Raw genomic sequence first — 55,810 nt, forward strand, 5'->3', positions numbered from 1 at the left:
ATCAGGTAGGTACCAAGTTAACCCCAGGTTAACCCCTCGTTTACCTGTTGTTTACCTATTGGGTAAAGCGGAGGTAAAGAATAAGCGAAGGATAGGTAAAGAAGAGGCCAACAAAGGGTAAAGGAATTGGCTGTTTTGTGTTTGGTAAAGAGAATTGCTCGCGCTCGCTTTTTACTGATTGGGGTAGTAAGTTTTTAATTGGAAAACTAATGGAAGAAAAATACCATCAATAAACTCTTTAAAGCTTCCTTAAAACGACTGCAATTTTTTAGTAAAGCAAAAGGTCATCATGTTCTATATGTCTATATGGTGAGAACAACCATTTGGCATCTCAAATGCGCAACGTGTTTTTCTTTGAAAAGATACAAGACCTAAATCATGTCATTCGGCTAAAATTAAAGTCTATTGAAGTGCCTGTTACAAATGGGGAAAATGTCTTTATGTCCTATATGTCTATATGGTGAGAAAAAACATTTACCATCTGAGATAGCTAATGTACCTGTTACAAACGGGGAAAATGTCTTCATGTTCTATATGTCTATATGGTGAGAAAAAAATATTTGCCAACTTAGATAGCTAATGCGCTTTGAAATCCTCTGGTAAGACTGGTTAGAAACGCTTGCGGGCTTCAAACACTTAAGTTGCTCGAATTGTTTTGAAAGACGTTTAAATTTTTCTCATTGGTAAACAGGGTTTTAAGCGATTGATAAAAGAAATAGTGTTTATTGTATTTGCGTGGGTATAATTTTTTTCTACCTTTGCACTCCGCTTCGGAAGGAAGGGGATGCCGGTGAGGGAGAAAGAGAAGAGATAAGGCAAAGAATTGAAAAGAGGATAGGAAGACGTTATATTAAAGGATTAACTGAAATACAACGAAAAGAGTTAGGGAAAAAAAATAAAAAATATTTTTCTTGCGAATAACAAAAAGTTTCCTACCTTTGCAATCCCAAACGGAAACGAAAGGGAAACCGGAACGGCGGATGTCGGGAAGGAGATAAAAAAAGAATTGAATGGTTGGTGTGGATTGAGGGATGAAAAAGACCTTTAAGAGATACAAACCAGAAGATATACAAAAAGATCGGCCGTGAGGTTTAGAAGATCAATAAGTTCTTAAAAGAGATGTCAATGTAGCGCAGTGGGGTAAAGAAGTACGTATTCAAGTACAGAATACCTCAACTGAATTTTCAAGTCAAAACCTGACAGACAAAATTAAAAAAAAGAAGACTATTTTTAACGATAGTTAAAACTGGTCAGAATCAAAAAGAACATTTTACAATGGAGAGTTTGATCCTGGCTCAGGATGAACGCTAGCGGCAGGCCTAATACATGCAAGTCGAGGGGTAGAGGAAGCTTGCTTTCTTGAGACCGGCGCACGGGTGCGTAACGCGTATGCAACCTACCTTTATCAGGGGGATAGCCCGGAGAAATCCGGATTAACACCGCATAAAATCACAGAACAGCATTGTTTCATGATCAAATATTTATAGGATAAAGATGGGCATGCGTGCCATTAGCTAGTTGGCGGGGTAACGGCCCACCAAGGCGACGATGGCTAGGGGCTCTGAGAGGAGAATCCCCCACACTGGTACTGAGACACGGACCAGACTCCTACGGGAGGCAGCAGTAAGGAATATTGGTCAATGGGGGCAACCCTGAACCAGCCATGCCGCGTGCAGGAAGACTGCCCTATGGGTTGTAAACTGCTTTTGTACGGGAATAACCACTGGTATGTATACCAGCCTGAATGTACCGTAAGAATAAGGATCGGCTAACTCCGTGCCAGCAGCCGCGGTAATACGGAGGATCCAAGCGTTATCCGGATTTATTGGGTTTAAAGGGTGCGTAGGCGGCCTGTTAAGTCAGAGGTGAAAGACGGTAGCTCAACTATCGCAGTGCCTTTGATACTGATGGGCTTGAATGAACTAGAGGTAGGCGGAATGAGACAAGTAGCGGTGAAATGCATAGATATGTCTCAGAACACCGATTGCGAAGGCAGCTTACTATGGTTTAATTGACGCTGAGGCACGAAAGCGTGGGGATCAAACAGGATTAGATACCCTGGTAGTCCACGCCCTAAACGATGAACACTCGCTGTTGGCGATACACAGTCAGCGGCTAAGCGAAAGCGTTAAGTGTTCCACCTGGGGAGTACGCCCGCAAGGGTGAAACTCAAAGGAATTGACGGGGGCCCGCACAAGCGGAGGAGCATGTGGTTTAATTCGATGATACGCGAGGAACCTTACCCGGGCTTGAAAGTTAGTGAATTATTTAGAGATAAATAAGTGAGCAATCACACGAAACTAGGTGCTGCATGGCTGTCGTCAGCTCGTGCCGTGAGGTGTTGGGTTAAGTCCCGCAACGAGCGCAACCCCTATGTTTAGTTGCCAGCATGTAATGGTGGGGACTCTAAACAGACTGCCTGTGCAAACAGAGAGGAAGGAGGGGACGACGTCAAGTCATCATGGCCCTTACGTCCGGGGCTACACACGTGCTACAATGGATGGTACAGAGGGCAGCTAGCTGGCAACAGTATGCGAATCTCATAAAGCCATTCACAGTTCGGATTGGGGTCTGCAACTCGACCCCATGAAGTTGGATTCGCTAGTAATCGCGTATCAGCAATGACGCGGTGAATACGTTCCCGGGCCTTGTACACACCGCCCGTCAAGCCATGGAAGCTGGGGGTACCTAAAGTATGTAACCGCAAGGAGCGTCCTAGGGTAAAACCGGTAACTGGGGCTAAGTCGTAACAAGGTAGCCGTACCGGAAGGTGCGGCTGGAATACCTCCTTTCTGGAGCAGGGTTGACTACCCACTGTGCAACATGATACTCTTAAAAAAAGACAAAAAGAAGAAATACCCAAAAGATTAATGAATCAATTGTAGAGAACTATTGTGGTTAAGATACAAGGATGATATTAAGATTAGCAGGAAACAAGGAAGCGGTAGCGGTAATATACAATCTACTATATACTGCCGAATAACTACTGTTACTTATTACAGTCCCGTAGCTCAGCCTGGTTAGAGCACTACACTGATAATGTAGGGGTCTCCAGTTCAAATCTGGACGGGACTACAGAATCTTTCGGGGAATTAGCTCAGCTGGCTAGAGCGCCTGCCTTGCACGCAGGAGGTCAACGGTTCGACTCCGTTATTCTCCACATTTGAGCTATACGCTTAAAGAAGAAAGCATAAAGCTTTCAAAACAAAAAAAGGTTATCAGGATTGGTAATATACATTGACATTAAGTAAACAAGAAGAAAACGCCATAGGGGCACATAGAAACGGTTCGAGCCCGCAGTTTTTTACTAACGAAGCTGAAATAAGGCTTAGGTTAGGGCACATGACACCCTATACCTTTATACCCTTCACCTTCAGATTCAGTAAAGTTCTTTGACATATTGGAAGAAGTTAAAAAGAAGAGCAAACAACAATAGGCGACTGTTGTGTTTGTGCTCACCCGACTAAGAGGTAACTCGAGGTTTGGTATGAGACATCATAACAAGAGCAAAAAAAGCATACTATACGGCGCAAAAGGCGTATAAGTAGAAGAAAGTAAGAAAGAGTACACGGGGGATGCCTTGGCTCTCGGAGGCGATGAAGGACGTGATAAGCTGCGATAAGCCCTGGGGATCTGCAAATATGAACTGATCCGGGGATTTCCGAATGGGGCAACCCGGCTGGTTGAAGACCAGTCACAATAATGAGCAAACCTGCCGAACTGAAACATCTAAGTAAGCAGAGGAAGAGAAAATAACAATGATTTCCTGAGTAGTGGCGAGCGAAAGGGAAAGAGCCCAAACCATCCATGTTACGGCATGTGTGGGGTTGTAGGACTGTGATGTGGTTACAATGTAATGAAGTGGAACGGGATGGGAATCCCGGCGAAACAAGGTGATAGCCCTGTACACGTAAGTACCATTGACCTAACAGTATCCTGAGTACCGCGAGGTCGGAGACGCCTTGTGGGAATCTGCCGGCACCATCCGGTAAGGCTAAATACTCCCGAGAGACCGATAGTGAACCAGTACCGTGAGGGAAAGGTGAAAAGAACCCCGAACAGGGGAGTGAAATAGAACCTGAAACCGTGTACTTACAAGCGGTCGGAGCTGGCAAGTCCAGTGACGGCGTGCCTTTTGCATAATGAGCCTACGAGTTACTCCTCTCTGGCAAGGTTAAGTGTTTAAGGCACGGATCCGAAGCGAAAGCGAGTCTGAATAGGGCGCATAGTCAGAGGGGGTAGACGCGAAACCTTGTGATCTACCCATGGACAGGTTGAAGGTGCGGTAACACGTACTGGAGGACCGAACCGATAAACGTTGAAAAGTTTCCGGATGATCTGTGGGTAGGGGTGAAAGGCTAATCAAACTGGGAAATAGCTCGTACTCCCCGAAATGTTTTTAGGAACAGCGTGGATATTAAGTTTCATAGAGGTAGAGCTACTGATTGGGTGCGGGGGAGTCAAATCCTACCAAATCCAGACAAACTCCGAATGCTATGAAATATGATCTGCAGTGAGGCGCGGGGTGCTAAGGTCACGCGCCGAGAGGGAAAGAACCCAGACCATCAGCTAAGGTCCCCAAGTTACAGTTAAGTTGAACTAACGAGGTCCGGTTGCACAGACAGCTAGGATGTTGGCTTGGAAGCAGCCATTCATTTAAAGAGTGCGTAACAGCTCACTAGTCGAGCGGCCGGGCATGGATAATAAACGGGCATTAAATTGTACACCGAAGCTATGGGATTGAAATATATCGGTAGGGGAGCATTCTATATGCAGCGAAGGTATCTGGTAATGGGTGCTGGAGCGTATAGAAAAGCAAATGTAGGCATAAGTAACGATAAGGCGGGCGAGAAACCCGCCCACCGAAAGGATAAGGTTTCCTGATCAACGCTAATCGGATCAGGGTTAGTCGGGACCTAAGGAGAACCCGAAGGGGAAATTCGATGGACAACTGGTTAATATTCCAGTACTTTTTATAACTGCGATGTGGGGACGGAGTAGTGACACTGCCGCGATCTGACGGAATAGATCGTTAAAGACAGTAGGTATTAGAACGGTAGGCAAATCCGCCGATCTAGCTGAAAGTCGATAGTACCGCAAGCCTTCGGGTAAGTGGATAGCGCAGGTAATCAGACTTCCAAGAAAAACCGCTAAGCTTCAGGTTATAAAAACCCGTACCGCAAACCGACACAGGTATCCGGGAAGAGGATTCTAAGGTGCTCGAGTGAATCATGGCTAAGGAACTCGGCAAAATGGCCCTGTAACTTCGGGAGAAGGGGCGCTGTCAGCAATGGCAGCCGCAGTGAAAAGGCCCAGGCGACTGTTTAACAAAAACACATGGCTTTGCAAAATCGAAAGATGAAGTATAAGGCCTGACACCTGCCCGGTGCTGGAAGGTTAAGAGGGGATGTCAGTCGCAAGGCGAAGCATTGAATCGAAGCCCCAGTAAACGGCGGCCGTAACTATAACGGTCCTAAGGTAGCGAAATTCCTTGTCGGGTAAGTTCCGACCTGCACGAATGGTGTAACGATCTGGGCGCTGTCTCAGCCATGAGCTCGGTGAAATTGTGGTCCCGGTGAAGACGCCGGGTACCCGCAACGGGACGGAAAGACCCCATGCACCTTCACTACAATTTAACATTGACATTGGGTACAGGATGTGTAGGATAGGTGGGAGGCTTTGAAGCGGCGTCGCTAGGCGTCGTGGAGCCAACGTTGAAATACCACCCTTTCTGTATTCGGTGTCTAACTCCACAAGTTGGAGGACATTGTTTGATGGGTAGTTTGACTGGGGTGGTCGCCTCCAAAAAGGTAACGGAGGCTTTCAAAGGTAAGCTCAGTACGCTTGGTAACCGTACGCGGAGTGCAATAGCATAAGCTTGCTTGACTGTGAGACATACAGGTCGATCAGGGTCGAAAGACGGATATAGTGATCCGGTGGTTCTGCATGGAAGGGCCATCGCTCAAAGGATAAAAGGTACGCTGGGGATAACAGGCTGATCTCCCCCAAGAGCTCATATCGACGGGGAGGTTTGGCACCTCGATGTCGGCTCGTCACATCCTGGGGCTGGAGAAGGTCCCAAGGGTTCGGCTGTTCGCCGATTAAAGTGGCACGCGAGCTGGGTTCAGAACGTCGCGAGACAGTTCGGTCCCTATCTGTTGTGGGCGTAGGAATTTTGAGTGGGGCTGACCTTAGTACGAGAGGACCGGGTTGGACTAGCCTCTAGTGAATCTGTTGTTCCGCCAGGGGCATTGCAGAGTAGCTACGCTGGGAATAGATAAGCGCTGAAAGCATCTAAGTGCGAAACTAGCCACGAGATGAGAATTCCATATAGGGCCGTAGCAGACTACTACGTTGATAGGCTATAGATGTAAAGCTGGCGACAGCACAGTCGAGTAGTACTAATCACCCGAAGCTTTCAAAAGCAACATAACGTTGTTTGCTCTTCGAGCTTAACTTCTTTCAATAATATGTCATTTAAGGCTGGAAGGCTAAAAGATGAACAGGCAGAAGGTAATACCTTCCCTCCTTCAATCTTGTAACCCTCAACCTTTAATAAAAATATTCAGGTGCCTATATCGGTGGTGTCCACCTCTTCCCATTCCGAACAGAGAAGTTAAGCCCACCAGAGCCGATGGTACTGCGGTAACACGTGGGAGAGTAGGTCGGTGCCGAACCTTAAAGAAACCTTGTAGTAAACACTACAGGGTTTTCTTGTTTTATATCACTCCTCATCCCTCAATAGATAAAAACAAGAAAAGTAAACGTTTGCCCATTCCAATTCCCCATAAAACTTAAGTTTCTTGTTTAAGGTTTATTGGCTACCTTCGCAGAAACAATTTCCTGTGCATACTTTAAAACAACTTATTTCTGGTCAATTGGGCCAAGTCAAATCACTTAAAATTTCTGAAAATCTCAATTATTTTCCACAGGAGATTTTTTCACTAGCTGATACCCTCGAAGTTTTAGATCTATCTGGTAATTCAATAAGTGTGTTACCTGAAAACTTTGGTTTGCTTAAAAATTTACGGATTTTATTTTGCTCAGATAATCAATTTAAAGAACTTCCATCTGTACTTGGCGATTGCCCCTTATTGGAAATTGTAGGGTTTAAATCCAATCAAATTGAGTCGATTGCTGTAGGGTCGCTAAATCCTAACCTCAAATGGCTAATTTTGACCAATAACAAATTGACTGAGCTTCCGGCAGAGATCGGGCATTGTTTCCGAATGCAAAAGCTTATGCTTGCCGGAAATCAACTTTCGGTCATACCGGTAGAGTTGCAGTCGTGCCAGAATTTGGGGTTATTAAGGATTTCTGCCAATAGATTAAAAGTACTTCCATCTTGGCTATTGGAAATGCCGAAACTTGCATGGATTGCCTTTTCCGGAAATGACTTCAATATTATTACTCATGTTATTTCTCCGCCAACTATACCTTTAGAACAACTAACATTTGGAACAATGTTGGGTGAAGGTGCTTCTGGAACAATTTTCAGAACTCAGCACAATAATGGTACAACCGTTGCGGTGAAAATTTTTAAAGGTAGCGTTACCAGTGACGGGTTTCCGTTGGATGAGATGAATGCTTACATCGCTGCAGGTACACATTTTGGTTTGGTGAAATTACTCGGACAGGTAATTCTTCCAGAGCAAGCCAAACAAGGTCTTGTTATGGAACTTATTCCGGATTGTTTTTATAATTTAGGAAACCCACCAAGTTTGCAAAGTTGCACGCGCGATATATTTAGCGATGAAATCAAATTAACTCTACAACAGGTGTTTAAAATTGCAGGTACAATTGCTTCTGTGGGGCAACATTTACATAGTAAAGGTGTTTTACATGGTGATTTATATGCCCATAACATTTTGATTGATCAAGATGGAAACGCATTATTTGGCGATTTCGGTGCAGCATCTATTTATTCTGGTTTCGACAAAGATACTGCTCTTAATTTACAACGCATCGAAGTTCTGGCATTCGGCTATCTGTTGGAAGATTTAGAGCAGATCTGTACCAATCAGGATCAAATTAAAGATAATGATGCTTATTTAGAGTTGACTAAAAGCTGTTTGATTGATGTACCCGCACAAAGACCTACGTTTCAGCAAATCGTAGCAGTTCTAGATAAGCTTACTGCTGAATTGCAAGAAGTTTAAGCCTCTTTAACAGCTAATTGACCACATGCTGCGTCGATATCTTTACCACGACTTCTTCTGATATTTGTCGTAATTCCCTGAGATTTCAGATAATTTGCAAAAGCATCGATTTTATCGCCTTCGGCATTAGTAAAATCAGCAAAAGAAATTGGGTTGTATTCAATTAGGTTTACCTTACAAGGAATATGTTTACAGAATTTCGCCAGTTCTACTGCGTCTGATATTTCATCATTGAAATGATTGAAAACAATGTATTCGTACGTAACAGGGTTTTTGGTTTTGGCAAAATAGTACTTTAAAGCTTCTGCCAAAGATTGTAATGAATTTGCCTCATTGATTGGCATGATTTCATTTCTTTTCTGGTCATTTGCAGCATGTAGCGAAAGTGCAAGATTAAATTTAACGCCATCATCGCCCAGTTTTTTGATCATTTTTGCAATACCAGCCGTAGAAACTGTTATCCGTTTATAGCTCATATTTAAGCCATCTGGCGAAGTAATGCGCTCAATGGATTTCAATACATTCGCGTAATTAAGTAATGGCTCGCCCATTCCCATGTACACAATATTGCTCAAAGGATGATTGTAGTTTTCTTTAGCCTGTTTATCGATTAAAACCACTTGATCGTAAATTTCATCGGCATTCAGGTTGCGTTTACGATCCATATATCCTGTTGCACAAAATTTGCAGGTTAAACTGCAACCCACCTGAGAACTTACACAGGCTGTCATCCGGTCATCAAGTGGAATCAATACGCCTTCTACAATATTTCCGTCCGCAAGGCGGAAGGTATTTTTGATGGTCTGGTCATTACTAAACTGAGAGTTATTTACCTGTACCGCATTAATAACAAAACCCTCGTCTAATGTCTTCCGTAGATCCTTAGACAGGTTGCTCATTTGCTCAAAACTGGTCGCAGATTTTTCCCAAAGCCATTGATAGACTTGTTTCGCCCTAAAAGCAGGTTGTTGCATTGCAACTAAGTGTTGCTGCAACTGGGTTAAATCCAATGACCTAATATCGAGTTTCTTTGCTGTTACCATTTGCTGCAAAGGTACTTAAAAAAGATAGAAGGTAAAGAAATGGAAAGTATAAGCTGTTGTATATCGCCTAATTTTACATTTGTTTGGCTTTATCTGCCTCTGCCTCTTGTATTTGTCTTCGCAGAAGGCTTGCCTTTTGCCGGCCTAGCATTTCTATTGCCTGAATTGCTTTTACCAGTTGATTTAGCAGTTGATTGTGCACCTGGCCTTTTTCCGCCAGATTTATGAGCAGTTGCTTTTGGTTTAAATGTTTTTTTAGGCTGATCTTCTTTTAATTCCGGAATTTCTTCCCAGGCATTCGTTTTTTTCTTATTACTTGATTTTGATTTCGGTTTTGCCTCTGATGAAGAATTTTCAATACTTTTCAGTATGCTTTTCATTTCCTCATCTGTCAATTCTCTAAACTCGCCGGTTGGAATACCTTTTAAGCTTATATTCATAATCCGGGTACGTTCCAATCTGGTTACTTCGTAATCAAAATGTTCGCACATTCTTCGAATCTGCCTGTTTAAACCTTGTAAAAGTGTAATGTTGAAGACAAAAGTGCTGACCTGACGTACTTTGCATTTTCGGGTATTTACACCTAAAATCGGTACGCCATTGCTCATCTCGAAAATAAAATCGTCTGTAATTGGCTTGTTCACAGTAACCAAGTATTCCTTTTCGTGTTTATTACCAGCCCGAAGAATTTTGTTTACGATATCGCCATTATTTGTGAGGAAAATTAAACCTTGAGAATCTTTATCCAAACGGCCAATTGGAAAAATTCTTTCGCTGTAATTAACATAATCCACAATGTTGTCGCGCACGTTGCTCTCTGTTGTACTCGTAATGCCCGTAGGTTTATTAAAAGCAAGTAAAATAAAATTAGAATCTTCTTTAGGTTCGATATGATGGCCATTCACCATAACTTTGTCGCCTGCAAAAACCTGGTCGCCTACCTTGGCACGTTTGCCATTGATAAATACATTTCCGCGTTCAATAAAACGATCGGCTTCGCGCCGCGAACACAATCCACTTTCACTGATAAACTTATTTAAACGTGTGGCCGACGAGATTTCCATATTTTATTTTTTCACAAATATAGCTAAATCGCTAAAACGGCCGTGAGCTTTCGATCTGTTTGATCAAAATTGTCAGGTTTTTTTGCAAAGCCTCCAAGGTCTCTTCCTCTATAATTTATGCATTTTTGTTGACTTTTGATCCAACGTAAGAAATTAATTGCATGATCGGTTCAACTTCAAGTATTTGTAAAATACCTTCGAGAGAGGAGAAAGTCTTTTCGCCCTGAACTGCGGCAACAATTGCCCAAGTTGGTTTTTTAGTTAAACTGGCAGAGGAAACTGTCCAGTCTAAAGCGTTTTTGAAAGAACCTGGCAAACCCGTCGCATATTCAGGCGTACACATAAGAATGGCGTCTGCTGTTTTAATCTCTGTTCGAAAGCTTGAGACCACTTCGGGCGCGCTTTGCTGATCGGAATCTAAGTCTGGGTTAAAATGCGGAATCTGATCAATATTTGGCCAAATGTTAAGCACAAAATTTTCAGGAAGAAAATTCCCAATCGCTTGAATTAAACGCGCGTTTGCAGAATCATTTCTGGTACTACCGCAAATGGCAAATATAGTTTTCATCGCACAAATATACTTGCGAGGCACTTTTTAAGCTAAAAATTTGTGTCAAAAATCCGGAGAATCTACTCCGGATTTTCTTAAAAAGTATAATTATCTGCACTGGGTCCGTAACTGCTTGGCACCGGTATATTCAGCAACCGAAAATAAACGCCAAGTTGCGCGCGGTGGTGAGCGGTTTGGCTAAAAGAATGCCTGATCATTTCGTATTTACTGTAATCAGCTAAGATTTGGTCGCCATTACGCAATATCCATCGCCCGGTTAAGTCTCGTTCATCGGCTTTTTGCAGTTCAGTTAAACTCTCATGATAACCTTTTTGAAACAGCGCCAGCAGAGCCTCTGTGTCTGCAATCGGAGTCGCCACATATACTTTGGCAGCGAAGTCGAGTTCTTCGGTTGTCAGCGCAAGATGAATCCATCCGGAAATTTCTGCCAAATGCGTAGCCAATGCGCCAAGTTTCATGCTTTTTTCATGTGGAGCCCAATCTGCCTGATCTAAAGGTACCAGCGGTAAAAATTTTTGGGTTATAGCCGCTTCCTGCTCAAATTCTTTTTTTAATAAATTAATAATCTCCATGTTGTTTTGCTTTGTTGTTTCCATATTGTGCATCTCCATTAATAATAAATCTGCTATGCTCATGTCTGTTTTTGATTGGTATGACACAAAGAAAAAACACGCGACTGACAACCCTATGTCAGTACAGAAAAAAGAAATTAATAGTTTACCGGAAGTGCAGGCATATATTCGCTTAATGCAATATGTTTTTCTTTTTTAAACGGAATATTTAGGTTTCGGAGCTCAATCATCCGCGTTAAATTAAAATCCCTATACTCGCCACGTAAATGGCACCAGGCGATAAGGTGCCAGCTAAAAGCATAAAAAATTAAACCTATAGGTTCAACTTCGCGCGCACTCATTTCGTTTTTAGCACTTTTATATTCCAACCATAAAATTTTTCGATCGGAGATGGCTTGCTGTACCAGCGATAAAAAATTAAAGTTATAATTTAATTGTTCTGGCAGTTGAAAGTGGATGTGCGCATTCAATCCATCTAATTTTTCTTTTTGGCTGTTTTTTAAAACGGCTTTTACTTTCGACAATGCAGCAGTATAATGTGTACGGATAGAATTATCAGCAAATCCATTCACCAAACTTTCTACCAACAACAACGCATTTGCTTCATCAGAATTGAAAGATATTGGCGGAAGAAAATATCCCTGAATCAGAAAATAACCTTTGTGAGATTCAAAACCAACCGGTATACCTTGCTCCTGAATTGCCCGTATATCCCGATAAACGGTTCTGATACTCATATTAAACCGAGAAGCAAGTTGATCTGCAGAAGTATACTTGTTGGATTGGAGTATGGTTAATATCCCGAAAAGGCGATCAATACGGTTCATGGATTCGTTTTTTTGTAAAAATAGCGAATATTTTAAACCTTCGTTTGTTTGCCATAAGCGTTATCAATAGCGTTTAGTGGTATGTTATTTGTGTTGTAAAAACGTTCTATTAATACCAACCGATATTTTATTCATGGCAGCCGAAAACCAGAAGCGTGTTTTTTTCAGAGCAATAAGGAGCAAAATTATTTTGGCTTTTTTGTTTGCTTGTTTTGCTTTGTTGATGGCCTGGGGCATTAGCAGGTTTGCTTTTACTCGGATGTTAAATACGGTTGAAGAAATTTCTGCCCCGAATGATCGGTTGAGATTGGTGAACGATTTGTCGCATAAAATTGCCAGGCTGGATCAGTTGCAGCGAGATGAAGCACTCAATAAACAAGGGAATTTTCTTCGCGAATCGCGTAAACTTAGAAGCAGTTTAGATACGCTAAGGAAATTATACAGAGGCGATTCAATACAATTGGGTAGAATAAAATCGATTAAAAAATTGCTTTCAGACCGTGATAAGCAGTTTATAATGTATCTAAAAGTGCGCGAGACATTAGTCAATACCAAATCTTTTTCTGAAGAAGTACAACGCCTTAATGATTTGGTTACCGAACGTGCAACGCAAACCGATAGCGCCACACTAACGACGGAAACAACAACTTCTACTACCACCGTTGCACCTGAAGAGGAACAAAAATCGCGTGGATTTTTCAGCAAATTGTTTGGGAAGAAAAAAGCCGATGTATATAAAATCATCAATGAAGAATTTAAAGTTATACGCGATACATTAAATGCCAAGGCCGAAGACAGTATAATGAAAAGTATGACGGGTTCTCTTAAAAATATTGAGAAAGAGCAACGTCAGAAAAGCGAAAAATTTTTAAAACGAGAAGCCGATCTTTCTTTGGCCAGCAATGCATTAACCAACCAGATTTTACAAATTTTGCGCGAGGTGGAAAGTGAAGCGGTAGCACAGGTAGATTTAAATGGATTGCAGGCAAAAGCTGTAGTAAACGATGGAATAACGCAGATTACGGTAATTATTATTGTCTTTTTTCTCATTACTGTAATTTTGCTCTACTTCATTCTTACAGATATTACCAAGAGTAACCGATACCGGAAACAGCTGGAATTGGCCAGAGATGAAGCAGAATACCACAGCAAAGCCAAACAACGTTTCCTCTCAAATATGAGCCACGAAATCCGTACGCCTTTACAATCCATCTTGGGGTATGCAGAATTGGTTTCGAATCAGGATCATCCAAAGAAAAAAGATATAAATGCCATTTACCAATCTTCCGTGCACCTGTTGCAAATTGTAAATGAAGTATTGGATTATAACCGAATCATTTCTGGCGAATTTAAGTTTCACAATCAAGTTTTCGATATTAAGAAAATCTTGGACGAAGTGGTTTCTGTGATGCGGCCACTTGCAGAAAAAAAACACCTTGAATTAATTGCCGATTATGCGCTTGAGGATGTGCTGTATATCAAAGGTGATGCTTTTCGTTTGAAACAGATTTTGTTTAACCTGATTGGTAACGCCGTAAAATTCACATTAAAAGGCCAGGTGAAGTTATCGGTTTCTTGCAAAAAGCAAGGCGATGATTTGCATTTTAATTTTTCTATTAAGGATACAGGAATTGGTTTTGCCGAAAGTGATATCAGTAAAATTTTTAATGAATTTGAGCAAATAGAATCTCCGGAGAAATATGTGATCAACCAAAATGGAACCGGATTGGGCTTGCCTATTGTGAAATCATTGATTGAAAACCAAGGTGGTCGCATTTATGTAAAAAGCAAACTAAACGCAGGCACAACCTTTAATATATTTATAAAATATGAAACTACAGATGAAGTGCCTGCAGAAGTTTTGGATCTTGAGCATTATGCTGTGGTAAATACCGGCACGGTTTGGGTAATTGATGATGATCAGCTTATTCTGGATTTGTGTACCATGATTTTACAAAAAAACAAAATTCCTTTCCGGGATTTTCATCATGTTTCTGAAATCCTAAAAGCGCAACCCAGCGATGATCTGAAATACGTACTTATTGATATGCGTATGCCTGAAATGAATGGTATTGAGTTGTGCCGCGTATTGAGAAAAAAATTACCAGAACATGTGCAGTTTTACGCCATCACCGCGCAGGTTTTGCCAGAAGAACGCGAAATGGTTTTGAGTGAAGGTTTTGATGGTTTAATTCTGAAACCTTTCCGCGCGGAAGATTTACTGTCTATTTTCGATAAAACAGAAATTACTCCTGAAGTGCCTGAGTATGATTTTTCTTCAATAGAAAAAATGACTTTTGGCGATCAGCAAATGCTGGAGAAGATTTTAAATCGCTTTAAGCAGGATTGTATTGACGATGCCGGTACTTTGAACGTTGCACTGAAACAGAATGACGCTGAAAAATCCAGATTAATTGTGCATCGCCTGGCCGGGAGAACGGCTCAGATGGGAGCCAAAACACTCGCCTCAGCATTTAGAACATTAGAAATTGATATTGCAACAACCGGGCTGAATGATGAAATCTGTAACACCATTCAGCAACAGTTAAAAAGTTTGAAAGCTTTGGTAAGTTTTATGGATGAGATGAATCCGGTAAATTGATTGTTTACTCAATTTCGTAACGTTCCATTTTTGCGTACAAAGTCTTTCGGTCAATATTGAGCATTTTTGCAGCTTTGGATTTATTGTATTTGGCCTTGATTAAAGTTTCAGAAATCAACGCCTTTTCATTAAACTCATTTGCAGCTTTAAGATCAGAAGAATTTCCGGGTGCGGTTTGTTGATGCACAGATATCATCATTTCATCTGGCAAAGCCGAAATTTCTGCGGTTTCTCCAGGTGTTAACAATACCATTCGTTTAATTACATTTCCAAGTTCACGTAAATTACCCGGCCAGTCATACTTCATCAGCAAAGATTTTGCTTCACTAGAAATATTGCTTACTTGCCTGTTTAGTTCCCTGTTTGAGCGTTGTACAAAGTGGTCAATAAAAAGTTCAAGATCGCCATCACGTTCACGCAAAGGCGGAAGTTGAATTTTAAATTCATTTAAACGATGGTATAAATCTTCTCTAAATTCCCCTTGTTGTATGCTATTGGCTAAATCATCATTTGTTGCCGTGATAATTCTTACATCTACAGCAATTTGTTTGGTACTGCCTAAAGGTTGGATAATGCGTTCTTGTAAAGCACGGAGCAATTTAATCTGTACTTCGTAACTCAGGTTTCCAACTTCATCCAGAAATAATGTGCCCCCGTCAGCGGCTTCAAACTGCCCCTTTTTATCATTTAAAGCGCCAGTGAAAGCACCCTTAATATGGCCAAAAAGTTCGCTTGCGGCTAAATCTTTAGAAAGTGCACCACAATCTATGGCGATAAAAGGTTTATCTGCGCGTTTGCTTTGCTGGTGTAACGTACGTGCAGCAAATTCTTTTCCAGTACCACTTTCACCCTGAATAATGACAGACATATCTGTAGGTGCAACCAGGTTAATGTGTGCGTAAAGTTTTTCGGCAACATCGCTTTTACCTTTAATCAGATCGGTTTCTTCAACCTTAATTTCTGCTTTGACCACATCCTTTTTAGAAAGGGAATTGCTGATCACCATTAAAAGTTCATCAGGATTTACCGGTTTGGTAATGTAATCAAATGCACCCATTTGCATCGATTTTACGGCAGTTCGAACATCGTTAAAACTGGTCATAATGATGAGCGGAGTACTCAAACCTTTATCGCGCACATGAGATAAAACATCGAGACCAACACCATCAGGCAAACGGTAATCGATCAGTAAGAGATCAAACTCTTGCGATTCTATTGCTTTGAAAGATTGTTTAATATGGGTTACGAGCGTAATTTCATGCTTGTTTTTGGTAAGAAAACCTTCAAGTAATTGAGCAAATGTTGTGTCGTCTTCTAAAATCAAGATTTTTGCCATGTAACAAAAATACGAAAAGCCAGTTAAAAAACCGGCCTTTCATATACTAGGTAGATGTAATATTTAGGGTTATTGTACGGGTTTACCGTCTTTGTCAATTTTCACAGAACCGGTTTCGGCTTCTTTTTTAACATTGATCAGGTAATATTCTTTTGTACCTTCTTTAACTGCCCACGCTTCAGTTGGTGTCCAACCTTTGTAAGCGTCTGATTTTAATGCAGTTGTTACTGGTTCTGGCAATTCCTCCAACTTAACCGGAGTTTTTACTGCGCTATCCTGAACGGCTACAATTGCAGTATTATTTAATGTTTTAACTTCTGATGCATTTGCTGCAGTGATTCCTGCGATTGCGAAGAATGCTGCTGATAAAATTAATTTTTTCATGGTTGTAAATTTAATGTATGCACAATCCGAAGATTGTGCTGATGTTAATTATGCCTTAGGGCTGATTATAAGATTTGGTTATTGCACGGGTTTACCGTCTTTGTCAATTTTTACAGAACCGGTTTCGGCTTCCTTTTTAACATTGATCAGGTAATATTCTTTTGTTCCATCTTTAACTGCCCAAGCTTCAGTTGGGGTCCAACCTTGGTAAGCGTCAGATTTTAGTGCCGTAGTTACGGGTTCTGGCAGCTCTTCCAATTTAACCGGAGTTTTTACTGCGCTATCTTGAACTGCTACAATTGCAGTGTTGTTTAATGTTTTTACTTCTGAGGCGTTTACTGCTGTTAATCCTGCAAGAGCGATGAACGTAGCTGATAAAATGAACTTTTTCATAATCTATAATATTTAATTATTTATCTGTGTTACTATGCCAGGTATAAGTTCATAATGATGCCAAAAGAGAAATAAATATTAAAAACCTTATTATCAGTGTTTTATTTATTTAGGAGTTAAAATTATGTGTAGAATTTCTCCACAGATTGTGGTTATTGGCTTCAATTTGCTAAGTAGTGTTAGAAATAATTTTTACGCAGACTAGAGTATACCATAATGATGGAGATGAAATGGAGCTTACGCGTGGAGGATCATTTATCCGCGATAGCGAAATACCAGATATAAAAAAGAGAGGTAAGCGCAATGCCGACCTCTCTTAAAATAGGTAATATTTAGTTGGTATATTATTCTACGGGTTTACCGTCTTTGTCAATTTTTACAGAACCAGTTTCTGTTTCTTTTTTAACATTGATTAAATAGTACTCTTTTGTACCATCTTTCACTGCCCATGCTTCGGTTGCAGACCAACCTTTGTATGCATCAGATTTAAGTGCAGTGCTTACTGCTTCTGGCAATTCTTCTAATTTAACCGGTGTTTTAACCGAACTATCCTGAACTGCAACAATTGCAGTAGTTTTAAAATCTTTTACTTCTGAAGCGTTTGCTGCTGTTAATCCTGCAAGAGCGATGAACGTAGCTGATAAAATGAACTTTTTCATATCTATAAATTTTAATTTTTAATCTGTGTAACTATGCATGGTATCGTTACACAATGGTGCCAAAATAAAATTTATACCTAAAAGACTAGTTTGCACTTGTTTGTATTTGTGCCAATCAAAAAGAAATGTAGACATACGCCACATTCTGCTGATTTTCGCTGCAATGCGTTTATAAACTTCCGGTTAAAGCAATTAAGAACTCTGTTGGGATTTCTATATGTGGAATATGGCCACAGGCATCAAATTCTATAATTTTCGCATTTGGGATTTTGGCCGCTGTTTGTTTTCCTAAAAAACGATATTGGCCATGTATCGCTTGCTGATCTGGGGTTAATAATCCTTTGCCAACAATTGTTTTGTCTTCTTTACCTATAAACAATACAGTTGGTACACGGATATTTTGAAATTCATACACCACCGGTTGCTCATAAATCATTGTGAAAGTCATTGCCGCCACTTTTGCCCAACGTGGGTAATCTGCACTAAAAGTAACACCGGCAGCAACATTTACCAGGCTTTCATATTCGGGTTTCCAGTAAGTGAAATAAGAACTTTGATAGTATTTTCTAACACTTTCAGCAGTTGTTTTGAGTTCGGTTTGATATTGTTGTTCTGTACTTGCATATGGAACAAATGTTTTATAATCTTCCAATCCGATTGGGTTTTCCAGTAATAGCTTTTCGGTTTTGTCTGGAAACATCAAAGCAAATCGTGTAGCCAACATTCCGCCCATACTGTGGCCTAATACAACAGTTTTCTGTATGCCCAACGTATCTAAAAGCTGTTTATTCCAACTTGCCATTTGATGAAAGCTGTAGTGAATAAAAGGTTTAGACGATTTACCAAAACCGATCTGATCTGGTACAACAACTCTGAAACCATTTGTAGTTAAAGCTTTAATTACATTTCCCCAATAATATCCTCCAAAGTTTTTACCATGGAAAAGGATAACTGTTCTGCCATTCGGCGTGCTGGTTGGTGCAACATCCATATATGCCATACGAATATCTTGTCCTTCTGTATGAATTGGAAAATATTTTACCGCATATGGATATTTAACGTTTTCTAAAGTGATGGATAAAGTATCCAATTTCTGCGCTTTTGCAATATTCAAAATGATTACTAAGGCAATTATGAGCAAAAAGAATCTTTTCATATTCGTTGTTGTTATTGACAATCCGGCCAATTTAACACTTAAATTAAATTATGAACAGTGTTTCACTAAAATAATACCGCTTGATTACTTTAGTTTAACGCAAACGAAAAAACAATCTGGCCCAAAGCCAGATTATTTGTCTGTATTCTATTTGTTTTGAAAAAGCTGTTTTAAATAAGGTGTGGGCACTACGAGTACCGTAGAATCTGAAATCTGCCCGCTAATGGATTTGATATTCGTTTTTTCAATATTTAAGCCTGAATTTCCGTTCGTCCTAACCATCAGATTTTGAATATCGGAAAAAGATCGGTTTCCGGTTAATTCTATAGAAGATTGTTGTACATCTAAATTCATACTCTCACAAGAAATTTGATCTGCAACAAGATGACTGTTTTTCAAATACGCAACAATATGTTTAATCTGGTTTCCGGAAATGAAATTTACCCCTTCATTTTTTTTGTATATGCTTTGATAACCTTGTAGTGTGATTCGCCCCACATCATTTCCGTTGAGTACCAGTGAATCCTGTTTGGTGATGATAGAAATTCCTTCGGCCTTATTCAGCGTAATATCGCTGATCTGCTTGCCATAAATAGCAATTATACCTCCATACTGACCATTTTGTTCTTCTTCCAACACGCCGTTAACCGTAATAAGCAATTGTCCGTTTGCATCTGTTTTCGTAGTTATATTTTTTTGCATGTTGCTTTTAACCCGAATACCAGCATCATTACTTTTTATTAAATAAATCTCGATGTACAAATTGTGGGTACCCAATAATGTAATCGTTTTAAATGCATTATTTAATGGAATTTTACTAAAGCCAGAGATCTCATCTGTATATTTTTTGGTTTTGATCAATTCTTCAGTGCTCAGTTGCTGTTCCGGCACTTTAGGTGCAACGGCACTGGCAATCGTGACAATTAAAATTGGAATTAGCAGGCCAAGTATGGCAGTGATTATCAATAATTTATTGCTTCTTTTCATGATTTAGGCGTTAAAGTTTTCTTTAATAAAGGCAGCATATTGATTTTGCAATTCATCAAAATCAATGTTTAAGAGATACATATTCCGGAAAAGACTAGGCAGTTCTTCGTTAATGAATTGCGTTTTTTTAAATTCCATTATATTTTTGACGCTAAACTCTGTAAGATAAAAGCCAACGCCTCTTTTATTAAAAATGATTTCGCGGTTTTGTAAAAGCTCATACGTACGCATAACTGTGTTCGGGTTTACCTCAAGCTCTACGGCCATCTCTCTTACCGATGGGATTTTTTCCTCCTTATCCCATTTTTTTAGAAGAATATGTTCACAAACATAATCTGCAATTTGAAGGTAAATTGCTTTGGTATCTTTAAATTCCATTATTATACCTCTTTTTCTTTAAGTCTGACGTAAGCAATAAACCAAATCCAAAAAGTGACCAATATTGAACCTGAGAAAACTATAATAAAAATACCTTTCTGGCCAACTATTGGGCCTTGATAATTAAATTGAGCATTAATTTTACTCATCACCTGATACAGAATATAACCGCCAGCCCAGAAAAAAACCAAGACAGATATTGCCGTTTTGATATAGTGGAAACGATTAAAGTAGATAGAACCCAAAAGAAATAAGCTGGTAGCAAAAAAGGGCATAAATGTTAATGGCCAAAATTCTTTGTAATTGATATGGGATGCAACCCTGGTGAATTTGAAATTATGATATTGATCAGAAACTTTAATTGATGTATTGCTTAATTCGAATTGGTGATCTGCAAAGCTCATCACAATATATTTCCCAAATGCAAAATCTATGATGCCGAAGATCAACACGTAACTGAAAATGGATAAAACTGCGGTATAAAATATAGCGGTTAAAAACTTTTCAAAAATGGATGCAGGTACCATCAGCTCGATAATTGCACGCGATTTTTGTCCGAAACTGCTGAAATAACTGCTTGAAATTATGGTGATGAATAGAAACCCGACAATTACAAATAACGGATATCTGAATTTTAGATCGAGATAACCATCGGGATTTACTGGTGGCACGCCTTGCGATACTCTTGGTATGCAGAACAAGTAAAAACCACAAATTACACTTGCCAAAACCACCAGACTAATAAGGTAAATTTTGCCAAAATCCAGCCACTGTCTTTTTACAAGTAATCTAAATCGGTTAAAGTTGAAGATATTATTCATGGCGTTAATTGAAATAAGGTTTAAATTTGTTTTTATCTGTCAAAATCGCATTAAACAGCAACTCAATATCCAGTTTACTTTCTTCCTGATGAAAATTGGGTACAATTGCATGATATCCCGACAAGGAGGATTCTGCATAGATAACCGTATTGTCTACCTGATCCATTCTTTTGAAAGTTAATTTTTCGGTAATCTCATCAACTGACGCTTGCAGCGCAACATCGTTATCATCCAGCATGATAATCGTATCTATCAAATTATCTAAATCACGTACCTGATGTGTTGAAATGATAATGCAACGATCATCCGTTAACGCAGAAGCCATAATTTTTCTGAATTGTGCTTTCGAAGGGATGTCCAATCCGTTGGTTGGCTCGTCCATAATAATCAGGTTTGCTTGTGTAGCCAATCCAAACGCAATAATGAATTTTTTCTTCTGTCCGTAGCTCATATTGGTTAACGAATGATCATCCGGTATATCAAATTCTGAAAGCAATCTATTGAAATAAGTATGGTCAAAATTTTCAAAAAATGGTGTATTTGCTTTTAGGTAGGTTTTAACTTTTACGGGCGGTAAATCAAATTCTTCTGGTATAAAACAGATTTTAGAGAGCAACTCTGGCTGTCGCTTTCGCGGATCTGATCCCAAAACCATCAGGCTTCCGCTTTGCGGATAAACCAAACCGGCCAGATTTTTTAATAATGTAGATTTTCCAGCACCATTTTTACCCAATAAACCATAAATGTGGCCGGCACTAAGTTGCATGCTCAGGTTTTTAAATAGCGGTTTCCCTTTGCTATACCAGAAATTAAGATTGTCAATTTTAATCATTTTATACTGTACTAGTTAAATAATACACTAATGTAATTCAGAAATTTCAGACCTGCAAATTTTCTTTAAAATAAATTTTAAACCTCTTTATAACGCCTTTGTAAAATCTAGGTTTCATATCAGTTGAATTCAAACATCCTTTGCGCAGAGATTGTATGTTTGTATAGAAGCTATTGATATGGAAAAAAGAAACGCTTTTGTACTCGCCAGACTGGCTATTGGTTTAAGCTTTTTTGGCCACGGATTGGTGCGCTTACCTAAACTTTCTGGTTTTAGCCAATGGATGATGGCACAATTTTCTAAGTCTGTATTGCCTGATTTTTTGGTGTTCCCCTTTAGTTATGCGCTTCCGGTTCTAGAATTTATTTCTGGCTTAATGGTTATTTTAGGTTTGTTTACCAGGCAAGGTTTGCTTTTGGCCGGAGCGGTTTCGCTTGCATTGATTTTTGGCACCACAATGATCGAAAATTGGGATGCATTGCCCTCGCAACTTATTCATGTTGCATTTTTATCTATATTACTGGCTTACCTGCAACACAATACTTTTGCATTAGATCAAATCATTACCAAAAGAAATGCACCACTTTCATAAACAATAAAAATTATAAGTTAAACACAAAGATAAAGACGGTTTCGCACCTTTTATCAAATATCAAAGTTATATGTCGAGATTATTTACGCCTTTAAAGTTAAAGGACATTTCACTAAAAAACAGGATTGTAATTTCGCCGATGTGCCAGTATTCTGCCACAGATGGTTTCGCCAACGATTGGCACCTGGTTCATTTAGGCAGCCGCGCTGTTGGTGGCGCCGCATTAATCATTCAGGAAGCAACTGCTGTGACCAAAAACGGGCGGATTTCTTATGGCGATTTAGGCATCTGGAAAGATGAACACATCGAAAAACTACAACAAATTGTTTCTTTTATTCATGAAAACGGAGCTGTAGCGGGCATTCAATTGGCGCACGCAGGGAGAAAAGCAAGTTGTGATGTGCCTTGGAATGGTGGCGAACAAATTGCTGAAGGGGAAAACAGCTGGGAAACTGTTGGTCCATCTGCCATTGCTTTTAAAGCCGGGCAAGTTGCTCCACGCGAACTGAGCATTGATGAAATTCAGCAAGTTGTTGCGGCGTTTAGAGATGCCGCCATCCGTGCAAAAATTGCAGGTTATAAAGTTGTGGAAATACATGCTGCACATGGATATCTTTTACATGAGTTTTTGAGTCCGCTGAGCAATACGCGTACCGATCTTTATGGCGGCAGTTTTGAAAATCGCATCCGTTTGGTTATAGATGTGGTGGAAGCTGTACAATCTGTTTGGCCAGAAGAATTGCCTGTTTTTGTGCGTATTTCTGCAACAGACTGGACAGAAGGCGGATGGAATGAAAACGATTCTTTGCTGCTTTCTGCAGTGTTAAAAGATAAAGGTGTTGATTTGATTGATGTTTCATCAGGCGGGAATGTTGCCGATGCTTTTATCCCGGCAGGGCCAAATTACCAGGTTCCTTTTGCAGATAAAATCCGGAATGAAATCGGGATTCGTACCGGCGCAGTTGGTATTATTGTAGATGCACATCAGGCAGAAGAGATTCTGGAAGAGGAAAAAGCCGATTTAATCTTTATTGCACGAGAATCTTTAAGAGATGCTTATTTCCCAACTCATGCCGCACAAATACTTGGCGATGATATAGAATGGCCAAATCAATACGTTAGAGCAAAACGGGAAACCGCTAAAAAATAAAATTAAGCCAGTGATTTACTGGCTTTTTTTTATTATTTAGAAAGGAAACCTGCAATATTCAATGCAATTTCAACATGCTTTGTTTAGGCGTATCGCCAAAATATTTTTTATATACAGTGATAAAATGAGACGGACTGCTATAACCCGTGCGTGTAGAAATTTCACCGATAGTTAGTTCATTACTTTTCAGCAATTGTGCCGCAATTTCCATTCTGAAACGGATTACATAATTGTAAATCGTTGTACCACAAATTTCTCTGAAACTGTTTTTCAGTTTCAACTCATTAAGTGCTACCATTCTGGAAAGTTGTTTAATGGTGGGTGGTTCTGCATAGTTTGAAGATAAAATACCTTTGGCCATTTCTATTTTCTGGATCAACTCTTCTTTGTATAAAAAGAATTGATCATTTTGAAACAAATTTTCACGAACCTAAATTAATGCACTTAGAGGCATTTTTTTAGCGTTAAGATAGCATTGGGAGGTACCTGAATGAAAATATCCGAACTTCATGTAGCATAGTTTTAGCAAAAACTTATCTCAACTTATTCGATTTTTTGTTACAATTGTGCTACAGAATTTCCCTTATGGCTAACATTGATTTTAAAGTATTCAAGCATCATAAAAAAGAGAACGGACAATATAACGTTAAACTCATGATTTATCACAACAAAAAAAGGACTTATCTAAGTACCTCACATTTCGTGGTAGATGCCCAACTGAAGAAAGACTACACGATAAAGGATAAGGATTTGCTTGCCTTACTTACAATGGAATTAGCAGATTACAGAAAGAAGATTAGTTCACTTGGTGACAAGATAAATCATCTATCCGTACAAGACTTAGGGAAACTTCTTACTAAACCAAAAGAAATCGATCGTAATATTAATTTTATCCAATATGGGCGGGAACGCGTTAATGAACTTAGAGAGGAAAATAGGCAATCATATGCCGGCACTTTTCAAGCGGTAATAAATAATTTAGTTGATTACCACGGCGAATACCTGCCGACAAATGAAATCACTTCCATATTCCTAAAAGGTTATGAAAGTTGGTTAAGAAATCCAAGGACGCAAGTTAGAATGATCCGGCAAAATACAAAGTCTATTGTTCAGAGTAAAGGCATGGACGATACGGGCATATTTTACCATATGAGATCATTCCGTTTGCTTTTTGGATCAGCCAGAAAGCATTACAATGATGAAGACACAGGTATAATTAGGATTGCTAACAATCCATTTTCTAAATACAAGTATGGAACTGAACCATCGACAGAAAAGAGAGCCGTTCCAATATCAATCATTCGATCAATTAGGGATTGCAAAGTTCCTCAAGGTGGGACCGCTGAACTTGCCAGAGATTTGTATATGGCTTCATTTTATCTATGTGGGATAAACGCTATTGATCTTTATTCACTAAAAGCAAGTGACATTAAGGGAGAGCGACTAACATATAATAGATCTAAAACAGCTGGGAGAAGATCTGATAAGGCTGTCTTTAGTGTAAAAATAGTTGATGAAGTGCGCCCCATTTTAGAGAAACATATAGGGAGGCTGAGTGAAAGGTATAAGCATAACACATATTTAAACAAAGGTCTTGCCTTGGGATTGCGTCAGATAATAGATCTACTGAATGATAGGGATGGAGAAAATTTGGAATATATTGATTTTTATTCAGCCAGGCATACTGTTGGTACAGAAGCTAGAAATACTTGCGGTTTTTCTGTTGATGATGTTGCAGAGGTATTGAATCATAAAAATCAAGCGAATAGGGTTACGGATAAGTATATTAAGAAAGATTGGAGTAAGGTTGACGCTATTCAGGCAGCACTGATAGCATTACTATAGTCCTGCCTTATCTAATCTGCTTTCAAGCTGCTGGATCAATTTATAAGCTTGGTTTAGATTGACTTCAAGGATATCAATTTTTCTATGAGCTGCGTCGATAGACGCCTGCAGATCAATAATTTTGCCTACTGTGGATTGTGGTTTTTTATCAGGATCATTCTGAAATACCTCGCCGCCTAATCCAGTATGAAGCCAATTTATATTTAACTTATATTTTTCCTTTAGCTTGGCTAAAATAGCAATGCTGATTCTCCTTTTGCCGCTTGCAATGTAGGAATAGTACGCCTGGGTAACACCCAAAGATTCAGCGACAGCGGTTTGATTTTTTCCCACATATTTACTGATAAAATACAGAAACCTATTTAATTGCTTCTGATCAGCCTCGTTGACTTTATTTATGTTCTTGGTTGGTCTCATTTATTGTTTGTCAAAATTTGTGATTGTTAAATTCGTTAGCTCAAAATTTGTTTATTGTATCTCAAACTTCAAATCAAACGTCCCCATCACGCAGTATTCGTATTCATGTCCCATTAATGTTGTGATTTCTGGATATTCAAGTTTGAAATAAATACCATTTTTTTCTGTATGGTCAAATATCAGATCTAATAGATTATGCTGTTTTACTCCCCGTGCATAAGTTTTATTCCAAAGATTAAATCTTATTTTTTGGTAACCAAAGGCTCGGTTTACAATCACATTCACTGTAATAAAATCTAATTTGTAGTTCCCATACCTATTTAGAGCTGGAAACGAACCCGGAATAAAACCGTTCTTCGGCCATAGGCTGCATCCATACATTGGACTTTCATAAAGTATCTCCATCACCGTTGAGTATACTTTTGACATAATATTTCGGCGTTCCACCGCAGTCACAACGAAATTATCCTTATTCTGAATATGTGATTTTCCCACCGAGTTTTTGAGCAATTTTCATCATTTTTTCACCAATGTCTTTTGAAATCTTGTCTTTTCCAAAAACAAATGGTTCCAGCATATTTTCTGTCGATATTCCAGTTATAACAATCACGTTGTTGAGCCGCTTGGTTTTAGGTGTTATTACAATCCCATTATCTTTTGTTGATACTTGAAAAATCAGCTGGCGAATATAATTTATCCCTTCAATCTTAACAGGTGCAGTTGTAAATTGAAAAAAATCTGTGTCTTTTTGACCAATATCATATCCTAATGATATTAGTGAGGATCCAGCAAATCTAAAGTTATCTTGCGCATCTTTATTGTTAGTGGATATCATTTTACTTGCTCCTTTAAAAATGACCGTGTCCTGCTTTTGTGCAAATACAAAAAAAGGAAGTAATGCGAGAAGTGTTAAAATTGATTTTTTCATTTTATCTTTTTTTATTAATTATTTGAACTACGCTGAAAATTTGCTCGACATCCCTTAAATCAAGATCTTCATCTTTGAATTCGGGATTTAATGAGTGAATTGTAATTAACCCATTCTCTACGTCATGCCTTGTAATTTGCTTTATTAGAATTCCCTTCGTTCTGTGTACGATCACCCATGTGTCGGTTGTGTGTGTATGGAGCCTGTATTTCCATTTGTCCTTAGGAATATCCCGGCCTATAGCTATTCTTCCTGGTCGAATACTTAAATCAGCAAGTTCATCCGTATCATAGCAAACCATACTCCACCCAGATACTTCAAAAGCAATATAGGATCCACGATGTACGCCATCAACGAGCAAAGGGATTGTTTCCAAATCGTCGTAAAATTCTTTATCTCCAAACCCGACAAGGTAGCCTGCGTAAGCTTTCTCTTTTATTAATGGTACCTGCATAATTAAACTTTCATCCGGCAGCTTATAAATTTTTTCATTGGTTGCATCAAAACCGTATGGATCTGCAAGACGAAGTGGTAAAGCTTCAAGTTTAGCAGAATCCTTCCCCCAAATCTCTTCTTCAGAAACATTGAGCTTGTCAACTATTTTAGCTACTGTTTCGCGTTGTAAACTTGACGTTTTAAAGAAAGTGTAAACAGCCTGTCTGGAAACTCCAAGTATTTCTGCTACTTTATTTACGCTTAATCCAATTTGTTTAAGATAAAAACGAAATTTTTCTCCCTGATAATCAGACATTTAAAAAATAATTAGTTTATAAGTAAACTTTACACTTGTCAATTGACAAGTAATGCTTTACATTTGTATTGTACAACAGAAACAAAGGTACAATATAAACATTAACGCAAAAATAGATAATACTAACTACCATGAACCATCTAGTAATTAATAACTATGGTATTCCGAAAATTGATTTTAGTCCGGACATCTTCACGATCAGAGAGAGGGAGGTGATGAAGAGAATTCTTCTTCCGGATAAAAATATTGCCACCGATCTAAAGGTGAGTTATCACACAGTACAGGCTCATAAGGTGAATATCAAAAACAAAACCGGTCTGTATGACAAAGCGCAATTGGTTTATTACGCTACAAAAACTGGACTAATCAACTAAATATAAATGGAGCAAATCAGAATCGTACAGCCGCCAGAAGAAAAGTTTTCCTGGGTCAAAGAATTTACATCAACAAATGTCGGGGAGAAGTTTAAATATCCAAAGCAATATAAAAAAACGGTATCTCCAATTAAAAGTAGAGATGTGAAGCTTCAGATGCCCGATGCTGAATTTGAAGAAGACAGTAAAACCGATAAGGGTTTTGTAATTGTCGAAAGAATAAAATAAGCCTCTGCCACCTTCGAACGTAAACAGAGGCCTTATTGATCACCAACTAAAAAAGCAACCAACAATGGCAAAAGTAACCAAAAACTCAATTAATGCAAGTGATGTCGATTTTTCGGCCACGGCATTAGATAGCAAAACAGCAACGATAAAAGAAACTGATACAATAGAATTCTATTATGCTTCTGGAGAAGTAGCTGTATCAGTAACAGTGGAAAAGGTATTGATTTGGATGGAAGGCAATAATATTCATGTTGCTGACGATCAGGAACCATACGAGGTAAATCCGGTTGAATACCTGGATCAGAATTTTGAAGAAGTAACTACACTATACTTCCATAATGTATATGCAATTAATGGGGAGGTTCGCTATGCCGCTTAATCTGGATGAACTTAAAGAAGATCTGTGCAGAAAGTCTGCACTTATCGATCTGATCGAACGCAGTCAATCGAAAGCAAGAATAATATACTCAAGCCCGCATTATACTCTGTTCGGCTTGTCTGGAGAAAGAAGTGAAGCAGTTGCAAAACAAAATCGTGTAACACAAAGGCTTTATAAATATTTAGAAACATTAGTTGGGAGGGATTTATAATGGATATATCAATGTCAATGTCGCAACTAACAATGTTGCTGGGCGATGCTGCTGAACTTGGTGCGAAAAAAGCAATAGGCATGCTAGGTATTGCCAAAACTACTATCACCAAAAGTCAGGCAGAAAAATTATACGGCAAAACAACTGTAACAAGGTGGATTAAAGAAGGACTTGTAACCCCGAAAAGGGATGGATCAAACACTTCTCCATTCAGAATTGAAATTAACCAGATTGATGCAATTTCTAAATCATCCAATAGACACTCTTTTTTAAAAACCAAAGGACTATGAGCCAAGAAACCTACCAGGCATTATTTATCCAGTATCAGGAAGAACTTGCCAAATGCCAGACAGCAAAAGAAACAATATTATTAATCGACATTTTCAGTAGGATAACAAATGCTTAAAATTCATCACACCACGCTTCCGCCTTGCAGAATGACTAATAACATCAAAGATGGCGGACTTTGGCACAAAGAAAAGCAGGAACAATTACTGAAGGAGGCCAAAATAATAGTCAACAAACCTAAACCGAAAGACCAGATAAAAATATTCGCCCGATGGTTCTGGGCGGTAGTCGCAATCGGAACAGTTATCACATTTTTCATATTAAACAATCAATAACATGCAAAACGGACGAATCAAGGCAGCAAAGGTGCAAAACAACGCGAGTTCACTGCCGGAAATCGGAAAAATTAAGACAGGCATTAAGGCCGTGTCGGCCAAGGGGGTTGAGTACCCAAAAGCGATTGATTATTTCAGGCCAACTGGAAACTTCGCGAATCAATTCACCAAACTATTTGGAGAGAAGCCAAAGGAGTTACAGATCACTTTCATCAGTAATGATATTAAAGAGGTTTGTAATGAACAATTTGAGAGCTGGGATAAAGGTAAGCGATATGGTTGGGGTGATGGAGAAACATTTACGGTTTTCAATGCGACTACAGGTAAGTACGAACATGATGTTTCTGCAACTGATAACCGGGTTAAAGCATTGAAGTGGGATCGTACATTAATTCTTCGCTTTGTACTCCTTAAAATGACAGGTGTTTTGGGTTATTGGTCATGGTCAACTAAAGCTAAAGAGGTGAGCATCCCTTCGATTACTAAGTCCTTCGATTTGGTAATGGAGAAATCCGGTTCAATCATCGGTTTCCCTTTCAACTTCACTATTGAAATGAAAAAAAGCTATACCCCCGGAGAAGCAAAAACCTATCCGGTAGTATCACTTATTCCTTCCTTTACAGAGGAAAACATGGAAGCGGTTAGAAATTACATCGAGGCAGGGGGATCAATGAACCGTTTAACTACCAAAATGATCGAGAGTGGTGCGATTAATTCACAACCACAAGTATTAGAAATCGGGGGGGGTAAATAAGATGGAAAACACATTAGAAAACAAAGCAAAGCTTTTTGCGCAGTATTTTGGTCAAAACAGGCTATTCTGGCACGATAAATCAAACTTATTTCGTATTGAAGGATCTGATATTGACATAGTTGATAAAAGAAAAAACACATATTTTTTGCAACTAAAGCCACTTTCATCACTAAACGATGAAGATAAAATTAAAATCACTTTAATGCACTTACAAATGGTGTCGGCTCCTAGAGAGAATGTATTGTTCTGCTTTACAAATACAGTGAAGCCTTTATTAGAAAAACTAGATATAATGCAAGCAAGAATTACAGACTACCTCCGCTCAAAAGGCTACGCATTATCTTACATGGGATTAAGCGTTGAAAAGCAAATTGAATACGGTTGGGTTAAATTGGAGGGCAAATAATATGAGCATGACAGTAGAATTTGTTCCAACAGAATGGTTTGACGAAAACGCGATAAAATTGCCTAACTATAAAGTTGGCCGTGTAAACTTTGGGCAAGGACGTAGCTATATTAAGATCGAGCAAGATGGCCAACTGGCGCAACCCTTCCGCTTGTACACATCGCTAACTACAAGCATCGCCCAATCAATGCCAACACCAAAAGCGCTGGAGGAATGGAAATTTCAGCATGGCAAAAAAGAATCTGAGCGCTTAATGAAAGTGGCTGCTCAATATGGCACCATGATGCACATCGAGATCGGGAAGTTCATTATGGAAGGCGTATATGACCTTGATAAATGCGATGAAGTAGTTCAAAACTTTACTAGCGACAATAACTTTTGGGATGCTGATTGCGATAGCTGGGCCCATAAATTAAAAGAGGATCTTTTGGCATTTGTTCAGTTCTATAATGATTACCAGATCGTACCGTTGGGGTTGGAATATGTTCTGTTGAGTGATTCGCGTGGCTTTGGTACTCCAATTGATTTGGTGTGCTATATGACGGTTGACGAAAAGGGAGAATGGGGCGAGGTTTATAAATCTGGTGAGCGTAAGGGTGAGCCAAAAATTACAAGTAAACGTGCTAAAAAACGTGCTATCATCAATTTTAAGTCTGGTCGGAAAGGTTTTTACGAAATTCATGGTATCCAGATGGAATGCGAGAAATTGTTATGGGATGAAAACTTTCCAGAGTCTCCAATTGATATTGCCATGAACTGGGCGCCGGCGGACTGGAAAACGACACCATCATATAAGATTAAAGAATGGCAGGGTACTACAAGCAAAGAGGAGATTGATGCAATATTAAAGCTTGCTCAGATCAGATACCAGGCTAAAGCGGAAAAACGCCAGTACATGAGCATGTCAGGAGTAATAAGTACGAGTGAAAGCGTTAATGGCGCCCTTCATTTTGAAGATGTTGAAGATTTCTGTAATAGGAAATTTGGAAATACGCCAAACAAGAAACGCGCACACAAAGCAACGGAGGCTAAGCAGGCCACATTATCAAAAACATTTGTTTCATCATCCTTACCAATATAATCATGGAATTACAAATTATCACTCCGGAAGAAGTACAGTCAGCAAGCGCTGTACTTGCAACAACAAAAAGTTGGGTTTTAGCGTACCAGAAAAAAGAGACAACATTGGTAGCTCTTGCAGATAAAGAAGGTGTAAAACTTTCGGTCGAAACCGATGGTGCTATTAATGATTTTTTGGCATCCCTAAAACAAGCAACCAAAAAAGCCAATGAGTCTCGGGCACCCTTTACCAGGCGTTTGGACGAGATTAAAGGCTACTTTACAGCAGAGGAAAATGCTTTGAAGGCCTTGGAAACTAAATTGCAGACCAAAAGAAATGAGTCTGTTAAAGTTTATGCTCAGGAGAAAGCAGAGCAGGATCGCAAGGATAAACTAAAACTTGATCAGGCTAAGGCACGGATTGAATTGTTTGCAGAAGCTGAGGCACAAATTAGAAATCAATATGCGTCGATTTTGGCGAAAGATAAAGGTATTCTACTAAACGGATTTGAAACAGCAACATTAGACACCATTAATGAGATATCTGCCAATTTTCAATCGATCGTTGATTTGTATTCTGGTGAAACTGGTCAGTTGGATGAAGAAACGTGGAACAGTATCAATGCAGACCTAAGTCATCTAATTGATGCGCAAATAATATCAGACGAATTAGATCAAATTTGCATCGATGCAAAAGCCGGAAAACTTGAGAAGGTTGCACCACATTACCAAGCTGAGATTAAAGCTTATGCTAATCATCTTCTTTCCCTTATCCCTGATAGACGTGCAGAACTGGAAGAAGGTAAAGCAAGTGCAGCAGCTGAGGAATTGCGCAAGGAGCAAGAGGAAGCAAGCAAATTGCAACAACAGCAAAGTGAGGCTAAGCAAGCTGAACAAGTTAAATCAAAAGTTGGTGCTGCTGTTATTGATGTTCAAATTGATCAGGCGCATCGAAGTTTATCTATTCCAAAAGCACAGGCTATTGAATCATATACCATTGAAGTCTTGGAGCAAGCGGGCTGGTCTGAAATCTTCAAGTTTTACAGTACACATTGTGATAAGTCAATGAATGAAAAAACGACTTTAGGTTCCATGAAGCTATTCGCTGAGGCAGAAGCTAAACGTAGCGGTACGATGATCGAAAGTGCATACTTAAAGTATGAGGGTAAATACAAAGCAGTAACACGTAACACTAAAAAAGCGGCGTAATTATGAAAAAACACGAATTAATAAAATATGCGTACGATAACTATCCAATAGGTACTAGGTTTAAAAATTTAGCTACGGGTGAGGAAACTATTTCAACTGGAGTATTTGAGTTAACTGATTCAGGAATCAGCACTGTGGGCAAAAAAAAAATCTTCTTGTTTGGCATCAATCCTAATTTCCATTGGAGCGGCAAGTGGGCAGAGATTATACCTAAGGAAGCATATAAAATTGCTATTAGAGTGGATAACGAAAAGGAGTTTATGGCTTTGATGAAATATTACGATGGGTTGGGGTGGAAGTCTAAGTTAGGAAATTCGCCATTGAGTTTTGAATTAGATAGAAACGACGGAATTGTATCTTTTGAACCCAATTTCTGCTTTCCTTCTATCAGTCCCGAAAATCTAGAAGCCCCCAAATCGTGGGAATACCTAAATACTGAAATGTATAAAATAATTCCATTCGCTGAATTTACCAAAGAGCGTGGGATTAAGTTGCCAATACTTACTAGTGAAGATGGTGTTGAGTTGTGTGAGGGTGATAAATGCTATGTAGCTGTATTTCGATGTAAAAAATGGTTTTTGGATGATCATACGGATGGCGACGATTCCGAAATATTTGAAGTAACAAATAATGGTAAATTCATCAACAACGAAAATGAAAAGCACTTTTCCAATAAACAAGCTGCCCTTGATTGGATCGAAAAAGCTAATCCGCAAGAAACAGTTTTATTTGAAGATGCAACTGTTCGGGTGATTGTTGATGCGGGTGGTTTTAGAGCCGTTGCAGAAAGCGACGATAGGACTTTCAAGTTTTCTGGCGAAGAATTAAAACAAATTTATAACGCTTGGCAAGAGCATTTACCTTTTTAGCTATGCCACGAAAACCAAAACCAAAAGACCCCCGCCTGGCAAATCTTCCCATGTACATTATAAAATCAGGCAACTATTTTATTAATACACATACCGGAGACATTAAGCATGAGAGCAAGATCGAGGAATGGTTGCCGAAAAGCCCGAAAGCCAGTCAGATTAAACATGAGTTAATCATGGAAAAAAGGTACGACTTGCGTTAAAAAATATAACTAAATGTTATATTATTTATAACTAACTTGTATATTTACATAACGCAGGGTGGTAGCTGCTAAAAAGACTTTCAATCCTTTCAGGGGGCGGCAACTACCACAGCCAAACTCTGAAAGGATTTTTTAATTATAACCCCCGCCTCTAAAGGCAATAAAAACAAATAAATTATGTCAGAAAGAAACCTATCGGGCTCAATCGCCCTGACGAAGCTTACCCATGTAATGATGGATAAGAAAGGTAAAGATGGAAACCCGGTAAAAGGGATTTTTATTCCTATCGAGATCAACCATCTTGAAGTAAAAGACAAAGCGGTTTACCTGGGTATCCGTGCCACGGTTAAAGATGAAACTGATCAGTATGGCCAGAATGGATTCATTTCAAAAACGGTTAAACGCGATAAGAAATGGTCTGAAATGACTGATGCTGAGAAAGAAGCTGAAAAAAGTTTAACCCCAATCCTTGGAAACCTAAAAGACTTCGCTTTGAGTGGTGGCAATGATGCTGCAGGTGCTGCAACAAATGCTCCAATCGATGAGGATGATGATCTGCCATTCTAAAATATCCGCATCCACTTACAGCCTGACTAGAGATAGTCGGGCTTGTGGTGGTAGAAACCCATACTAAAATGCTTTACCCAAATTACACACCATTACCAGTTTGTATTAAAGAAGGATATATCTGGACACCTCAAGAAAAGGATAGGTTTGATTATGATAATGCTAGACCAAGAAGGAAATATGGAGAGGTGCATTATTACTTTAAGCCTGCCGGGACTTATCCAGCCAGAATTTATGTTTTTATGCATGGCGAGATGTGGCCTTCACGGAACCGGAGAACAATGGGGTTAGCATTTGCTCATCCGTTCCTGAAACGGTTAATGTCAAAAGAGGAAATTGAGCATCACCACTTCAATAATAGGTTAGCCTACCACCAATATGAAGATTGGGATAAATTACTATTTGCTGAACAATTTGAATGTGATTTTTTAGATGTTCAATCTTACTGGTTAGGTACAAGGTTTATGCACCGCTTAAAATCATTTAGAAAACAATTTAAAATAGGAGTATGAGGGTTGAACAAATGAACATGTTTGCTGGAACCAGGCGACTGCAAATGAATGAAAGCATTGAGCTGACAAGACAATCTTTATTAGCCTATGGGCCTAAATACGATTATTGGTGCATGGCTTGGTCAGGTGGGAAAGACAGCACAACTTTAGTTACGCTGATCATTTACTTAATCAAATCAGGAAAGATTCCACCGCCAAAAAAAATATTTATCGAGTATGCTGATACCAGGCTAGAGATGTTACCACTTTATATCGCTGCTCAAACTATCATGGAAGAGCTTAAAGAACTGGGCTACGAGGTCGATGTAGTAATGGCATCATTAGAAAATAGGTTTCTCACCTACATGTTGGGCCGCGGAGTGCCACCTCCCAATAACGCCACTTTCAGGTGGTGCACATCAAGAATTAAGATTGAGCCTATGCAACGTGCCCTTGAAAAATTAGTAGGAGATCTTGGTCAAAAGGTTTTAATGTTAACTGGTGTTCGCCAAGGCGAGAGCGCAATACGTGATCAGCGCATCGTCATGAGTTGTGGTAAAAACGGTGCTGAGTGTGGTCAAGGTTGGTATCAGGAAACTTTGCCAAAAGCTCTGTGCGATACCCTTGCACCAATATTGCACTGGCGAGTATGTCATGTATGGGAATGGTTAAAACACTGGGCACCTCTTCCAGAATATGGTGACTTTTCGACTGAATTGATTGCAGAAGTTTATGGAGGTGATGAAGCCGAGGAGATTAATGCTCGTACTGGTTGCTCAGGTTGTCCGCTCACCGATAAAGATACCGCTACGGATAATATACTTAAAAAACCGAAGTGGGAATACTTACGCCCGATCAAGCGGTTAAGGCCAATTTTTAGAGAGTTGAGAAAAGCCGAAAACCGACTAAGAAAAACAGGTAAAGAAATCAGTAACGAAAAGAACAAGCAGCGAATGGGACCGCTTACTATGGGTGCAAGAGAGTGGGCATTTAATGAGATCTTAAAAATTCAAGATGAGATAAATGCTGAAGCGATCAAACAAGGTCGCCCTATGATATCGCTTTTGAACGAAGAGGAACAAAAATTCATTCGTAAGTGCTGGGCTGAAAACCTATGGCCTAACAAGTGGAGTGGCGAAGAGCCACGAGCTGATACACCTATGGACACTGTATATCCGGATGGAACTATTCAGCCATTGATACGATTTGGAAATTAACAATTAACTTAGGCAATATTGCCACCAAACCAACCCTTCCGGAATAAGCGGTTTATTAAGTCTACGCGACCGGAAGGGATAAACTTTGAACAACCATGTCAACCGATATAACCCAAAATGGATTGCAAATGCTTAAGGAATACATTAATTATGGCGTGTTTGGTAGGGATGCAAAAACTTCTGCTGAAATTTTAGAAGCTTACCACTCCAATGATAATAAGCTTATATCCTTATTCGAAAAACTAGGACCATCAGCAAGACATCGTGTTATGAATTTAGATCAGCTAAGGAGAAACATAATATATGGTAGCGATTCAATTGAGCTAGGTAAATACAATTGGTTAGAGCCAGTCAAGCCTGTAAGTATTGAAATAATATCTCTTAAAACACCATCTGATAATGCTCATTTCAACAAGTTGGAACTTGGCAAATACACTAACGGCTTCTGGTCATATGGCTACACCTTTACTTTCGGTTCAGCCGGACAAAGTTGCGGTGTTAGCGTATGGAAAGATCCATATGATAATAGACAGAGATGTTTTGATGCTGCCATTACATATGCAGAAAATACATTTAAGCAACACATTGGTAAAAATGACCATGGCAATTATAATCAGACCTACATCAATAAAGTATTGGCAGAAATTTACAAGTTAAAGAACGCAGAAGTCCAACTACAATTCTTTTAGCTATGGCAAAAACAAAATTATCACCCAAGCAGGAAGCGTATATCCGCGCCAATTACTTAAAAAAAGGTAATGCTGATATTGCAATCGAGATTGGAATTGGTGAAGGTGGTGTAAGTGGATACAAAAAAAGGAATAACTTGATCGTTCCGAAAGAGGTTAGCCGATCTTTTGCTGCTGCCAAAGCCTTAATGCGGACCAGCTGTTCACCGGAAGATGATGCTTACATAACCAATAATTACTTATCGATGCCTCCACAACAAATAGCTGATGTCTTAGAATGTAGTGAGGTGAAAATTAAGACTAGAATGCGTCAGCTAAACTTAGTTGTACCGCGTGAAATTATTGAGCAACGAATAAGAGACAGTTGGATTCCCAAAGGCAATATATCTTTCAATAAAGGTAAAAAGCAATCAGAGTACATGAGTGCCGAGGCTATTGAGCGAACGAAAGCAACGCGTTTCCATAAAGGGAATATTCCGCATAATTGCTATGATGAAGTAGGAAAAATTACCATCAGGTATGATCATAAGGAGCGAGGCGGTCGGCCTTATAAATACATTTGCCTTGCTATTGGTGATTGGAAGCCTTTACACACTCACCTTTGGGAACAGGAATATGGAAAAGTTTCGAAAGGTAATTGTCTCTGGTTTAAGGATGGTGATTCTCTACATTGCGAATTAGACAATTTGGAGTGTATCACTCGTGTTGAGAATGTAGTCAGGAATTCCAATCACGAGTTTCCATCAGATAAAAGGATTGCGAGCTACCTCGCTACTACTAGCAAAAAAGTAGACCCATTGCTAAGAGAAATATTGCTTAAATACCCTGAGTTAATCGAAGCAAAAAGAACACAAATATTACTTAACCGTAAAATAAAACAAAATGGCACAGAACAAAATGATCGACCTTAACAATCATTTATTTGCTCAATTAGAGAGACTAAATGATGAAACAATTAAACCTGAAAAAATGGAAATGGAAATAAAAAAAGCAAAAGCAGTCAGCCAAGTAGCATCCCAGATAATTAAAAGTAATGCTTTAGTGCTAAAAGCAGTAGAATTGCAAGGTAAAGGTCTGATTAAGGATGCGCCCGATAATTTTGGAGTTAAGGCGATTAGTTAATCTAACTCATATTTGCCATGGCCATACTGATGATCATTGCGATTGTGCAGATTAATATTAATAATAAAAATGCCATCGAGGCAGCAGTTTTCAAGAAATTCATGCGCAAGAAACAGCGCTATTGACAATAAAGTTTTAGATAGTTAAAAATATTATGACACCATACATTTTTGCAGGACTTGATGATAAGTCCAGACACTATGCAAGGCATAAGATCAAAATAGGAGAACCCAATGAGGTAATAGATGTGGTCTGTAGCGTCCTTAAGCTAGAATATCATGATCTAATCGGACTAACCAAGTTGAGACAGGTGGTTGAGGGAAGACATATAGCCATAGGTTTGATCAGTGTAGCCAACCCAGCAATGACGCTAAAGAAAATTGGCTCTATATTCAACCGTGACCACAGCACCATCATTTATGCCAAGCGTACCTTTAATTCCCTTTATGAAGTCGATCCAGATTTTAAGGATAAAGTTGAACAAATAAAGGCAATTGTAAACTTCGTTGGTTGAAAAAATATAACAAAAAGTTATAAAGTTTATAATATTTTTGTAGCTTTACCAATGCCTATAAAACGGCTTTCTGCCCTAAAAAGCACAATTATTTTCTTATTTAATTTATATCGTAATGAATTTATTTATTCCTCACGACTGTGATTCCTGCGGGTTCTCTGGTGAAAGTAAATTGGCGTTTCGAGGTCCTCATGTTAGGCAGAGCTGCCCAGGATGTGATAAACATATTAAGTTTATTCCCAAAGCTCATGTACCTGATTATAGAGAAATCAAGGCGGCAATTTGGTCAATCACCAAGGAATTACCCTTAATTGAACACGTCAAAAACAAAACTGGATTTCAAGAATCCAAGAATCTCCTTGAGCAAAATATAGCTTATTGGAAAGCGTATTCCGCACTAAGAATCGAATGCGGAATAGATTCAGTAGACGAAGCCTTTAACCATTAAAATCAAAAGAAAATTATGAAAGATATTGATAATAAAGAGCAAGAATTACAAAGTATAATAGATCATCAAACATCTTTAGAAGAAGAAGTTTATAGAGGACTTTCTTTTTTACTAAAAAATGCAATGCCACCACATTCTTTCGAGGAACATTTTTCAACCATATCAAAGCAAATCAGGCATTTGGACTCAGAGTTTAAAGTGAATGACGAAGTGAAAACTCGCGCTGGTAATATTGGCTACGTTAAATCGATCAAGGGAGATAAGCCAAATCAAACCATTAAAGTATCGGTAATGGGATCAGGGTGCATAAATACGTTAGGTAGTAAAGATGTACTCCATTTATTCTCGGGTGAGAAGTTTGCTGAAGAAAATACTGACGGGTTACCTTTCTAATAATGCAACTCCTAGACTATCAAGAGCCGTTTGTTCTGGGGATATCCCAGGAATTCGGCAAGGGGCATAAAAACGTATTGGCTCAGGCCAGTACGGGATTTGGTAAAACAGTGTGTTTCTCAATCATTACTAAGCGATTCATATCAAAGTCTTCAAAGAAAGTTTTAATTCTAGTTCACCGAACAGAACTCGTTGATCAGACCCTGGATAAGCTTAAAAAGGTAGGAATTAATGCGGTTCCAATAATGGCGGGATGCAAGAAAGCCCCCATTGCTATGGCGTATGTAGCAATGACCGAAACAGCTAATAATAGATTAAATAAAAACCCTAACTTTTTCGGATCAATTGGTTTACTTATATCTGATGAAGCCCACCTGGCAAATCATTTTAAGGTGTTTACTCATTTCGAAAAAAGCTTAATCCTGGGTTTTTCTGCTACTCCTTTGTCAGCTAGAAAAGATAAGCCGTTAAACAAATACTTTCAGTCAATTGTATGCGGCATAGATACTCCGGAACTAGTGTCAAGAGGCGCCTTAACACAGAATATTACCTACGCCATCAAGGGTAATTTCGATCGTGATAAAGCTAAAATAAGAGCTGGTGAATTTGCCGAAGATGAAATGGCTAAAGAATTCTCTCAAAGCCTTTCTTTGGCGAACACACTTAACGGTTACGAAAAATATTGCCTGAATTCCAAAACGGTAATATTTAACGTTAATGTTGCCCATTCGAAAATGGTAAACCAGCTTTTTTTGGAAAAGGGATACAATAGCCGTCACTTGGATGCAAGCAACGGATCTGAGTATCGGAAGGAATGCTTGCAATGGCTTAAGGAAACTCCCGATGCTATATTGAATAACGTAGGAATTTTAACAACAGGTTTTGACGAACCCAGTGTTGATTCAATAATCATGAACAAGGCAACTACATCATTGCCGCTTTGGATTCAAATTACTGGCCGTGGAAGCAGGAAGTTTCCTGGAAAAAAAATATTTACAATACTAGATATGGGTGGAAATGCGAAGGCACATGGCGATTGGAGCGCTGAAAGGGATTGGGAGAACATTTTCAATAATCCTCCAAAAAAAGGAGAGGGTGTTGCGCCATCCAAGGAATGCCCAGATTGTGAGAGAATACTTAGGATTTCAGAAATGTATTGTCCTGAATGCGGCTATGAATATCCACCTGCGGTTGAGAAAGAAGATAAGTATGATCATTTGCCAGCGGATTTTGAAGTGGTAACCCAATCAATTGATGTTGCTGAACTCATAGAAAAAAACAGCGATCGTAAAGAGTATTTTGTGTATTTCGATTTAGCAAGGACCCTAGCATTAGAATTTAGAGGTTTAAATAAAGGTAAGAAGTTAACTGATGCTGCTGCCTTCGAATTACTTTCTGCCTATCATCAAAAGGGGAAAGAGTGGTGTCAGGCGAAGGGCAAGCGATTTAATAAATGGCATCAGGAAGTTGCTCAAGAAAAACTATTCGAAAATCTACAAAAATACTACCCATCATGGCAACCACAAGCGAGCGCATAAATACCAAAATATCATTTTATAAGAATACGTTTGATACAAACAATGATGTTGAAACCGGTATTGATGAGTTCTTACATGATGTTCTAACCGGAAAGTATCAGGATTTAGTATTAGCGGTTCGAATCGAGAAGGATAAGGATAAGCGCAGCGCTTTAAAAAAGAAGTCTTTACCATGCGTTTCGGTTTCTGGAAGTTTTTCAGCTCGTAATGATTCTTCTTTAAGGGCCCATAGCGGTTTTCTTGCTATTGATATCGATAATCTAAATGAAGAAAAAGAGGCTGTAAAATCAATACTAATTCAGGATCCTTTTGTTTATGCGGCATTCGACTCAGTATCTGGTAACGGCCTTTGTGTTATCTTTAAAATTGAAGGGGAAAGACATGCTGATGCTTTTGAGGCTATATCGGCATACCTGTATAATAATTACCAGGTTATTGTGGATCCGTCAGGGAAAAACATATCCCGTCTTCGCTATGCTTCCTATGACCCCGCGTTATATTCTACAGATAAACCAATTGTTTTTAAGAAGTATTTACCTAAATCTAAACCTAAACCGGTTAACAGAATTGTATTTGTCAAAACCGAATTTGATGCTATTATATCTGAGTTTGCTGAACGTCACATAAATATTTGTGAAGATTATAGGGATTGGGTTTTAGTAGGGTATGCTATTGCATCAAAATTTGGCCCATCGGGTGAAGATTATTTTCACACTTTGTCTTCCCAATCATCTAAGTATGATGAGAATAATACAAGAAATCTTTACGCTGCTATTTGCAAAACCGAAACGGCTGCAAAGGAAAAGCGCGCTTCAATAGCTACGATATATTATTTTGCGAAGCTTAACAATATTCAAACCTATTCGGTATTTACTCAGGAAATCATAAAAACCACGACTACATTAAAAAAGTCTGGACTGAAAGCTGATGCCATTGCAAGGAATATAGAGGAGTTTGAAGGCGTTTCTAAGGATGACACCATCGATATCATTACCCAGGCAATAGATAATAAGGTTGAAATAGAGGATGGCGGATCTATAGTTGAGGAGTGCGAAAGGTGGTTGCAGTATAATACCAAGCTTAAATATAATGAAATAACCAGGCTTATAGAAAACGATGGAGTGCCACAATATCCTATGGAGTTTAACTCGTTGTTTATTGGAGCAAAAAAAGTAATAGAAAAACTTGATTACTCACTTTTTGAGAGAATTATACTTTCTAACAACACGCCAAAATTTAATCCTTTTATTGAATGGTTCAGGTCGTATGAAGGCAGAACTCCATCAGGCACGATTACCGCATTAGCCAAAACAATTGAAACACTTAACCCAGACTACGCTGAAAAATTTATTACAAAATGGCTGGTTGGGATGGTATCGGCTATACATGGGCAGCACTCTCCTTTAATGTTGATACTTGCCGGCGAGAAACAAAATACTGGTAAAACCGAATGGTTTAGAAGATTATTGCCGAGAGATCTCCACAGTAAATACTTTTCAAATAGTAAGCTTGACAAAGGCAAGGACGATGAAATTTTGATGTGTCAAAAACTTGTTGTATTTGACGACGAAATGGCTGGTAAGAGTAAAAAGGATAATCAGAAAATGAAAAACATTACATCCGCTGATTACTTTTCACTACGAGAGCCTTACGGCAGGGGAAACGTTACGCTACGAAGGTTAGCTGTTTTATGTGGTAGTACAAACGAGTTAGAGCTGTTGGATGATCCCACAGGTAACAGAAGGTTTCTGCCTATAGAGGTGATATCGATTGACCACGCTGCCTATAACAAAATTGATAAAATAGATCTTCTGATGGAAGCATATCATCTCTATAAGTCTGGATTTAATTGGGAGCTAAATTCTGATGATATTAAATATCTCAGAAGTAATACTGAGCAATTTGAAGTTATCTATACAGAAAAAGAGCTTATACAAAAATACTTTAGGGTTCCTGGTCCAGATGATCACTCTATGAGTATTAAAAAAATGACGAATACAGATATTCTTTTATACATACAGAGTAAAATCGGTAGCTCCGTGAGGGTTGGTAGCAAAACCTTAACACAGATGTTGAAGAAACTTGGATTTGTACAGGTAATATCAGGAGGGAGGTTCTTTATGGTAGTAGAAAATGAATCCACCCCTAGCGATGTAATTCCATTCTAAGTGTACAGAAGTGTACAAGTGTACAATAAAAAAGCCTATTGAAATATGCTTAAAAGCACTATTTGAACACTTGAACACTTGAACACTTTATTTTATTGTGTACATAAGAAGATAGTTAAGTCGCAATTTATTAAATAATTACATTATTAATATTTCTATAAGAATTTGAAAAACTAAGTGTACGCATGTACAAGTGTACAAATATTGGCTTAAAAGGTTAACCAAAGCATATCAGGTGTACACTTCATTTAAAAAAAAGAAAATATGATCAGAACATTCACGAAAGCAAAAGAAATCAAAGAAGATTTTCCTTCATTAACAGATTATGAAGCATTAGACATTGCTACAAAAATAATATACAATGAGCTTATGGTTAAAGCTAATGTAATATCATTAAGCGATTCGTATCCCTCTGCACTGGAAAAAATAGCATTAGAATTAGAAGAAATAAAAAAGCAGATGTTATGAAAAAATCACCAGAAGCAAAACTACAAGAATCAATCGTAGTGAATTTTAATCACAGTTACCCAACTTTTAGAGGTAGACTGATAGCAATCAATAATAATTCGGTTAATGCGATTCAAGGCGCTCAAAATACCAGTAAAGGAGTTAAGAAGGGTGTGGCTGATATGTGTTTCCTATGCAATGATGGAAAAGTTATCTGGATCGAATTAAAAGCTGGATACGGAAGTCAATCACCTGGTCAGGAAAGATGGCAAGGTAAAGTCGAGAAAATTGGCCACACTTACAAAATATGCCGTTCATTGGAAGAGTTTTACTACATAATAGGGGAGGAACTAGAAAATGCCTAAATCAAACGAAATAAAAGAAGTAAAGCCATACGACTGGTACAAAGACGCAAAGGGACGTGTCTGGTGTGTAGTTAGAGTGTGGGCCACCGGAAAGCCTGAAGAATGCACAGTAGACATTTTAGAACTAGGAAAACCAAATCCAATTAATCAACCAGAAAAATTACTAATCAATCTTATAACAAATGGACACTTCCAAAAATACAACAGATAGGCCTAAACAATGCCAGTGTGATGTACCATTTTCTACATGTCCTCATGCTATTGAAACCCCACACGGCGATAAATGGTATTGCACTCTTACGCAACCTTTCCACCCCTCACAAAAGGATATTAAAAAATTTTAATCATTTTTATAACAAAATGTTATATTATTTATAATTAATTTTATATTTGTAAAATACCCGCTAGGGGAATAATCCAGATCATCATGCTTAGTTCACAGGAAATCATAGGAAGAGTTTTTTCTCAATCCAATCCGGATGAGGCAAGAACAATTGTAACGCAATTTAGAAGGACTTTGAAAGATCCTGCTTTAGTGCAAAAAGTTTTTGAATACGTTGAAGCGAATTTCAGCCAAGAGACTAAAGACATCCGAAAGCTTATTTTTATTGGTTCGGTTTATCAACTATACCAGCCTCTAAGCTTTTTGAGAAGAAAAGATGATGACAAGGCCAGCGGCAAACTTCCAGTTGGTGTGCGCGATGAAATGCAAAGATGCTTACAGGTTAACAATCCGGAAACCATAAATGCCTTGAAAGTTTACGCGGAGCCTTTTCTTAAACCCGAATCAAACGGGGTAGTTAGGCCATTCAAAGTAAAAGTAATGTCGATAGTCGAAGCATTCAAGCCATTCTCAATCAATAAAGACGATACTCAATATCAATTAGCACTGTAAGTGATGGCAAAAGGAAAAGGCCCAGGAAGGCCATTTAAATTTAATCCTAAGCAATTTGAACTGGCGTGGCAGCAATACTTTCAATGGGTTGATGATAATCCTTGGTACAAATCCGAAGCCGTGAAAAGCGGAGACTTAGCAGGAACCATAATAAAAGTGCCTACAGCAAGACCTTATTCTGAAATTGGTTTTTGTGCTTTCCATGATTTAGGAGAAAAGTACCTTACAAACCTTTCGAAAAACCTAGATGATAAAGCTTTAGATGGAGTAAGTGAAGAAGAACATGACCAATTAAAGGGGGTCTTAACGCAGGCGCGTGCTAGATGTTACGCTCAGAAGTTTGAAGGCGCCGCTGTTGGTGCATTTAATGCTAACATCATTGCGAGAGATTTAGGTCTTGCCGACAAGAAGGAAACTAAGCATACTTTAAAAATTGGTAAAGATGCTGAAGAAGAAATTTACGAGTAATGGCGCTAAGGCTAGACAAGAAATGGTTTAACCCACTTTACTTTATCCTAAATGATCTTATCAAAGATGATTCGATTAGAACCATTTTAGTTTATGGCGGTAAGTCAGCAGCAAAAACAGCTTCTATATGTCAAATTCTAGCAAAAGAATGTTATGTGAATGCCAGCAATACCATTGCATATCGTAAGGAATCTGTAATTATCCCCACAACCCTCAAAAAGACATTTAATCTCGGTGTCACCACAACTAGACTTGATGCTGCTTTTGATATACAAGATCGCCGTTACCTTTGCGAGAATCAGTTAGATACAATTTCAGAGATTGTGCTTAAAGGACTAGATACTGAAGGTAAAGCTAAGGGTATTGAATCATACAAATATTTATTCCTTGATGAGTTGGATCATTTTGAACAGGCGGAATACGACCAGTTTAACATGTCGCTTCGGGGTATTTCGGGCCAAAAGGTGTTTGCTGCATGGAATCCGGTTGATGAGACAAGCTGGGTAAAAACTGAACTATTGGATTCTTATGAGTTCGTTGAAATGAAACAGCATAAGCTTCCATCTGAAAATAGTTTTGTTAAGATATCTACTTGCGGTAAGGTTGTCCTGATCAGAACAACGTACGAAGATAATTATTGGATTACCGGCTCTCCCTGTGGCGCCTATGGGTTCAAAGATGAAAACTTGATTGCGACTTACGAGGCAATGAGGTTGAAGAATTACAATTCTTACCGGGTAAACGTATTGGGCGAGTGGGGCAAGGCTACTTTTGGCGGTGAATTTTGGAAGCAATTTAAACCTGAAATTCATGTTAATGATGTGATATGGGATAAGTCATTGCCTATCTGGCTTTCATGCGATGAAAACGTTCATCCATATCTTCCTTGGACAGTTTGGCAGATCAAAGGCAAACATGTGCAGCAGATCGATGAAATTTTCATGAAGGATCCATTGAATAGGGTTGTTCATGCAGCTAAAGAGTTTACTAAGCGTTATCCTCTTGGTGAAGTTGCAGGATTGTTTGTTGGTGGTGATCGAACATCAATTAAAGAAGATACCAAAAAGGAGAAGGGTGAGAACTACTTTACTGATATTATGAAGGAGTTGAAGGACTACCGACCAGTTCTCAAAATTCAATCGGTGAATCCAAGCGTGGTGCAGTCTGGTAACTTCATTAATGATATTTATGCTGGGAACACTAATACTAGCATAACCATTGGCATAAGTAAAAAATGTAAAAAGTCAATATTTGACTACCAATACACTAAAGAGGATTCTGATGGTACCATTTTAAAGTCTACGAAAAAAGATCCGGTAACTAAAATCACTTACCAGGAGTTTGGCCATGCATCCGATTGTAAACGATATTTGGTAACTCATAATTTTGCCGCTGAATATTTAGCTTACATCAATAAGAAAAAATCAAGTCTTGGAGTGTTAAGTGGGATTAGGTAGTCTTATGATCTTCAGGTATTTGGACTAAAGCTTCAGACGATTTATTTTCTGTATAAGTTATGTAAGGGAATCGTTTGACAACTCGATCAAATCTTTGAACATCATTCCTAGTTTTTGTTTGACTGGCGGTAGACTCTTTTGTAACCGATATCTTCGTTGTATTATAAAGGTGTCATCATAGAACTTTAGTAATAGCAAACTGAAATTCAGAATTAATTAGTCCGTTGTAATTCAAATTAGATCCTCTACGTAATGTGATGTGGAAGCTATGTGGTGGGGACTTCATATCCTCCATTTGGAACATTAAATCATTATTCATTGAAATGCCTATGTTGAATATTTTATAATTTCCTGTTTTTATGTTCTGGTTTAAACTTGTTCCATCAAATCTAAATTCTTCATTAACTTTAATAGTATTTAAATCAATTATTTGCCAATTACTTAAAGACATTATATTAGACCCTGTTGGATCTGAGAATGATTTAATTTGAAACCTTCCGCTTAATTCAAAGGAGGAAACGATATCTGGAATACTTGTATTGTTACGGTTTCTTAGTTGGTCAATTTGAGCTCTTAACGTTCCGATCTGGCTCTCTAATTCGGCCACTTTTGCTTCTTTCTCAAGATATTGTGTTTCAATTTTAGTCTGCTCCTGATAAAACGTTGTTAGTTGGGTTATTTTATCATTGAGTTGTCCTTGAAGTAACTGATGCCTAGCGATGGATACAAAACCCTCGGCTTTTGCGATTTTGAGTAAATTCGCCTGTCCTTTTATCTTTCTTTTCTCTACATATTCTGCAATGCAGTTTCTTATATACGGGTATAAAAAAACGTAAAATAATGCAACTAACAATGGAAATGCAAAACAAGTCCACCACGAATATTGCGATTTAATAAACCCTATAAAAGAATTTTGAGACTCAAGTTTTATTTCGGACTGTTTATAAAAAATTAGTACGAGTGGTATCTGCCAGTTTATCAACAGCCATGCAATGATGAATGATCCAATTAAAGGGCTAGTTAAACGGTCTTTTAATTCCTTAAAAAAGTCTTTGATAGTTTCCATTTGAGAGGTTAAATATTTGAAAGCCTAATATACCAACTCCATTTAATAAACCCAAACTAAGGGCAGCCATAACCTACAAGGCTAAATTTGTAGTATATGGAATTATCTACCCTTACCAACCTCCTTTCAGATCCAAAAACACTTATTGAAAAGATCCGTACGGCACGACCTGACGAGGATATACCTTCTATTCAGCCGGAAGATCATGAGGTGATGAATCCGCAGGAAAGGAAAAAACGGGAGATTAAGGTAGACACCGGATTTGTGGATGACAAGAATGAGCCTATCATGCGTACGGAGTTTGAGGAAGTCACGCGCATTCCATCGGCTATTGAAAAGAACATTATTGATTGGGCTGCTCAGATGGCTGCAGGTGTCCCGGTAGATTACCATGCTTTGCCTGAAACAGATCAAGAAGAGATGCTTTACAATATGTTCAAACATACAGTCAAGTCTAACAAGCTTGAGTATTTGGATAAGACAGTTGTCAGATTGATGGGCACGTATAAGCGTTGTGCTGAAGTTTGGTTTAGCGAAGATTGTGATCAGTTCCATTGGGCACCATTGGGAGCGTTTAAGAAACGTATGCGCATGATGCTGCTAAGTAAAGAAACTGGCGATAAACTTTTTCTTGTTACCAATAACGTTGGTGACGCAATCGCATTAACCAGGGAATATATCATCAAGGATGAAGAAGATAAGGACATCGAAATGTTTGACATCTGGATTAATGGCGCGTACATCACCTTTACTAATAATGGATCTGATTGGGAGCAAACTGGCAATGTTCCCCAGAATTACGGTAAAGCTTCATTTGTGTATTATAGCCAGGATCGACTGGAGTATCAGGATATCATCCAAAAACGTAAGCGTTTAGAAACATTGGATTCTGATCATGCGGACCAGAATATAGCAACAGGTTCACCGATACTTGTGGCAAGCGGTTTGCTAGGCATGGGCAAGCGCGGAGAAACAGGTAAAACATTTGAAGTTACTGAAGGCGGGGATTTAAAGATGCTTGAAGCTGCAGGTACTCCGGAATCTTTGAAGATGGAGCGTGAGAATTTACTCAATGGGATCTACTACGATACCAATACACCAAACATGAGCATTTTTGATGGTGAGGGCATTGGAAGTAATTTGCCGATTATTGGGATTAAAATTCGTTTTCTTCCAGCTACATTGAAGGCCATGAATAAACAGTCAGGCTCTTGGGGTATGGGCGTGCAGCGCCGTTGTAACTTTTTAAAGGCTGCACTATGCCAAATAAATACTTCTATCAAAGTCGCTCAAGGCTTAGATATATCTCCGCGCTTTCAGGTTTATCTACCATCCAATGAAACTGAAGAATATAATAACATCATCGCTTTGGTGAGCGCTGGATTATTAAGCACCAGAGCCGCCGTTACCAAACTTGGTCTGGTCGACAACATTGAGGAAGAAATGGCAGCTATTGAGAAGGAAGTGGCGGCGAGGGCTGAGAATAATTCCGCAACTAAATAGAAAAGAATGTTTATTTATTCTTTTCTACCTCTCTAATTTCAAACAATCTTAATGACGATTCGCTATGCATTAAAGTTGTTAACTTGAACAAATCTGAAGAATAGATTCCACTCGGCAAAATGTTTTGATGGTTCTTGGTTAAGTAGTAAGTAGAAATGGTCAATGAACTCTTTGCGATTTGCCCAGATATACTATCTTCTAAATGTAATTCTTTTCCGAATGGATTGGACATATCATTGACGATATTAGCCGCTTCAATTGCGGTTATTTGATTTAAATTTTTCATGCTACAATTTAATTTTTTTTTATTCAGAGTTTTTAGTTTTTTATCAACACTGATTTTAATACCTATTGTTACCTACTTTAAGTATTATTAAATAATTTTATATAACATTTTGTTATAACAATTATAACTCGTATAATTGTATCAGCAAGTCGGAAGACTGGCAAGCACGACACCTTCAAGGCTCGTGCTTTGTGCGTTGAGAGCGTTAATTACCGGGGCATATCGAAAGGTTGCCTCGGTTTAACATTAAGAATAATTACAATACAGATCATAATATTATCATTCGTAGCGCTGCGAATGCGAGCAGGGTAGAGCCTGTAAATAACCTTAACAATACTCGAAAAGAGTTGATGTAACAAAAAAGCAAAGAAGGGCAGCTAAATCCTGCTGCATGGGCGACGAACATCGTCCTGTTGACCCCGGGTTGTTAAGGTTTGTTTAAAATATTCTTTACCCAGCTGAAATAAAGTGAATGGCAATAGCGAGCTGTAGCGAATGCCCTCGAAGCATACACCGAGTAATGGAGTGGCTAAACAATAGTCCGGCAAGTATGTGTAATCGTGACTGATGGAAAGACATCGATTGCTAGTTCTCGATTCTAACGTAATAGAATCGATGCGAACGCGATAAGCACGCGTGACAGGCCGGAAAGACGGTCACATTGAACAGATGGCGGAATTGGTAGACGCTAGAGTTAGTACACGTGATACCTCCTATTCAAAGCGTAATGCAACAGTCAGAGAAGCTTGGGATCTACGTAAAGGCGATTGGTGAAAATGTTGGGAGATATCCTTTCAGAAGTAATAAGTCTAAGAGTACACTCAGACAAAGGTATCGTCCCCGTTCGAATCGGGGTCTGTTCGCGGGCAAAGGATTGAAGTAAAACAAACGTGAGCGCATTTTCATGCGGCGTAAATAGTTTCGGAAACTATGCTTCAATCCCCACCATTTAAAACATGGACTGGACGAGTGTAGTATCGATGTTTAATTGATTGTTTAACAAAGCGGCGTACAACCCGCTAAATGTGAAAGTCAAAGAACTTTGTTAATCGGGTGCCAATAGTCCGCACCAAACGCCAGTTGGAGAGTTGGTTATCCCCACTAACTATCAGACCGGAGATAGACTGGTTAGTTATTAAAAAGTCCACCGAGCGGGTTACCGTGCAGAGGTGGCAAGACACTCGCCCAGTTGGGCAGGTTAGTTTGAGGTTTAGGTTTGTCAAGATACATTACGTGTGACTTGGCGTTGCAGGTTGGAAGTGGTTCTCCAGCCTGCTTGTTTTTTAACACATCGCCTGATAGGCACAAAGTATATTTTATGGAAAAGAAGTTTGAAGTAGGTTATTCCTACAAAACATTTGGTGGAATTATCGGCGCTGGAGTATTTACTGTTGATGCTGACACAATCGAAGATGTTAAAAAGGTTGCGCTTGATTTGAGTATCAAATCTATCAAGGATGACCATGATGATGAAGCCGATTACAAATGGAATGATGAGTTTCAAAATATCTCATGCTCTGTTAGTGAAGCCGAATAATGCACCAATCCAACACCAACACAACAAACGCAAAGCATATCCTTTGGTGGGTGTGCATAATCATTGCAGCATGGCTAACCCATTCTGTTTAAATAATTCAATATAAAAGTTAAACAAAATATGAACATCAAACTAATAACCTGGATAACCCTATTTGCTGTGAGCAGCATAATCTGGGCTATAATTTTCGCATGCGCATATCAAATATTTAATTAAACTCATTCCCCTGATGGGGATTTAAAATAAACAACAATATGAAATTCGGATTTAGGAACATGCTCGGCTTAGGCTTTGTAGCAGCAATGATGGGATTGTCTGGTAAGACTCAAGCATCTGAAAACATCAATGCTAAAGTCGATGAGGTCACACACAACTTCAACAAATTCGCTTCGCCAATGTGGGCAGGTAAGTCGCAACGCAAAGGCAAAAGCAACCGCAAGCGCCTATCCCACAACGCCAAATTAAAGAGAAGGAGAGCGAAGTAACCCAACCAATTATGGCAGAGTTCTACTATCAAATAAAAGGTAAAAAAGGAAAGGACGATTATTTCGGTAATTGGACTTTCCCGCCAATTTTCAGCGGCAAGGTTGTGGCTGATGATAAGAAAAAAGCAAAGCTTTTGATTGATGCTGAATACGGCAAGCAATTTCCTTTAAGGGTGTTGCAAAAGGATTTGGATAGCAATGAATTCTTATTGAATATTGACGAGATCAAACCTGACAGCCACATCAGCAGGCTATTTGAATTGAACACATGTAAGCGCCCATCATGCAATAACACTTTTTATGTCATTGATAAGTACAACGACCATAATTGTGGTAATAAAGGTCAAACCTACTGCTCTTATGAATGTCAGGATGAAGATAGGCAAATCCAAGCTTATATAAGGAATCAGAACGAGGTATTAAGCGGTACGGCTTCTCCAGTGATTTACAAGATTACCAATAAGATTACATCATTGTGCTACATAGGAAAAACCACGCAGGTATTTACGCTCCGTTGGTATCAGCATTTCTTCCAACATGGTTCGTGCAAATTTCATCTGGCAATCAGATCATCAAAAGTCACCGATTGGACATTTGAAATAATTGAGATCGTTGAAATACCAAATGACATCAAGACGGTTAAAGAGATCGAGCAACTGATATCAACAAGAGAAAAACATCACATAAAAGAAAACAACTCCGTAATGAACGGATACAATAGCATTAATTAAAATGAACACAACAATAGCACTACAGCGCCAGGTGCACGAACTAAAAGAAAATTTGCAGGATGCAGTTGCCTTGGCCGGCAAGTACAAGCCCAACATGGGAATGATTGATCAAGAGGAATTGGCAAGATTAAGCAAACAGGCTAATGGATCAGCCTATAATCCGAAAGAATTTGATATGTCCGATAAGAATGGGGAGCAGTAGGCAAGAAATAAAGCATTAGATTATCGCTTAAATAAACAACCGATCATCATGCACTTCAGATTGGTCATCTGAAATCAATTTACGAATACCAAAAAATGAAACTACGCCAATACTGACGCCAACGAATATTAATGCTTTGAATGTCATGAATCGTAAACGAGAATACACCAATAAATGTTTTTCACTAATGATAATTTATTTGATGAATCATGCCAACATACTACAAAATAACAAATACACGCGGCGAAGTAGATTTCGTTCGTTCAGAAAATGAAGCAAATGCTGAAGATGAGATTAAAAAAATCGAGTTAACAGAAGCCGAATTTCTTGATCTGGTAGCCGGAGCTAAGATTTTACGGGAAACCTCACAGAAAAAACTTAATTAACATCCAACTTTAACCTACGAATGAAGAATTTTTTATCCAAAAAAGAAAAAGAAGATATCCAGTTTGCTCTTGTGGCGACCATGAAACAGCTCGACGATTCAGAAGTCAAAAGAGAAGCAGATGTTGCCCTCTCAGATCGTTTGGAAGCGATTAATGAGAAATTATCGGGTAATAAGCCGATAAAGCTGAAAATCGGCAAATAAGCCGATAAATTAGAAATGTGACCTTATAAAATATTTTTTATGAAAGCATTATCAATAAAACAGCCGTGGGCCAGTTTAATAGCTTCGGGAATTAAAGACATAGAAAACCGCACTTGGGCAACAAAATACAGGGGCAGGATTTATATTCATGCGAGCAGCAAGCTGGCGTTCGACAGCATGGCCAATCAATTGACTACAGACCAACTCGATGCTGTTGCGAAGCACAATTTGGAAAGCTATCCAAAGAACATTATACTTTCAGCGGTTAAATATTGTCTAACATCTGCCATCATCGGCGAGGTTGATATCGTTGATTGCGTATTAGGACATGACTCAATATGGGCAGAGCATAGCGCAACTGATTTGCGTAAGGGAATTGAAGTTGAAGTTCCGGTTTACAATTGGGTTTTAGCTAATCCGGTGCTTTATAATCAACGAATTTTGAATGTTAAAGGTGCACTTAGCTTGTGGGAATATGACAAGCCTTATCAAGTTGTTGGAAGTGCGGAAATGGTTAACTTTTAATTATATTTGAGATATGAATAAGCAAGTTATATTGATGTGTGCAGTATTGGTTTTCTTCTTCGGATTTATAGCGTATAAAGGTTATTGTTTAGATGCAAATATTAAACTCACTTTAGGCTATGCTTTTTTATCAACCGTACATTTGATTGCATTAATTTTTTTAATAAAATGGGAAATTAATAGGAAAGCCTAATCCCAGTTAGTTCAATGAAAGAAGATTGCCTTTATGGCAGTAAATGCGTGAATGAAACGTAGCGCACTGGATTAGGCCACTCTTAATAGGGCGGCTATTTTTTAGTTATACAAAACCTTTGTGGCATATTATCTGCCAAATAGCATATACGCTAAAAGGCTATCTCACGACAGCCTTTTAAAATTAATTAACCAAATATAATTGTTGTGATGATACAACCGAATACTATTTCTTTTGTTTCAAGCTAGGATAAAATTGTGCTTCAAAGTCCTGCATATTCTGCTCACGTGTCTTTTCGATATCTACCTTCACTTTGCCTTTTACTACGCTGGATACATCTTCGCCCTGACCAGGCTTTGCAATTATTGATTTGACATATTGTACTATCGGATCATCTTCGCTGGCATTACGTAAATGGGCTTTCAAATTAACATCCCAAGCATTCACAGCTTCCGCGACCGAATCACCCCGGCCAGTAACACTTTCGTGCACATCATCAGGAAGTAGGCAAATGAACCCAGACGATTCCTGGTACACTTCCGCTCCAAGTAGTTTTGATAGTCCATTTAGGTTGATATCTATTTGTTTAAGTCGTGGCATACTACTTATGATTTTGCTTAATATAATCGGCAATTGCCTTTCGAGATGAGCTGCCACATCGTTTAGCATATTCCTTGTATTGATCAGAGCTAATGCCCGCCTGTTGAGCTGCATAGTTCACTTCATTTGGATCGTTCAAATCTACTTTAGCATCATCACGACCATCTTGTTTTCTTTTATCGTCCATGTTGATAAAACACTGATGTTTGGCATTTGGTTTTGTGATATATTTGAGATTATGCCAGAACTTCCAGATTTAGCCGTAATGGCCAAGAACCTATCAGTCAAGTTGGTTAACCACACCGTTAAAGGTTTGACATTGCATGTTGATCGCAAAAACAATGTGCCCGAAGGCGAAATGCAGGATGCTTTGGTGGGTCACAAGGTCAAATCAATTGTTAGGGTGGGTAAAGAATTGCATTTAAACATTGGTGATCACGTGCTGGGCTTACATTTAATGCTGCATGGCGAAATAAGATTGGTTGCATCAGGTGAGGAAGTGAAATTCCCGATCATTCAACTTGACTTCCCAAGTCACACCTTATATCTTACCGATTGGCAAAAATCGGCAACACCAACATTGGATCCTGAACCTTCAGATGTGATCGATGCACTTGATGTTGAAGCAGATTGGTTTGTTGGGGTTTTGTCCAAAAAGAAAACGGATATCAAAACTGTATTGCTGGACCAAAAGATAATCAGGGGAATTGGCAACACCTATGCCGACGAAATACTTTATCATGCCGGTATATCTCCGTTATCAACGGCTAATGCAATACCTGTAGCAGAGGTTAAGAAATTGGTTAAATCAATCCATAGCGTATTGCTCACTGAGATTGATAATATCAGTAAAGTTGATCCAGATAGGATTACCGGCGAGAATAAAGATTTCCTAAAAATTCATTTACCCAAAACTAAAGAAACGGCAAAAGGGGAAGAGATTTTAATTGATAAGAAGGGCAGTAGGAAGTCTTACTATGTTGCCGGGCAGAAATTATACAGCTAGTGTTTACTAATGAATATTTAAACCTTTGCAGAAATGGAAGGCTTTTTAATAAAGAACGGATACATAACCGAAGTAGTGTATCCGTATTGAAATTAACGCTCTGATTAAAAAAAACTAAAAAATTAGATAAATGTTTCGGTATTTTCACCTAAAAAATGCAAAAGTGAACTTTTGAAATTGAATGAATGAATTTCTTTATTTCAATTCAATACTATTAAGCAGGTTATCCAAAATCATTTTGGCTTTTTCAGCATCTTTTTGCTTAAAGGCAACGCAGCCCTCAACGCCCTTCAAATCTTTTTGTTCAGAACGGAACCAGTAATACACCTCGTCATTTTTACTATGCGTTTCAATAAAAAAATCTTGGAATTTATATTTTTGGATTGTCTCAGAGAATTTTATCTTTTTCTGAAAGTATGATTCCGATTTGTCATAAGAACGGTCTTGAACTGTTTTAAGATCTACAGGGTATGCGACTTTATAATCTTGGAATGATACAACTATGTTGTCTACCAAATACACATTT

64 protein-coding genes, 2 tRNA genes and 3 rRNA genes (1 of these 69 cut by a window edge) are annotated in these 55,810 nt (G+C 38.7%); 45 read left to right on the plus strand and 24 right to left on the minus strand.

Annotation, left to right across the window (positions count from 1 at the left end; all coding sequences use genetic code 11):
- Nucleotides 1–1,272: 1,272 nt before the first annotated feature.
- From ACJVDH_RS00005 to ACJVDH_RS00030, 6 genes are all read left to right on the plus strand, one after another.
- A 16S ribosomal RNA gene (locus tag ACJVDH_RS00005) occupies nt 1,273–2,792 on the plus strand.
- A gap of 208 nt (nt 2,793–3,000) precedes the next feature.
- Nucleotides 3,001–3,075, plus strand: a tRNA-Ile gene (locus ACJVDH_RS00010).
- Nucleotides 3,076–3,086: 11 nt separating this feature from the next.
- A tRNA-Ala gene (locus ACJVDH_RS00015) sits at nt 3,087–3,160 on the plus strand.
- 388 nt (nt 3,161–3,548) lie between these two features.
- Nucleotides 3,549–6,424 (plus strand): 23S ribosomal RNA (locus tag ACJVDH_RS00020).
- 141 nt (nt 6,425–6,565) lie between these two features.
- A 5S ribosomal RNA gene (rrf, locus tag ACJVDH_RS00025) occupies nt 6,566–6,677 on the plus strand.
- Together the 16S, 23S and 5S rRNA genes with 2 tRNA genes alongside form the textbook arrangement of a ribosomal RNA operon.
- 168 nt (nt 6,678–6,845) lie before the next feature.
- Complete coding sequence (locus ACJVDH_RS00030) at nt 6,846–8,159, plus strand: leucine-rich repeat-containing protein kinase family protein (RefSeq protein ID WP_443945530.1); 1,314 nt, start codon at nt 6,846–6,848, stop codon at nt 8,157–8,159.
- On the opposite strand, the gene rlmN is transcribed toward ACJVDH_RS00030, so the two are convergent.
- From rlmN to ACJVDH_RS00055, 5 genes are all read right to left on the minus strand, one after another.
- Complete coding sequence (gene rlmN / locus ACJVDH_RS00035) at nt 8,156–9,202, minus strand: 23S rRNA (adenine(2503)-C(2))-methyltransferase RlmN (RefSeq protein WP_443945531.1); 1,047 nt, start codon at nt 9,200–9,202, stop codon at nt 8,156–8,158. The genes ACJVDH_RS00030 and rlmN overlap by 4 nt on opposite strands.
- Nucleotides 9,203–9,291: 89 nt before the next feature.
- The gene (gene rluF, locus ACJVDH_RS00040; RefSeq protein WP_443945532.1) at nt 9,292–10,266 is read right to left on the minus strand and encodes a 23S rRNA pseudouridine(2604) synthase RluF; all 975 of its coding nucleotides are present in this window, start codon (nt 10,264–10,266) and stop codon (nt 9,292–9,294) included.
- 115 nt (nt 10,267–10,381) lie between these two features.
- Nucleotides 10,382–10,834 (minus strand): NADPH-dependent FMN reductase, encoded by a 453-nt coding sequence (locus ACJVDH_RS00045; protein WP_443945533.1) that lies wholly within the window; start codon nt 10,832–10,834, stop codon nt 10,382–10,384.
- Between the two features lie 77 nt (nt 10,835–10,911).
- A complete protein-coding gene (locus ACJVDH_RS00050; RefSeq protein WP_443945534.1) occupies nt 10,912–11,472 on the minus strand; it encodes a DinB family protein in 561 nt (186 codons plus the stop codon).
- 74 nt (nt 11,473–11,546) lie between these two features.
- Nucleotides 11,547–12,236, minus strand: a complete 690-nt coding sequence (locus ACJVDH_RS00055) for a helix-turn-helix transcriptional regulator (RefSeq protein WP_443945535.1) — start codon at nt 12,234–12,236, stop codon at nt 11,547–11,549.
- A 259-nt stretch (nt 12,237–12,495) separates the two neighbouring features.
- Here ACJVDH_RS00055 and ACJVDH_RS00060 point away from each other — a divergent pair, with 259 nt between their 5' ends.
- A complete protein-coding gene (locus ACJVDH_RS00060) occupies nt 12,496–14,838 on the plus strand; it encodes an ATP-binding response regulator (protein WP_443945536.1) in 2,343 nt (780 codons plus the stop codon).
- Nucleotides 14,839–14,842: 4 nt separating this feature from the next.
- Here ACJVDH_RS00060 and ACJVDH_RS00065 read toward each other — a convergent pair whose 3' ends face one another.
- The 3 genes from ACJVDH_RS00065 to ACJVDH_RS00075 form a co-directional block, all read right to left on the minus strand.
- Nucleotides 14,843–16,174, minus strand: a complete 1,332-nt coding sequence (locus tag ACJVDH_RS00065; protein WP_443945537.1) for a sigma-54-dependent transcriptional regulator — start codon at nt 16,172–16,174, stop codon at nt 14,843–14,845.
- A 69-nt stretch (nt 16,175–16,243) separates the two neighbouring features.
- Nucleotides 16,244–16,558 carry a hypothetical protein gene (locus ACJVDH_RS00070; RefSeq protein ID WP_443945538.1) on the minus strand — a complete coding sequence of 105 codons (315 nt, stop codon included), beginning with the start codon at nt 16,556–16,558 and terminating at the stop codon, nt 16,244–16,246.
- Between the two features lie 78 nt (nt 16,559–16,636).
- Nucleotides 16,637–16,951 (minus strand): hypothetical protein, encoded by a 315-nt coding sequence (locus ACJVDH_RS00075; protein ID WP_443945539.1) that lies wholly within the window; start codon nt 16,949–16,951, stop codon nt 16,637–16,639.
- A 176-nt stretch (nt 16,952–17,127) separates the two neighbouring features.
- Here ACJVDH_RS00075 and ACJVDH_RS00080 point away from each other — a divergent pair, with 176 nt between their 5' ends.
- A complete protein-coding gene (locus ACJVDH_RS00080) occupies nt 17,128–17,271 on the plus strand; it encodes a hypothetical protein (protein ID WP_443945540.1) in 144 nt (47 codons plus the stop codon).
- Nucleotides 17,272–17,295: 24 nt separating this feature from the next.
- Here the strand turns inward: ACJVDH_RS00080 and ACJVDH_RS00085 are convergent, their stop codons facing one another.
- The 6 genes from ACJVDH_RS00085 to ACJVDH_RS00110 form a co-directional block, all read right to left on the minus strand.
- Complete coding sequence (locus tag ACJVDH_RS00085) at nt 17,296–17,610, minus strand: hypothetical protein (protein WP_443945541.1); 315 nt, start codon at nt 17,608–17,610, stop codon at nt 17,296–17,298.
- Nucleotides 17,611–17,779: 169 nt separating this feature from the next.
- Complete coding sequence (locus ACJVDH_RS00090; protein ID WP_443945542.1) at nt 17,780–18,766, minus strand: alpha/beta fold hydrolase; 987 nt, start codon at nt 18,764–18,766, stop codon at nt 17,780–17,782.
- A 147-nt stretch (nt 18,767–18,913) separates the two neighbouring features.
- Nucleotides 18,914–19,753: a hypothetical protein gene (locus tag ACJVDH_RS00095; RefSeq protein ID WP_443945543.1), complete on the minus strand. Its 840-nt coding sequence runs from the start codon at nt 19,751–19,753 to the stop codon at nt 18,914–18,916.
- 3 nt (nt 19,754–19,756) lie between these two features.
- The gene (locus ACJVDH_RS00100; RefSeq protein WP_443945544.1) at nt 19,757–20,131 is read right to left on the minus strand and encodes a GntR family transcriptional regulator; all 375 of its coding nucleotides are present in this window, start codon (nt 20,129–20,131) and stop codon (nt 19,757–19,759) included.
- Nucleotides 20,132–20,133: 2 nt separating this feature from the next.
- Entirely contained in the window at nt 20,134–20,952 is an 819-nt protein-coding gene (locus ACJVDH_RS00105; protein WP_443945545.1) for a hypothetical protein, read from the minus strand.
- A gap of 4 nt (nt 20,953–20,956) precedes the next feature.
- Nucleotides 20,957–21,784 (minus strand): ABC transporter ATP-binding protein, encoded by an 828-nt coding sequence (locus ACJVDH_RS00110; protein ID WP_443945546.1) that lies wholly within the window; start codon nt 21,782–21,784, stop codon nt 20,957–20,959.
- A gap of 178 nt (nt 21,785–21,962) precedes the next feature.
- On the opposite strand from ACJVDH_RS00110, the gene ACJVDH_RS00115 reads away from it, so the two are divergent.
- Together ACJVDH_RS00115 and ACJVDH_RS00120 are read left to right on the plus strand one after the other, a co-directional pair.
- A complete protein-coding gene (locus ACJVDH_RS00115; protein WP_443945547.1) occupies nt 21,963–22,376 on the plus strand; it encodes a DoxX family protein in 414 nt (137 codons plus the stop codon).
- 70 nt (nt 22,377–22,446) lie between these two features.
- Nucleotides 22,447–23,526 (plus strand): NADH:flavin oxidoreductase/NADH oxidase, encoded by a 1,080-nt coding sequence (locus ACJVDH_RS00120; RefSeq protein ID WP_443945548.1) that lies wholly within the window; start codon nt 22,447–22,449, stop codon nt 23,524–23,526.
- 58 nt (nt 23,527–23,584) lie between these two features.
- Here the strand turns inward: ACJVDH_RS00120 and ACJVDH_RS00125 are convergent, their stop codons facing one another.
- Nucleotides 23,585–23,944, minus strand: coding sequence for a helix-turn-helix transcriptional regulator (locus ACJVDH_RS00125; protein WP_443945549.1), 360 nt, complete (start codon nt 23,942–23,944; stop codon nt 23,585–23,587).
- A 167-nt stretch (nt 23,945–24,111) separates the two neighbouring features.
- Between ACJVDH_RS00125 and ACJVDH_RS00130 the strand changes: the two genes are divergently transcribed.
- Nucleotides 24,112–25,371 (plus strand): phage integrase SAM-like domain-containing protein, encoded by a 1,260-nt coding sequence (locus ACJVDH_RS00130; RefSeq protein ID WP_443945550.1) that lies wholly within the window; start codon nt 24,112–24,114, stop codon nt 25,369–25,371.
- Here the strand turns inward: ACJVDH_RS00130 and ACJVDH_RS00135 are convergent.
- The 4 genes from ACJVDH_RS00135 to ACJVDH_RS00150 are packed head-to-tail and all read right to left on the minus strand — an operon-like array spanning nt 25,366 to nt 27,467.
- Nucleotides 25,366–25,788, minus strand: coding sequence for a helix-turn-helix domain-containing protein (locus tag ACJVDH_RS00135; RefSeq protein WP_443945551.1), 423 nt, complete (start codon nt 25,786–25,788; stop codon nt 25,366–25,368). The genes ACJVDH_RS00130 and ACJVDH_RS00135 overlap by 6 nt on opposite strands.
- Nucleotides 25,789–25,839: 51 nt before the next feature.
- Nucleotides 25,840–26,283 carry a hypothetical protein gene (locus tag ACJVDH_RS00140; RefSeq protein WP_443945552.1) on the minus strand — a complete coding sequence of 148 codons (444 nt, stop codon included), beginning with the start codon at nt 26,281–26,283 and terminating at the stop codon, nt 25,840–25,842.
- The gene (locus ACJVDH_RS00145; protein WP_443945553.1) at nt 26,258–26,716 is read right to left on the minus strand and encodes a hypothetical protein; all 459 of its coding nucleotides are present in this window, start codon (nt 26,714–26,716) and stop codon (nt 26,258–26,260) included. The genes ACJVDH_RS00140 and ACJVDH_RS00145 overlap by 26 nt, the downstream gene beginning before the upstream one ends.
- Nucleotide 26,717: 1 nt before the next feature.
- On the minus strand, nt 26,718–27,467 hold the full coding sequence (locus tag ACJVDH_RS00150; protein ID WP_443945554.1) for a LexA family transcriptional regulator: 750 nt from the start codon (nt 27,465–27,467) through the stop codon (nt 26,718–26,720).
- Between the two features lie 131 nt (nt 27,468–27,598).
- Between ACJVDH_RS00150 and ACJVDH_RS00155 the strand changes: the two genes are divergently transcribed.
- The 25 genes from ACJVDH_RS00155 to ACJVDH_RS00275 all read left to right on the plus strand — a co-directional run bounded on the left by ACJVDH_RS00155 (nt 27,599) and on the right by ACJVDH_RS00275 (nt 46,561).
- Nucleotides 27,599–27,841, plus strand: a complete 243-nt coding sequence (locus tag ACJVDH_RS00155; protein WP_443945555.1) for a response regulator transcription factor — start codon at nt 27,599–27,601, stop codon at nt 27,839–27,841.
- A 6-nt stretch (nt 27,842–27,847) separates the two neighbouring features.
- Nucleotides 27,848–28,069 carry a hypothetical protein gene (locus ACJVDH_RS00160; RefSeq protein ID WP_443945556.1) on the plus strand — a complete coding sequence of 74 codons (222 nt, stop codon included), beginning with the start codon at nt 27,848–27,850 and terminating at the stop codon, nt 28,067–28,069.
- A gap of 64 nt (nt 28,070–28,133) precedes the next feature.
- Nucleotides 28,134–28,448, plus strand: a complete 315-nt coding sequence (locus ACJVDH_RS00165; RefSeq protein ID WP_443945557.1) for a hypothetical protein — start codon at nt 28,134–28,136, stop codon at nt 28,446–28,448.
- Nucleotides 28,449–28,676: 228 nt separating this feature from the next.
- Nucleotides 28,677–28,949 (plus strand): hypothetical protein, encoded by a 273-nt coding sequence (locus ACJVDH_RS00170; protein WP_443945558.1) that lies wholly within the window; start codon nt 28,677–28,679, stop codon nt 28,947–28,949.
- Between the two features lie 334 nt (nt 28,950–29,283).
- The gene (locus ACJVDH_RS00175; RefSeq protein WP_443945559.1) at nt 29,284–30,036 is read left to right on the plus strand and encodes a recombination directionality factor; all 753 of its coding nucleotides are present in this window, start codon (nt 29,284–29,286) and stop codon (nt 30,034–30,036) included.
- Between the two features lies 1 nt (nt 30,037).
- Nucleotides 30,038–30,442, plus strand: a complete 405-nt coding sequence (locus ACJVDH_RS00180) for a hypothetical protein (RefSeq protein WP_443945560.1) — start codon at nt 30,038–30,040, stop codon at nt 30,440–30,442.
- A 7-nt stretch (nt 30,443–30,449) separates the two neighbouring features.
- Entirely contained in the window at nt 30,450–31,523 is a 1,074-nt protein-coding gene (locus ACJVDH_RS00185) for a hypothetical protein (RefSeq protein ID WP_443945561.1), read from the plus strand.
- Between the two features lie 2 nt (nt 31,524–31,525).
- Nucleotides 31,526–32,710 carry a hypothetical protein gene (locus ACJVDH_RS00190; RefSeq protein WP_443945562.1) on the plus strand — a complete coding sequence of 395 codons (1,185 nt, stop codon included), beginning with the start codon at nt 31,526–31,528 and terminating at the stop codon, nt 32,708–32,710.
- A 2-nt stretch (nt 32,711–32,712) separates the two neighbouring features.
- Entirely contained in the window at nt 32,713–33,579 is an 867-nt protein-coding gene (locus tag ACJVDH_RS00195) for a hypothetical protein (RefSeq protein ID WP_443945563.1), read from the plus strand.
- A gap of 380 nt (nt 33,580–33,959) precedes the next feature.
- Complete coding sequence (locus ACJVDH_RS00200; protein WP_443945564.1) at nt 33,960–34,349, plus strand: hypothetical protein; 390 nt, start codon at nt 33,960–33,962, stop codon at nt 34,347–34,349.
- A 68-nt stretch (nt 34,350–34,417) separates the two neighbouring features.
- Complete coding sequence (locus ACJVDH_RS00205) at nt 34,418–34,861, plus strand: hypothetical protein (RefSeq protein WP_443945565.1); 444 nt, start codon at nt 34,418–34,420, stop codon at nt 34,859–34,861.
- Entirely contained in the window at nt 34,858–36,057 is a 1,200-nt protein-coding gene (locus ACJVDH_RS00210; protein ID WP_443945566.1) for a phosphoadenosine phosphosulfate reductase domain-containing protein, read from the plus strand. The genes ACJVDH_RS00205 and ACJVDH_RS00210 overlap by 4 nt, the downstream gene beginning before the upstream one ends.
- Nucleotides 36,058–36,152: 95 nt before the next feature.
- Complete coding sequence (locus tag ACJVDH_RS00215; protein ID WP_443945567.1) at nt 36,153–36,746, plus strand: hypothetical protein; 594 nt, start codon at nt 36,153–36,155, stop codon at nt 36,744–36,746.
- 2 nt (nt 36,747–36,748) lie between these two features.
- Complete coding sequence (locus ACJVDH_RS00220) at nt 36,749–37,657, plus strand: HNH endonuclease (RefSeq protein WP_443945568.1); 909 nt, start codon at nt 36,749–36,751, stop codon at nt 37,655–37,657.
- Nucleotides 37,629–37,868 (plus strand): hypothetical protein, encoded by a 240-nt coding sequence (locus tag ACJVDH_RS00225; protein ID WP_443945569.1) that lies wholly within the window; start codon nt 37,629–37,631, stop codon nt 37,866–37,868. The genes ACJVDH_RS00220 and ACJVDH_RS00225 overlap by 29 nt, the downstream gene beginning before the upstream one ends.
- Nucleotides 37,869–38,022: 154 nt before the next feature.
- Complete coding sequence (locus tag ACJVDH_RS00230) at nt 38,023–38,382, plus strand: helix-turn-helix domain-containing protein (protein ID WP_443945570.1); 360 nt, start codon at nt 38,023–38,025, stop codon at nt 38,380–38,382.
- A gap of 115 nt (nt 38,383–38,497) precedes the next feature.
- Nucleotides 38,498–38,830 (plus strand): hypothetical protein, encoded by a 333-nt coding sequence (locus ACJVDH_RS00235; protein WP_443945571.1) that lies wholly within the window; start codon nt 38,498–38,500, stop codon nt 38,828–38,830.
- A gap of 15 nt (nt 38,831–38,845) precedes the next feature.
- A complete protein-coding gene (locus tag ACJVDH_RS00240; protein WP_443945572.1) occupies nt 38,846–39,223 on the plus strand; it encodes a hypothetical protein in 378 nt (125 codons plus the stop codon).
- 2 nt (nt 39,224–39,225) lie between these two features.
- Nucleotides 39,226–40,761 (plus strand): DEAD/DEAH box helicase, encoded by a 1,536-nt coding sequence (locus ACJVDH_RS00245; protein WP_443945573.1) that lies wholly within the window; start codon nt 39,226–39,228, stop codon nt 40,759–40,761.
- Nucleotides 40,737–42,929 (plus strand): VapE domain-containing protein, encoded by a 2,193-nt coding sequence (locus ACJVDH_RS00250; protein WP_443945574.1) that lies wholly within the window; start codon nt 40,737–40,739, stop codon nt 42,927–42,929. Before ACJVDH_RS00245 ends, ACJVDH_RS00250 begins: the two co-directional genes overlap by 25 nt.
- Nucleotides 42,930–43,193: 264 nt before the next feature.
- A complete protein-coding gene (locus ACJVDH_RS00255) occupies nt 43,194–43,397 on the plus strand; it encodes a hypothetical protein (protein WP_443945575.1) in 204 nt (67 codons plus the stop codon).
- Entirely contained in the window at nt 43,394–43,741 is a 348-nt protein-coding gene (locus ACJVDH_RS00260; protein WP_443945576.1) for a hypothetical protein, read from the plus strand. The genes ACJVDH_RS00255 and ACJVDH_RS00260 overlap by 4 nt, the downstream gene beginning before the upstream one ends.
- A gap of 427 nt (nt 43,742–44,168) precedes the next feature.
- Nucleotides 44,169–44,636 (plus strand): hypothetical protein, encoded by a 468-nt coding sequence (locus ACJVDH_RS00265; RefSeq protein WP_443945577.1) that lies wholly within the window; start codon nt 44,169–44,171, stop codon nt 44,634–44,636.
- A gap of 3 nt (nt 44,637–44,639) precedes the next feature.
- Complete coding sequence (locus ACJVDH_RS00270; RefSeq protein ID WP_443945578.1) at nt 44,640–45,104, plus strand: terminase small subunit; 465 nt, start codon at nt 44,640–44,642, stop codon at nt 45,102–45,104.
- A complete protein-coding gene (locus tag ACJVDH_RS00275; protein ID WP_443945579.1) occupies nt 45,104–46,561 on the plus strand; it encodes a phage terminase large subunit in 1,458 nt (485 codons plus the stop codon). The genes ACJVDH_RS00270 and ACJVDH_RS00275 overlap by 1 nt, the downstream gene beginning before the upstream one ends.
- Nucleotides 46,562–46,736: 175 nt before the next feature.
- Here the strand turns inward: ACJVDH_RS00275 and ACJVDH_RS00280 are convergent, their stop codons facing one another.
- The gene (locus ACJVDH_RS00280) at nt 46,737–47,627 is read right to left on the minus strand and encodes a hypothetical protein (protein ID WP_443945580.1); all 891 of its coding nucleotides are present in this window, start codon (nt 47,625–47,627) and stop codon (nt 46,737–46,739) included.
- Nucleotides 47,628–47,723: 96 nt separating this feature from the next.
- Between ACJVDH_RS00280 and ACJVDH_RS00285 the strand changes: the two genes are divergently transcribed.
- Nucleotides 47,724–49,130 carry a phage portal protein gene (locus tag ACJVDH_RS00285; protein WP_443945581.1) on the plus strand — a complete coding sequence of 469 codons (1,407 nt, stop codon included), beginning with the start codon at nt 47,724–47,726 and terminating at the stop codon, nt 49,128–49,130.
- Nucleotides 49,131–49,140: 10 nt separating this feature from the next.
- On the opposite strand, the gene ACJVDH_RS00290 is transcribed toward ACJVDH_RS00285, so the two are convergent.
- Complete coding sequence (locus ACJVDH_RS00290) at nt 49,141–49,416, minus strand: hypothetical protein (protein WP_443945582.1); 276 nt, start codon at nt 49,414–49,416, stop codon at nt 49,141–49,143.
- Between the two features lie 1,318 nt (nt 49,417–50,734).
- Between ACJVDH_RS00290 and ACJVDH_RS00295 the strand changes: the two genes are divergently transcribed.
- The 7 genes from ACJVDH_RS00295 to ACJVDH_RS00325 all read left to right on the plus strand — a co-directional run bounded on the left by ACJVDH_RS00295 (nt 50,735) and on the right by ACJVDH_RS00325 (nt 53,485).
- Nucleotides 50,735–50,953: a hypothetical protein gene (locus tag ACJVDH_RS00295; protein WP_443945583.1), complete on the plus strand. Its 219-nt coding sequence runs from the start codon at nt 50,735–50,737 to the stop codon at nt 50,951–50,953.
- A gap of 254 nt (nt 50,954–51,207) precedes the next feature.
- Nucleotides 51,208–51,438 (plus strand): hypothetical protein, encoded by a 231-nt coding sequence (locus ACJVDH_RS00300; protein WP_443945584.1) that lies wholly within the window; start codon nt 51,208–51,210, stop codon nt 51,436–51,438.
- 11 nt (nt 51,439–51,449) lie between these two features.
- The gene (locus ACJVDH_RS00305; protein ID WP_443945585.1) at nt 51,450–52,169 is read left to right on the plus strand and encodes a GIY-YIG nuclease family protein; all 720 of its coding nucleotides are present in this window, start codon (nt 51,450–51,452) and stop codon (nt 52,167–52,169) included.
- 1 nt (nt 52,170) lies between these two features.
- The gene (locus ACJVDH_RS00310; protein ID WP_443945586.1) at nt 52,171–52,371 is read left to right on the plus strand and encodes a hypothetical protein; all 201 of its coding nucleotides are present in this window, start codon (nt 52,171–52,173) and stop codon (nt 52,369–52,371) included.
- Between the two features lie 209 nt (nt 52,372–52,580).
- Entirely contained in the window at nt 52,581–52,757 is a 177-nt protein-coding gene (locus ACJVDH_RS00315) for a hypothetical protein (protein WP_443945587.1), read from the plus strand.
- 20 nt (nt 52,758–52,777) lie between these two features.
- Entirely contained in the window at nt 52,778–52,960 is a 183-nt protein-coding gene (locus tag ACJVDH_RS00320) for a hypothetical protein (protein ID WP_443945588.1), read from the plus strand.
- A 39-nt stretch (nt 52,961–52,999) separates the two neighbouring features.
- Complete coding sequence (locus tag ACJVDH_RS00325) at nt 53,000–53,485, plus strand: ASCH domain-containing protein (protein WP_443945589.1); 486 nt, start codon at nt 53,000–53,002, stop codon at nt 53,483–53,485.
- A gap of 418 nt (nt 53,486–53,903) precedes the next feature.
- Here the strand turns inward: ACJVDH_RS00325 and ACJVDH_RS00330 are convergent, their stop codons facing one another.
- Nucleotides 53,904–54,278 (minus strand): hypothetical protein, encoded by a 375-nt coding sequence (locus tag ACJVDH_RS00330; protein ID WP_443945590.1) that lies wholly within the window; start codon nt 54,276–54,278, stop codon nt 53,904–53,906.
- A 1-nt stretch (nt 54,279) separates the two neighbouring features.
- Nucleotides 54,280–54,465, minus strand: coding sequence for a DUF3606 domain-containing protein (locus ACJVDH_RS00335; RefSeq protein ID WP_443945591.1), 186 nt, complete (start codon nt 54,463–54,465; stop codon nt 54,280–54,282).
- Nucleotides 54,466–54,516: 51 nt separating this feature from the next.
- On the opposite strand from ACJVDH_RS00335, the gene ACJVDH_RS00340 reads away from it, so the two are divergent.
- The gene (locus ACJVDH_RS00340; protein ID WP_443945592.1) at nt 54,517–55,284 is read left to right on the plus strand and encodes a DNA-formamidopyrimidine glycosylase family protein; all 768 of its coding nucleotides are present in this window, start codon (nt 54,517–54,519) and stop codon (nt 55,282–55,284) included.
- A gap of 195 nt (nt 55,285–55,479) precedes the next feature.
- Here the strand turns inward: ACJVDH_RS00340 and ACJVDH_RS00345 are convergent, their stop codons facing one another.
- Nucleotides 55,480–55,810: the 3' portion of a hypothetical protein gene (locus ACJVDH_RS00345; RefSeq protein ID WP_443945593.1), read on the minus strand. Its footprint extends 179 nt past the window's final position; 331 of the gene's 510 nt are visible here — the last part of the coding sequence; its start codon lies beyond the right edge, outside the window; its stop codon occupies nt 55,480–55,482.

The sequence above is a fragment of the Pedobacter terrestris genome, from assembly GCF_052343045.1.
GTDB lineage: Bacteria > Bacteroidota > Bacteroidia > Sphingobacteriales > Sphingobacteriaceae > Pedobacter.

Excerpts from the sequence above, each read along its gene's own strand:
- rlmN (WP_443945531.1), bottom strand. The coding sequence starts at position 9,202 with ATGGTAACAGCAAAGAAACTCGATATTAGGTCATTGGATTTAACCCAG.
- rluF (WP_443945532.1), bottom strand. The coding sequence starts at position 10,266 with ATGGAAATCTCGTCGGCCACACGTTTAAATAAGTTTATCAGTGAAAGT.
- ACJVDH_RS00045 (WP_443945533.1), bottom strand. The coding sequence starts at position 10,834 with ATGAAAACTATATTTGCCATTTGCGGTAGTACCAGAAATGATTCTGCA.
- ACJVDH_RS00050 (WP_443945534.1), bottom strand. The coding sequence starts at position 11,472 with ATGAGCATAGCAGATTTATTATTAATGGAGATGCACAATATGGAAACA.
- ACJVDH_RS00055 (WP_443945535.1), bottom strand. The coding sequence starts at position 12,236 with ATGAACCGTATTGATCGCCTTTTCGGGATATTAACCATACTCCAATCC.
- ACJVDH_RS00060 (WP_443945536.1), top strand. The coding sequence starts at position 12,496 with ATGTTAAATACGGTTGAAGAAATTTCTGCCCCGAATGATCGGTTGAGA.
- ACJVDH_RS00065 (WP_443945537.1), bottom strand. The coding sequence starts at position 16,174 with ATGGCAAAAATCTTGATTTTAGAAGACGACACAACATTTGCTCAATTA.
- ACJVDH_RS00070 (WP_443945538.1), bottom strand. The coding sequence starts at position 16,558 with ATGAAAAAATTAATTTTATCAGCAGCATTCTTCGCAATCGCAGGAATC.
- ACJVDH_RS00075 (WP_443945539.1), bottom strand. The coding sequence starts at position 16,951 with ATGAAAAAGTTCATTTTATCAGCTACGTTCATCGCTCTTGCAGGATTA.
- ACJVDH_RS00085 (WP_443945541.1), bottom strand. The coding sequence starts at position 17,610 with ATGAAAAAGTTCATTTTATCAGCTACGTTCATCGCTCTTGCAGGATTA.
- ACJVDH_RS00090 (WP_443945542.1), bottom strand. The coding sequence starts at position 18,766 with ATGAAAAGATTCTTTTTGCTCATAATTGCCTTAGTAATCATTTTGAAT.
- ACJVDH_RS00095 (WP_443945543.1), bottom strand. The coding sequence starts at position 19,753 with ATGAAAAGAAGCAATAAATTATTGATAATCACTGCCATACTTGGCCTG.
- ACJVDH_RS00100 (WP_443945544.1), bottom strand. The coding sequence starts at position 20,131 with ATGGAATTTAAAGATACCAAAGCAATTTACCTTCAAATTGCAGATTAT.
- ACJVDH_RS00105 (WP_443945545.1), bottom strand. The coding sequence starts at position 20,952 with ATGAATAATATCTTCAACTTTAACCGATTTAGATTACTTGTAAAAAGA.
- ACJVDH_RS00110 (WP_443945546.1), bottom strand. The coding sequence starts at position 21,784 with ATGATTAAAATTGACAATCTTAATTTCTGGTATAGCAAAGGGAAACCG.
- ACJVDH_RS00115 (WP_443945547.1), top strand. The coding sequence starts at position 21,963 with ATGGAAAAAAGAAACGCTTTTGTACTCGCCAGACTGGCTATTGGTTTA.
- ACJVDH_RS00120 (WP_443945548.1), top strand. The coding sequence starts at position 22,447 with ATGTCGAGATTATTTACGCCTTTAAAGTTAAAGGACATTTCACTAAAA.
- ACJVDH_RS00130 (WP_443945550.1), top strand. The coding sequence starts at position 24,112 with ATGGCTAACATTGATTTTAAAGTATTCAAGCATCATAAAAAAGAGAAC.
- ACJVDH_RS00135 (WP_443945551.1), bottom strand. The coding sequence starts at position 25,788 with ATGAGACCAACCAAGAACATAAATAAAGTCAACGAGGCTGATCAGAAG.
- ACJVDH_RS00145 (WP_443945553.1), bottom strand. The coding sequence starts at position 26,716 with ATGAAAAAATCAATTTTAACACTTCTCGCATTACTTCCTTTTTTTGTA.
- ACJVDH_RS00150 (WP_443945554.1), bottom strand. The coding sequence starts at position 27,467 with ATGTCTGATTATCAGGGAGAAAAATTTCGTTTTTATCTTAAACAAATT.
- ACJVDH_RS00155 (WP_443945555.1), top strand. The coding sequence starts at position 27,599 with ATGAACCATCTAGTAATTAATAACTATGGTATTCCGAAAATTGATTTT.
- ACJVDH_RS00160 (WP_443945556.1), top strand. The coding sequence starts at position 27,848 with ATGGAGCAAATCAGAATCGTACAGCCGCCAGAAGAAAAGTTTTCCTGG.
- ACJVDH_RS00165 (WP_443945557.1), top strand. The coding sequence starts at position 28,134 with ATGGCAAAAGTAACCAAAAACTCAATTAATGCAAGTGATGTCGATTTT.
- ACJVDH_RS00170 (WP_443945558.1), top strand. The coding sequence starts at position 28,677 with ATGTCGCAACTAACAATGTTGCTGGGCGATGCTGCTGAACTTGGTGCG.
- ACJVDH_RS00175 (WP_443945559.1), top strand. The coding sequence starts at position 29,284 with ATGCAAAACGGACGAATCAAGGCAGCAAAGGTGCAAAACAACGCGAGT.
- ACJVDH_RS00180 (WP_443945560.1), top strand. The coding sequence starts at position 30,038 with ATGGAAAACACATTAGAAAACAAAGCAAAGCTTTTTGCGCAGTATTTT.
- ACJVDH_RS00185 (WP_443945561.1), top strand. The coding sequence starts at position 30,450 with ATGACAGTAGAATTTGTTCCAACAGAATGGTTTGACGAAAACGCGATA.
- ACJVDH_RS00190 (WP_443945562.1), top strand. The coding sequence starts at position 31,526 with ATGGAATTACAAATTATCACTCCGGAAGAAGTACAGTCAGCAAGCGCT.
- ACJVDH_RS00195 (WP_443945563.1), top strand. The coding sequence starts at position 32,713 with ATGAAAAAACACGAATTAATAAAATATGCGTACGATAACTATCCAATA.
- ACJVDH_RS00200 (WP_443945564.1), top strand. The coding sequence starts at position 33,960 with ATGTCAGAAAGAAACCTATCGGGCTCAATCGCCCTGACGAAGCTTACC.
- ACJVDH_RS00205 (WP_443945565.1), top strand. The coding sequence starts at position 34,418 with ATGCTTTACCCAAATTACACACCATTACCAGTTTGTATTAAAGAAGGA.
- ACJVDH_RS00210 (WP_443945566.1), top strand. The coding sequence starts at position 34,858 with ATGAGGGTTGAACAAATGAACATGTTTGCTGGAACCAGGCGACTGCAA.
- ACJVDH_RS00215 (WP_443945567.1), top strand. The coding sequence starts at position 36,153 with ATGTCAACCGATATAACCCAAAATGGATTGCAAATGCTTAAGGAATAC.
- ACJVDH_RS00220 (WP_443945568.1), top strand. The coding sequence starts at position 36,749 with ATGGCAAAAACAAAATTATCACCCAAGCAGGAAGCGTATATCCGCGCC.
- ACJVDH_RS00225 (WP_443945569.1), top strand. The coding sequence starts at position 37,629 with ATGGCACAGAACAAAATGATCGACCTTAACAATCATTTATTTGCTCAA.
- ACJVDH_RS00230 (WP_443945570.1), top strand. The coding sequence starts at position 38,023 with ATGACACCATACATTTTTGCAGGACTTGATGATAAGTCCAGACACTAT.
- ACJVDH_RS00235 (WP_443945571.1), top strand. The coding sequence starts at position 38,498 with ATGAATTTATTTATTCCTCACGACTGTGATTCCTGCGGGTTCTCTGGT.
- ACJVDH_RS00240 (WP_443945572.1), top strand. The coding sequence starts at position 38,846 with ATGAAAGATATTGATAATAAAGAGCAAGAATTACAAAGTATAATAGAT.
- ACJVDH_RS00245 (WP_443945573.1), top strand. The coding sequence starts at position 39,226 with ATGCAACTCCTAGACTATCAAGAGCCGTTTGTTCTGGGGATATCCCAG.
- ACJVDH_RS00250 (WP_443945574.1), top strand. The coding sequence starts at position 40,737 with ATGGCAACCACAAGCGAGCGCATAAATACCAAAATATCATTTTATAAG.
- ACJVDH_RS00255 (WP_443945575.1), top strand. The coding sequence starts at position 43,194 with ATGATCAGAACATTCACGAAAGCAAAAGAAATCAAAGAAGATTTTCCT.
- ACJVDH_RS00260 (WP_443945576.1), top strand. The coding sequence starts at position 43,394 with ATGAAAAAATCACCAGAAGCAAAACTACAAGAATCAATCGTAGTGAAT.
- ACJVDH_RS00265 (WP_443945577.1), top strand. The coding sequence starts at position 44,169 with ATGCTTAGTTCACAGGAAATCATAGGAAGAGTTTTTTCTCAATCCAAT.
- ACJVDH_RS00270 (WP_443945578.1), top strand. The coding sequence starts at position 44,640 with ATGGCAAAAGGAAAAGGCCCAGGAAGGCCATTTAAATTTAATCCTAAG.
- ACJVDH_RS00275 (WP_443945579.1), top strand. The coding sequence starts at position 45,104 with ATGGCGCTAAGGCTAGACAAGAAATGGTTTAACCCACTTTACTTTATC.
- ACJVDH_RS00280 (WP_443945580.1), bottom strand. The coding sequence starts at position 47,627 with ATGGAAACTATCAAAGACTTTTTTAAGGAATTAAAAGACCGTTTAACT.
- ACJVDH_RS00285 (WP_443945581.1), top strand. The coding sequence starts at position 47,724 with ATGGAATTATCTACCCTTACCAACCTCCTTTCAGATCCAAAAACACTT.
- ACJVDH_RS00290 (WP_443945582.1), bottom strand. The coding sequence starts at position 49,416 with ATGAAAAATTTAAATCAAATAACCGCAATTGAAGCGGCTAATATCGTC.
- ACJVDH_RS00295 (WP_443945583.1), top strand. The coding sequence starts at position 50,735 with ATGGAAAAGAAGTTTGAAGTAGGTTATTCCTACAAAACATTTGGTGGA.
- ACJVDH_RS00300 (WP_443945584.1), top strand. The coding sequence starts at position 51,208 with ATGAAATTCGGATTTAGGAACATGCTCGGCTTAGGCTTTGTAGCAGCA.
- ACJVDH_RS00305 (WP_443945585.1), top strand. The coding sequence starts at position 51,450 with ATGGCAGAGTTCTACTATCAAATAAAAGGTAAAAAAGGAAAGGACGAT.
- ACJVDH_RS00310 (WP_443945586.1), top strand. The coding sequence starts at position 52,171 with ATGAACACAACAATAGCACTACAGCGCCAGGTGCACGAACTAAAAGAA.
- ACJVDH_RS00315 (WP_443945587.1), top strand. The coding sequence starts at position 52,581 with ATGCCAACATACTACAAAATAACAAATACACGCGGCGAAGTAGATTTC.
- ACJVDH_RS00320 (WP_443945588.1), top strand. The coding sequence starts at position 52,778 with ATGAAGAATTTTTTATCCAAAAAAGAAAAAGAAGATATCCAGTTTGCT.
- ACJVDH_RS00325 (WP_443945589.1), top strand. The coding sequence starts at position 53,000 with ATGAAAGCATTATCAATAAAACAGCCGTGGGCCAGTTTAATAGCTTCG.
- ACJVDH_RS00330 (WP_443945590.1), bottom strand. The coding sequence starts at position 54,278 with ATGCCACGACTTAAACAAATAGATATCAACCTAAATGGACTATCAAAA.
- ACJVDH_RS00335 (WP_443945591.1), bottom strand. The coding sequence starts at position 54,465 with ATGGACGATAAAAGAAAACAAGATGGTCGTGATGATGCTAAAGTAGAT.
- ACJVDH_RS00340 (WP_443945592.1), top strand. The coding sequence starts at position 54,517 with ATGCCAGAACTTCCAGATTTAGCCGTAATGGCCAAGAACCTATCAGTC.